This window comes from Jiangella alkaliphila (assembly GCF_900105925.1).
GTDB lineage: Bacteria > Actinomycetota > Actinomycetes > Jiangellales > Jiangellaceae > Jiangella > Jiangella alkaliphila.
The window spans coordinates 5,916,799-5,973,350 of sequence record NZ_LT629791.1 but is presented as its reverse complement, the minus strand read 5'-3'; the positions used below and the strand labels follow the sequence as shown (position 1 = coordinate 5,973,350).

The 56,552-nt window shown below is 73.2% G+C and carries 50 protein-coding genes and 3 pseudogenes (2 of these 53 only partly in view); 27 read left to right on the top strand and 26 right to left on the bottom strand.

Going from position 1 to position 56,552, the window contains the following annotated elements; translation table 11 throughout:
* The 5 genes and pseudogenes from BLV05_RS27470 to BLV05_RS38795 all read left to right on the top strand — a co-directional run.
* Positions 1–2,627, top strand: partial view of a M14 family metallopeptidase gene (locus BLV05_RS27470; protein ID WP_152691126.1) — the 3' portion only. Its footprint begins 256 nt before the window's first position; 2,627 of the gene's 2,883 nt are visible here — the last part of the coding sequence; its start codon lies beyond the left edge, outside the window; its stop codon occupies positions 2,625–2,627.
* A gap of 176 nt (positions 2,628–2,803) precedes the next feature.
* Positions 2,804–4,879 carry a hypothetical protein gene (locus BLV05_RS27465; RefSeq protein ID WP_152691125.1) on the top strand — a complete coding sequence of 692 codons (2,076 nt, stop codon included), beginning with the start codon at positions 2,804–2,806 and terminating at the stop codon, positions 4,877–4,879.
* 33 nt (positions 4,880–4,912) lie between these two features.
* On the top strand, positions 4,913–6,907 hold the full coding sequence (locus tag BLV05_RS27460) for an NHL repeat-containing protein (RefSeq protein ID WP_046772816.1): 1,995 nt from the start codon (positions 4,913–4,915) through the stop codon (positions 6,905–6,907).
* Entirely contained in the window at positions 6,904–7,857 is a 954-nt protein-coding gene (locus tag BLV05_RS27455) for a phosphotriesterase family protein (protein WP_197683350.1), read from the top strand. Before BLV05_RS27460 ends, BLV05_RS27455 begins: the two co-directional genes overlap by 4 nt.
* Positions 7,858–8,084: 227 nt before the next feature.
* Positions 8,085–9,009: pseudogene (locus BLV05_RS38795) on the top strand (transposase family protein).
* 606 nt (positions 9,010–9,615) lie between these two features.
* Here BLV05_RS38795 and BLV05_RS27445 read toward each other — a convergent pair.
* Positions 9,616–10,332 carry a GntR family transcriptional regulator gene (locus BLV05_RS27445; RefSeq protein ID WP_046771455.1) on the bottom strand — a complete coding sequence of 239 codons (717 nt, stop codon included), beginning with the start codon at positions 10,330–10,332 and terminating at the stop codon, positions 9,616–9,618.
* A gap of 113 nt (positions 10,333–10,445) precedes the next feature.
* Between BLV05_RS27445 and BLV05_RS27440 the strand changes: the two genes are divergently transcribed.
* The 9 genes from BLV05_RS27440 (at position 10,446) to BLV05_RS27400 (ending at position 21,387) form a co-directional block, all read left to right on the top strand.
* The gene (locus BLV05_RS27440) at positions 10,446–11,396 is read left to right on the top strand and encodes an ROK family protein (protein WP_046771454.1); all 951 of its coding nucleotides are present in this window, start codon (positions 10,446–10,448) and stop codon (positions 11,394–11,396) included.
* Positions 11,371–12,138 carry a sugar isomerase domain-containing protein gene (locus tag BLV05_RS27435; RefSeq protein WP_197683347.1) on the top strand — a complete coding sequence of 256 codons (768 nt, stop codon included), beginning with the start codon at positions 11,371–11,373 and terminating at the stop codon, positions 12,136–12,138. Before BLV05_RS27440 ends, BLV05_RS27435 begins: the two co-directional genes overlap by 26 nt.
* Positions 12,135–12,833, top strand: coding sequence for an SDR family NAD(P)-dependent oxidoreductase (locus BLV05_RS27430; RefSeq protein ID WP_046771452.1), 699 nt, complete (start codon positions 12,135–12,137; stop codon positions 12,831–12,833). Before BLV05_RS27435 ends, BLV05_RS27430 begins: the two co-directional genes overlap by 4 nt.
* On the top strand, positions 12,830–14,113 hold the full coding sequence (locus BLV05_RS27425; RefSeq protein WP_046771451.1) for an FAD-dependent oxidoreductase: 1,284 nt from the start codon (positions 12,830–12,832) through the stop codon (positions 14,111–14,113). The genes BLV05_RS27430 and BLV05_RS27425 overlap by 4 nt, the downstream gene beginning before the upstream one ends.
* Positions 14,114–14,157: 44 nt before the next feature.
* On the top strand, positions 14,158–15,429 hold the full coding sequence (locus tag BLV05_RS27420; protein ID WP_046771450.1) for an ABC transporter substrate-binding protein: 1,272 nt from the start codon (positions 14,158–14,160) through the stop codon (positions 15,427–15,429).
* Positions 15,426–16,337, top strand: coding sequence for a carbohydrate ABC transporter permease (locus BLV05_RS27415; protein ID WP_046771449.1), 912 nt, complete (start codon positions 15,426–15,428; stop codon positions 16,335–16,337). The genes BLV05_RS27420 and BLV05_RS27415 overlap by 4 nt, the downstream gene beginning before the upstream one ends.
* A complete protein-coding gene (locus tag BLV05_RS27410; protein WP_046771448.1) occupies positions 16,334–17,227 on the top strand; it encodes a carbohydrate ABC transporter permease in 894 nt (297 codons plus the stop codon). Before BLV05_RS27415 ends, BLV05_RS27410 begins: the two co-directional genes overlap by 4 nt.
* Positions 17,224–18,240, top strand: coding sequence for a hydroxyacid dehydrogenase (locus BLV05_RS27405; protein ID WP_046771447.1), 1,017 nt, complete (start codon positions 17,224–17,226; stop codon positions 18,238–18,240). The genes BLV05_RS27410 and BLV05_RS27405 overlap by 4 nt, the downstream gene beginning before the upstream one ends.
* A 264-nt stretch (positions 18,241–18,504) precedes the next feature.
* The gene (locus BLV05_RS27400; protein WP_046771446.1) at positions 18,505–21,387 is read left to right on the top strand and encodes an alpha/beta hydrolase; all 2,883 of its coding nucleotides are present in this window, start codon (positions 18,505–18,507) and stop codon (positions 21,385–21,387) included.
* A gap of 37 nt (positions 21,388–21,424) precedes the next feature.
* Here the strand turns inward: BLV05_RS27400 and BLV05_RS27395 are convergent, their stop codons facing one another.
* Positions 21,425–21,868, bottom strand: coding sequence for a methylglyoxal synthase (locus BLV05_RS27395; protein WP_046771445.1), 444 nt, complete (start codon positions 21,866–21,868; stop codon positions 21,425–21,427).
* 231 nt (positions 21,869–22,099) lie between these two features.
* Here BLV05_RS27395 and BLV05_RS27390 point away from each other — a divergent pair, with 231 nt between their 5' ends.
* Positions 22,100–24,601 (top strand): outer membrane protein assembly factor BamB family protein, encoded by a 2,502-nt coding sequence (locus BLV05_RS27390; RefSeq protein ID WP_046771444.1) that lies wholly within the window; start codon positions 22,100–22,102, stop codon positions 24,599–24,601.
* Between the two features lie 24 nt (positions 24,602–24,625).
* On the opposite strand, the gene BLV05_RS27385 is transcribed toward BLV05_RS27390, so the two are convergent.
* The 14 genes from BLV05_RS27385 to BLV05_RS27320 all read right to left on the bottom strand — a co-directional run bounded on the left by BLV05_RS27385 (position 24,626) and on the right by BLV05_RS27320 (position 36,964).
* The gene (locus tag BLV05_RS27385; protein ID WP_152690976.1) at positions 24,626–25,189 is read right to left on the bottom strand and encodes a DUF937 domain-containing protein; all 564 of its coding nucleotides are present in this window, start codon (positions 25,187–25,189) and stop codon (positions 24,626–24,628) included.
* Positions 25,190–25,300: 111 nt separating this feature from the next.
* Complete coding sequence (locus tag BLV05_RS27380; RefSeq protein WP_046771442.1) at positions 25,301–27,691, bottom strand: WD40/YVTN/BNR-like repeat-containing protein; 2,391 nt, start codon at positions 27,689–27,691, stop codon at positions 25,301–25,303.
* Between the two features lie 139 nt (positions 27,692–27,830).
* Entirely contained in the window at positions 27,831–28,304 is a 474-nt protein-coding gene (locus BLV05_RS27375; protein WP_046771441.1) for a hypothetical protein, read from the bottom strand.
* Complete coding sequence (locus tag BLV05_RS27370) at positions 28,301–29,182, bottom strand: carbohydrate ABC transporter permease (RefSeq protein ID WP_052762927.1); 882 nt, start codon at positions 29,180–29,182, stop codon at positions 28,301–28,303. The genes BLV05_RS27375 and BLV05_RS27370 overlap by 4 nt, the downstream gene beginning before the upstream one ends.
* On the bottom strand, positions 29,179–30,195 hold the full coding sequence (locus BLV05_RS27365) for an ABC transporter ATP-binding protein (RefSeq protein ID WP_046771440.1): 1,017 nt from the start codon (positions 30,193–30,195) through the stop codon (positions 29,179–29,181). The genes BLV05_RS27370 and BLV05_RS27365 overlap by 4 nt, the downstream gene beginning before the upstream one ends.
* Before the next feature lie 2 nt (positions 30,196–30,197).
* Positions 30,198–31,499 (bottom strand): ABC transporter substrate-binding protein, encoded by a 1,302-nt coding sequence (locus tag BLV05_RS27360; protein ID WP_046771439.1) that lies wholly within the window; start codon positions 31,497–31,499, stop codon positions 30,198–30,200.
* A complete protein-coding gene (locus BLV05_RS27355; protein WP_083421410.1) occupies positions 31,496–32,323 on the bottom strand; it encodes a carbohydrate ABC transporter permease in 828 nt (275 codons plus the stop codon). The genes BLV05_RS27360 and BLV05_RS27355 overlap by 4 nt, the downstream gene beginning before the upstream one ends.
* A 105-nt stretch (positions 32,324–32,428) precedes the next feature.
* On the bottom strand, positions 32,429–32,824 hold the full coding sequence (locus BLV05_RS27350; protein WP_046771437.1) for a DUF1761 domain-containing protein: 396 nt from the start codon (positions 32,822–32,824) through the stop codon (positions 32,429–32,431).
* Positions 32,817–33,494 (bottom strand): SRPBCC family protein, encoded by a 678-nt coding sequence (locus tag BLV05_RS27345; protein ID WP_046771436.1) that lies wholly within the window; start codon positions 33,492–33,494, stop codon positions 32,817–32,819. Before BLV05_RS27345 ends, BLV05_RS27350 begins: the two co-directional genes overlap by 8 nt.
* 187 nt (positions 33,495–33,681) lie before the next feature.
* Positions 33,682–34,569 carry an aminoglycoside phosphotransferase family protein gene (locus BLV05_RS27340; RefSeq protein WP_197683346.1) on the bottom strand — a complete coding sequence of 296 codons (888 nt, stop codon included), beginning with the start codon at positions 34,567–34,569 and terminating at the stop codon, positions 33,682–33,684.
* Positions 34,566–35,384 (bottom strand): LLM class flavin-dependent oxidoreductase, encoded by an 819-nt coding sequence (locus tag BLV05_RS27335; RefSeq protein ID WP_046771435.1) that lies wholly within the window; start codon positions 35,382–35,384, stop codon positions 34,566–34,568. The genes BLV05_RS27340 and BLV05_RS27335 overlap by 4 nt, the downstream gene beginning before the upstream one ends.
* Positions 35,385–35,404: 20 nt before the next feature.
* Positions 35,405–36,373, bottom strand: coding sequence for an NAD(P)-dependent alcohol dehydrogenase (locus BLV05_RS27330; protein WP_046771434.1), 969 nt, complete (start codon positions 36,371–36,373; stop codon positions 35,405–35,407).
* A 4-nt stretch (positions 36,374–36,377) separates the two neighbouring features.
* On the bottom strand, positions 36,378–36,647 hold the full coding sequence (locus BLV05_RS27325) for a hypothetical protein (protein ID WP_046771433.1): 270 nt from the start codon (positions 36,645–36,647) through the stop codon (positions 36,378–36,380).
* Positions 36,647–36,964 (bottom strand): ArsR/SmtB family transcription factor, encoded by a 318-nt coding sequence (locus BLV05_RS27320; protein ID WP_046771432.1) that lies wholly within the window; start codon positions 36,962–36,964, stop codon positions 36,647–36,649. Before BLV05_RS27320 ends, BLV05_RS27325 begins: the two co-directional genes overlap by 1 nt.
* 136 nt (positions 36,965–37,100) lie before the next feature.
* Here BLV05_RS27320 and BLV05_RS38300 point away from each other — a divergent pair, with 136 nt between their 5' ends.
* Entirely contained in the window at positions 37,101–37,559 is a 459-nt protein-coding gene (locus BLV05_RS38300; protein ID WP_082155633.1) for a helix-turn-helix domain-containing protein, read from the top strand.
* 59 nt (positions 37,560–37,618) lie between these two features.
* Here the strand turns inward: BLV05_RS38300 and BLV05_RS27310 are convergent, their stop codons facing one another.
* The 3 genes from BLV05_RS27310 to BLV05_RS27300 all read right to left on the bottom strand — a co-directional run bounded on the left by BLV05_RS27310 (position 37,619) and on the right by BLV05_RS27300 (position 39,560).
* Positions 37,619–38,236, bottom strand: a complete 618-nt coding sequence (locus BLV05_RS27310) for a ClpP family protease (RefSeq protein ID WP_046771430.1) — start codon at positions 38,234–38,236, stop codon at positions 37,619–37,621.
* Complete coding sequence (locus BLV05_RS27305) at positions 38,233–38,847, bottom strand: ClpP family protease (RefSeq protein WP_046771429.1); 615 nt, start codon at positions 38,845–38,847, stop codon at positions 38,233–38,235. The genes BLV05_RS27310 and BLV05_RS27305 overlap by 4 nt, the downstream gene beginning before the upstream one ends.
* 77 nt (positions 38,848–38,924) lie before the next feature.
* A complete protein-coding gene (locus BLV05_RS27300; RefSeq protein ID WP_046771428.1) occupies positions 38,925–39,560 on the bottom strand; it encodes a dihydrofolate reductase family protein in 636 nt (211 codons plus the stop codon).
* 111 nt (positions 39,561–39,671) lie between these two features.
* Between BLV05_RS27300 and BLV05_RS38295 the strand changes: the two genes are divergently transcribed.
* Positions 39,672–42,446 (top strand): helix-turn-helix transcriptional regulator, encoded by a 2,775-nt coding sequence (locus tag BLV05_RS38295; RefSeq protein WP_052762924.1) that lies wholly within the window; start codon positions 39,672–39,674, stop codon positions 42,444–42,446.
* Between the two features lie 5 nt (positions 42,447–42,451).
* On the opposite strand, the gene BLV05_RS27290 is transcribed toward BLV05_RS38295, so the two are convergent.
* Positions 42,452–44,449 carry an HNH endonuclease signature motif containing protein gene (locus tag BLV05_RS27290; protein ID WP_052762923.1) on the bottom strand — a complete coding sequence of 666 codons (1,998 nt, stop codon included), beginning with the start codon at positions 44,447–44,449 and terminating at the stop codon, positions 42,452–42,454.
* A 121-nt stretch (positions 44,450–44,570) separates the two neighbouring features.
* On the opposite strand from BLV05_RS27290, the gene BLV05_RS27285 reads away from it, so the two are divergent.
* From BLV05_RS27285 to BLV05_RS27265, 5 genes are all read left to right on the top strand, one after another.
* On the top strand, positions 44,571–45,020 hold the full coding sequence (locus BLV05_RS27285) for a helix-turn-helix transcriptional regulator (RefSeq protein WP_046771427.1): 450 nt from the start codon (positions 44,571–44,573) through the stop codon (positions 45,018–45,020).
* 5 nt (positions 45,021–45,025) lie between these two features.
* The gene (locus BLV05_RS27280; RefSeq protein ID WP_046771466.1) at positions 45,026–45,436 is read left to right on the top strand and encodes a VOC family protein; all 411 of its coding nucleotides are present in this window, start codon (positions 45,026–45,028) and stop codon (positions 45,434–45,436) included.
* 8 nt (positions 45,437–45,444) lie between these two features.
* Positions 45,445–46,677: an MFS transporter gene (locus BLV05_RS27275; protein WP_046771426.1), complete on the top strand. Its 1,233-nt coding sequence runs from the start codon at positions 45,445–45,447 to the stop codon at positions 46,675–46,677.
* Positions 46,678–46,688: 11 nt separating this feature from the next.
* Positions 46,689–47,630, top strand: coding sequence for a DUF3800 domain-containing protein (locus tag BLV05_RS27270; protein ID WP_046771425.1), 942 nt, complete (start codon positions 46,689–46,691; stop codon positions 47,628–47,630).
* 68 nt (positions 47,631–47,698) lie between these two features.
* Entirely contained in the window at positions 47,699–48,460 is a 762-nt protein-coding gene (locus tag BLV05_RS27265; protein WP_082155632.1) for an SDR family NAD(P)-dependent oxidoreductase, read from the top strand.
* 36 nt (positions 48,461–48,496) lie between these two features.
* Here the strand turns inward: BLV05_RS27265 and BLV05_RS27260 are convergent, their stop codons facing one another.
* The 4 genes and pseudogenes from BLV05_RS27260 to BLV05_RS38785 form a co-directional block, all read right to left on the bottom strand.
* Entirely contained in the window at positions 48,497–49,156 is a 660-nt protein-coding gene (locus BLV05_RS27260) for a response regulator (protein WP_046771424.1), read from the bottom strand.
* Entirely contained in the window at positions 49,153–49,350 is a 198-nt protein-coding gene (locus tag BLV05_RS36155) for a hypothetical protein (protein WP_152690969.1), read from the bottom strand. The genes BLV05_RS27260 and BLV05_RS36155 overlap by 4 nt, the downstream gene beginning before the upstream one ends.
* A 37-nt stretch (positions 49,351–49,387) precedes the next feature.
* Positions 49,388–49,468, bottom strand: a pseudogene (locus BLV05_RS38790) (hypothetical protein); the annotation flags it as partial.
* A 200-nt stretch (positions 49,469–49,668) separates the two neighbouring features.
* Positions 49,669–50,124, bottom strand: a pseudogene (locus BLV05_RS38785) (histidine kinase); the annotation flags it as partial.
* Positions 50,125–50,458: 334 nt separating this feature from the next.
* Here BLV05_RS38785 and BLV05_RS27250 point away from each other — a divergent pair.
* On the top strand, positions 50,459–51,565 hold the full coding sequence (locus BLV05_RS27250; RefSeq protein WP_052762920.1) for a hypothetical protein: 1,107 nt from the start codon (positions 50,459–50,461) through the stop codon (positions 51,563–51,565).
* On the opposite strand, the gene BLV05_RS27245 is transcribed toward BLV05_RS27250, so the two are convergent.
* A complete protein-coding gene (locus BLV05_RS27245; protein WP_046771422.1) occupies positions 51,517–52,383 on the bottom strand; it encodes an EamA family transporter in 867 nt (288 codons plus the stop codon). The genes BLV05_RS27250 and BLV05_RS27245 overlap by 49 nt on opposite strands.
* Before the next feature lie 56 nt (positions 52,384–52,439).
* On the opposite strand from BLV05_RS27245, the gene BLV05_RS27240 reads away from it, so the two are divergent.
* Positions 52,440–53,057: a CGNR zinc finger domain-containing protein gene (locus BLV05_RS27240; RefSeq protein ID WP_052762919.1), complete on the top strand. Its 618-nt coding sequence runs from the start codon at positions 52,440–52,442 to the stop codon at positions 53,055–53,057.
* 73 nt (positions 53,058–53,130) lie between these two features.
* Here the strand turns inward: BLV05_RS27240 and BLV05_RS27235 are convergent, their stop codons facing one another.
* Positions 53,131–53,853, bottom strand: coding sequence for an IclR family transcriptional regulator (locus BLV05_RS27235; protein ID WP_046771421.1), 723 nt, complete (start codon positions 53,851–53,853; stop codon positions 53,131–53,133).
* 82 nt (positions 53,854–53,935) lie between these two features.
* Here BLV05_RS27235 and leuC point away from each other — a divergent pair, with 82 nt between their 5' ends.
* The 3 genes from leuC to BLV05_RS27220 form a co-directional block, all read left to right on the top strand.
* Positions 53,936–55,345, top strand: coding sequence for a 3-isopropylmalate dehydratase large subunit (gene leuC, locus BLV05_RS27230; RefSeq protein WP_046771420.1), 1,410 nt, complete (start codon positions 53,936–53,938; stop codon positions 55,343–55,345).
* A 9-nt stretch (positions 55,346–55,354) separates the two neighbouring features.
* Positions 55,355–55,945, top strand: coding sequence for a 3-isopropylmalate dehydratase small subunit (gene leuD / locus BLV05_RS27225; protein WP_046771419.1), 591 nt, complete (start codon positions 55,355–55,357; stop codon positions 55,943–55,945).
* Between the two features lie 130 nt (positions 55,946–56,075).
* Positions 56,076–56,552: the beginning of an HU family DNA-binding protein gene (locus BLV05_RS27220; protein WP_052762918.1), read on the top strand. Its footprint extends 495 nt past the window's final position; 477 of the gene's 972 nt are visible here — the first part of the coding sequence; it begins with the start codon at positions 56,076–56,078; the stop codon falls past the right edge of the window.

The window sequence follows — 56,552 nt, the reverse complement described above, 5'->3', positions numbered from 1 at the left end:
ACGGCCTGCGGGTCGAGGCCATCATCACGCCGTCGGAGCAGCAGTGGCTGGCCGACGCGGGGTTCGCCGTCGGCGAGCCGGTGCTCACCGACGAGGAGTTCACCGCGCTGCAGGAGGAGCGCGAGGACACCGTCGCCGAGATCGAGGTCGCCGAGGAGGCGGCGCTGGACGTCGGCGACGACCTGAACGTGCAGCGAGCCGCCTGGTTCGAGAACCTCGGCGAGACGTTCATCCAGATCGAGGTCTTCTCGGAGGCCGGTTCGAGCTCGGCGAACGTGCTGCTGGAGGTGAGCCTCGACGCGGGACCGGGCACCCCGATCGGCGCCGGGGGGACGTTCAACCTCTCGCGGTTCGTCGACGGCGGCCACTACATGTACCACCGCACCGGCGATCCGGTGCCGGCCGACCCGGTGCCGTCGCGGATGCGCGTGCGCAGCATCCTCAATGGCGAGGTGGTCGGCCAGGTCGAGCGGCCGTTCACCGAGTTCCTCGACGGCGAGTACCCGAGCGGGCGCGGCGCTCCCAGGGAGTGGGGGAACCTGGCGACCGGGTTCGTCGACCACTACGTCGACGCGACCGAGGCCACGGAGCGGATCGAGTCGCTGGCCGCGGAGTTCCCCGAGCTCGCCGAGATCGTCGAGCTGCCCTACCAGACCAACGGCTACCGGCGGCCGGCGCAGGCCCTGTTCGCCGAGAAGATCGTCGTCGACGCACCGTCCACCGGTGCCGGCGAGTACGAGGCGGTCGCCGCGTCCTTCGGGCGGCACCCGGCCGCTCAGGGGATCTCGGGCGACCTGACGCGCGTCGCCGACGGCACCGGCGATCCGCTCGACGGCTGTGAGGCGCTGGTCGGCTTCCCGGCCGGCGACGTCGCCGTGGTCGACCGCGGCACCTGCAACTACGCCGTCAAGGTCCTCAACGCCCAGGCCGCGGGCGCCGTCGCGGTCGTCGTCGTCAACAACGTCCCCGGCGACCCGGTCACGATGACGGGCACGGCGCCGGCGACCACCATCCCGTCGGTGATGATCTCGATGGAGGACGGCGAGGTCGTCAAGCCCGGTCTGCCCGCGACCGGCCGGGTGCACGGCGCACCCAACGAGCACCGTGTCGGCATCGACTCACAGGTCTGGGGCCACGAGGGCGGCAACGACGTCACCGTCGAGCTCGCCGACCCCCGGGCCGCCAGCCAGCCGCTGACCGTCAGCGTCGCCGGCGACGCGGTCCGCGCCCAGCTCGCCACCGACGCGACCGGCGCGATCAGCAGCACGGCCGCGCAGGTCGTCGCCGCCCTGAACGCCCACCCCGGGGCGAACGCGCTGGTGAAGGCGTACACCTGGCGGGGCAACGCGGGCAACGGCGTGGTCGCGCCTGCGCTGCCACGGCAGCTGACCGACAACCTGTCGGCGCCGGACACCGTGTCGCGCGACCCGTTCACCGTCAAGGCCATCCGGATCGGCACCGACCGCGACGGCTCGCAGACCGGCGTGCTGCTGTACTCGCAGGAACACGCCCGGGAGTGGGTGACGCCGCTGGTCGCCATCGAGACCGCCGAGCGGCTGCTGCGGAACTACCGGTCGAACCCGTTCATCCGGCAGCTGGTCAGGAACCTCGACATCTTCATCATCCCGACGGTGAACCCGGACGGCACGCACTACTCGATCCACGACTTCACCCTGCAGCGCCGCAACATGACGAACCACTGCACGCAGGCCGGCGCGTCGGACCTGCGGGCGAGGAACGGCTGGGGCGTCGACCTGAACCGGAACTTCCGCACCGGCAACCGGGAGCAGGGCTTCACCGGCGCCTCCGCGTCGTGCACCAGCGACACCTTCAGCGGGCCGTCGCCGTTGTCCGAGCCGGAGTCGCGCAACGAGATCTGGCTGGTGGAGAACAACCCGAACATCCGGTTCGCCATGAACACCCACACGCACGGCGGCTACTTCATGTGGTCCCCGGGCGCCTACCGGCTGCCCACCCGGGATGGGCTGGAGCGGCCCAGCTACGGCGTCGAGAGCTACTTCTACGAGGCGTCCGACGTCATCCTCAACCGGATCAAGGAACACCGCGGGACCAGCGTGTGGCCGAGCCGGGTGGGACCGATCAGCGACGTCCTCTACTCGGCGGCCGGCAACTCCGCCGACGACCACTTCTACAACAACGGCATCTTCGCCTGGAGCTTCGAGGCGGGCTCTCCGACCTGGAACGGGGAGGAGTGGACCGACGTCGGGTTCACGCCGCCCTACGAGGAGGGCCACGAGGAGGCCATGGAGTTTGCGCACGGCTGGCTCGGCATCCTCGAGGTCGCGCAGATGTACAGCCTGGACAACGTCCTGCCCAGATCGACACTCGAGCCGGGCCGGGGCAGCTACGACGCACCGGTGGACGTCACGTTCGAGCTCAGCGAGCCGTCCGACGTCTACTACACGCTCGACGGCAGCAGGCCGACGTTCGACTCGCCGCGGATCGAGTTCACCGGACCGCGTCAGGGTCAGGAGCCGATCACGATCAGTGAGACGACGACGGTCAAGTGGTTCGCCGTCGACGCGGCCGGCAACATCCAGAACAACTACCAGCCGGGCGGGACCCGCGAGAACTACCAGCGGGCCTTGATCCGCATCACGGACTAACCCCGTCCGAACGACCGGCAGCGGCGACGCCTGCACTACCCGGCGTCGCCGCTGTCGCGCGCCCGGAACCGCCGTGATCGTCCTCGGAATCCACCATTGACCCGTCTCCCGGCGTGCGGCTACTGTGCCGCCACAAGTGTCTATCTGTCTATACCGCTAGACAACCGGGAGGCACGATGAGCACCTTCACCCGCCGAGCGTTGGTCACCGCCGCCACGGCCGGCGCAGCGGCCGGAGTCGTCGCGAGCGCACCACCGGCCGCGGCCGCCAGGCCAGGCCCGAGGAGCGTCTTCGCCGTCGGCGAGGTCGAGACCACCATGGACCCGGCCGCCACCGGCGCGGCCAACGCGGCCGCGTTCATGGCCGACGTCGCGTCCGCGGAGGGGCGGCAGATCGTCGTGCCGCCGGGGACGTACACCGTCGGCCAGGTGGCGATCACCGGCGAGACGATCGACGTGCGGTTCATGCCGGGGACGCTGCTCGTCCCGGCCGCGAGCCTGCACGCCGTCGGCCCGGCCGGGAAGTGGTTCCAGGCCACGAACTGCGACACCCGGCTGCACGGGCTGGTGGTCGACGGGCAGAACATCCCCGAGGGCTGCTGGCGCTCCGACGGCGGCGAGCTGCGCATGTACGACACCCGCATGACGAACCTGGGCTTCCTCGACCTCACCGGCAACTCGACGTCGCTGGGCACGTTCGGCATCACCGTCAAGAACGTGCAGGAGGTGGTCGTCGACGGCTACGTGGGCCGCGACTTCGTCGGCCGCAAGGACGGCGTCTACGCCAACCAGGCCGGCAAGGTGAACCACCTGTTCGTCTACGAGTGCGAGCGGGTGACGGTGCGCAACCTCACCACGTCGGGCGGCGAGGGCGAGGACAACGACTTCGTGCACATGCTGGACCAGCGCGCGACGCCGACCATGCACGGCTCGTTCGAGAACTGCCGCTTCCTCTACAACGGGCAGACCCGCCGGTGCATGAAGTTCCAGGGCGGCAACTGGAGCCTGCGTGACATCCACTGCTACCGCGGCCCGGACTTCGTCGCCGTGTCGGCGAACACCGACGTGGGGGAGCAGAACCTCAACTGCATCGACTTCGCCGGCTCGCTCGGCGGCACCGTCCGGCTGTCCGGCAGCTTCATCGACGCGACGGGGTACGTCGTCGGCGTCTCGCACACGATCGGCCCGCTGGGCAAGGTGATCGTCGACAACACGACGATCGTCGGCGGGCGCAAGCACGCGATCCGCAACAACCCCGAGGCGCCGACGGTCCCGCAGGACATCCAGACGATGGGGTTCTTCGCCGCGCCGACGGAGAACGAGAGCGAGATCCGCGACTGCGTCGTCAAGGGCTTCTCCCGCGCGATCGTCGTGCAGGGCCAGCGCAACCGCGTCGTCGGCAACACCATCGAGGACCCGGTGGAGCTGTGGTTCCAGGGCGGCAGCTCGCAGGCCCGGGACTTCCTCGAGCTGTCCGGCAACAAGGTCCACACCCGCACGCCGGATGCGTTGTCGGTGCTGGGCCGCTGTGGCCGGATCGACAACTTCAGCAACCTGGAGATCTACGACAACACGCTGCTGCGCGTGATGCGGATCGACCCCGGCAACGTGCTGGTCCCGGAGAACACCACGCATTCGACGGTCTTCATCGACCTGCTGAACGCGAGCGCGACCGGGTTCGCCCGCAACAACCGGGCGCCCGCGGGCACCATCCCGGTGCGGACCGGGGCCACCGGGGTCGCGCTCTACCAGAACCAGGGCCACCACCTGCGGCCGCTGCTCACCACGACCGACGTCGGCAACGTCACCGGTGGCGAGGACAACCTGCACACCCACGCGATCCCGCCGTTCAACCTGAACACGCCCGGCGCCGCCGTGCGCACGACGTTCACCGGCACGACGAAGAGCAACGCGAACGCGAAGACGCTGAAGGTGTGGATCGGATCCGAACCCGTCATGACGAAGTCGCTGACGCCGGGCATCGACGGCGCCTGGCAGGTCGAGGTCGTGCTGATCGCGATCGCGCCGACGCCCACCGTGCCGAGCCAGCGGTACACGGTCCGGCTGATCGAGTGCGACACCGCCGGGTCGGGCGCACCCACCGTCGCCGGGATCGCCGCCGGCACCACGGCACAGCCCAGCAACGCACAGATCATCGTCAAGACCACCGCCACGGCGGTCGCGACGAACGACGTGATCGCCCAGGTCGGCGTCTCGGAGTCGCTCGAGGGCCGGCACTTCGTCTTCACCTGAGCCCGCATCCCAGTCCCTAGGAGAACCCCGCTCATGCCACGACTCGTTCGCCGGGTCCTGACGCTCGCCGCCGCCGTGGCCCTCGTGGCCGGCGGCGCGGCGGCACCCGCCCCGGCGGCCGACCTCACGCTCACCGAGGTCGGCACCCCCATCACGAACGTCGCCATCGACAAGGTCGCCTACGGTGCCCTGCCCGACGGCACGCCGGTGATCTACACGGTGCTGCTCGGCTCCGGGACCACCAGCCTGCACGTCATCGACGTCCGCGAGCGCCGGTCGATCCGGTCGGTGCGGCTGCCCGGCGCGATCGGCTCGCGCGACCTCGCCGTCGCGCCGGACGGCACCGTGTACATCGCGACGTTCCAGCAGGGCCGCCTGTACTCCTACGACTACGCGACGGACACGCTGACCGACCTGGGACGGCCGTCCACCTCCGTCACGTACCTCTACGGGCTGGGCATCCACCCGGACGGGACGGTGTTCTTCGGCGGCTACCCGACCGGGCAGCTGTTCGCCTACGACCCGGACGCCGGGACGTTCCGCGACTACGGCAACCTCGCGCCGGACTCGCAGTACCTGCGCAGCGTCGTCGTCTGGGGCGACGACGTCTACGCCGGGCTCGGCACGCAGCGGGCCCGGTTCGTCCGAGTCGACATCGCGTCCGGCGTTGTCACGCCGATCCCGCTGCCGGCGCCGTACGACGCCGAGCACGAGGTCAACCAGGTCAGCGTCCGCGACGACGTCGCGTACGTGCACCTGACCGCGTCGCGGACGATGCTCCGCTACGACCTGCGCGAACAGGCGTGGCTGACGCCGCTCGGCCCGGCCGGCGGGCTGGACGTCTCGGCGATCTCGCCGATGCGCAAGGAGGTCTACTTCGTCGGGACGAACGGGCGGCTGCGCGCGTTGAGCACGCTCACCGGGCGGATCCGCGAGACCGGTGCGTTCCCGTCGATGTTCACCTCGCGCGGGTTCGCCTGGATCGACATGGAGGAGGACGGCTACCCGGGCGAGTCGCTGGTGATGACGGACTACATCGGCCGGCTCTGGGTGCACAACCCGCGCACCGGCGAGTCGCGCGTCGACCAGCTCGAGATCGTCGGCGAGCCGGTGCACATCCGGTCGCTGGGGGTCGGGCCGGACGGGCGCGTCTGGGCCGGCGGGCTCGGCTCCGGCGGGCTGTCCTGGTACGACCCGGCGACGGGTGGCATGGAGCAGGTGCCGCGCGGCACCGTCGGGCAGACCGACGAGATGCTCGCCGTCGGCTCCGATCTCTACCTCGGCACCTACCCGGCGGGGACGGTACTGCGCTACGACCCGTCCGAGTCGTTCGTGTGGGGCAGCAACCCCGGCCCGGTCGCGAACCTGTCGGCGCAGGGCCAGGACCGGCCGATGGCGCTGGCGTCGGCGGCCGGCCGGGTCGTCATCGGGACGGTGCCGAACTACGGCCAGCTGACCGGCGCGATCAGCGTCTACGACCCGGCGACGGGGTCTGTGCACGTCGACCGTGGTGTGGCCGGGACCGGCAGCGTCGTGTCCGCGGTCGCGATCGGCGACGTCGTCTACGCGAGCACGTCGAAGTGGGCCGGCCTCGGCATCGTCCCGCCGGACGACGACGGGCGGGTGTTCGCCTACGACCCCGTGACGCGGACGAAGCTGTGGGAGGTGACGCCGTTCCCCGGCCTGCCCGCGGTGACGGAGCTGGCGGTGTCGCCGTCCGGCACGCTCTGGGGGTTGACGCAGGGCCGGTTGTTCGAGCTGGACGTCGCCACGCGGCAGGTGCTGCGGGAGATCCCGGTGCCGGCCGAGGACTGGGCGAACGTCGACCACGTGTGGTCCGAGGGTCAGCGGCTCGCGGTGCTGCCGGACGGCACGGTCTACGCGGTGGTCGGCGGGCAGCTGCTGCGCGCCGACGTCGTGACCGGAACGGTGACGACGGTGACGTCCGGGGTGTCGGCGGTGGTGCTGGGCGGCGACGGCGCGTTGTACCTGTCCAAGGGCGCCGTGTTGCACAAGCTGGTGCCGTGAACGGTCACGTCATGACGGTGCTCGGCCCGGCCGATCCGGCCGGGCTGGGCGCTGTCGACGCCCACGAGCACCTGTTCCTGCGCTCGCCCGCGCTGCCTGGCGACGACTTCGGCGACGTCGAGGCGATGACCGCCGAGGTGGAGTCGGTGCGGGCGGCCGGGGTCGACACGATCGTCGACCTGACGCCGGTCGGGCTGGGCCGCTCGGCGACCGGGCTGGCCGCGGTGAGCCGGCGGACGGGGGTGCACGTCGTCGCCGCGACCGGCTACCACCGCGACGCGCACTATCCGTCGGGGCACTGGGTCTACCGCGAGCCGGCGTCGGTGCTGGAGGAGGTGCTCCTGGCCGATCTGACCAGCGGCATCGACGAGCGCGACTGGCAGGGGCCGCTGCCTGCGCCGTCATCGCACCGAGCCGGGATCGTCAAGCTCGGCGCCTCCTACCAGCGGGCGTCGCCGGCCGAACGGACCCGGCTTGCCGCTGGGGCCGCGGCGGCGCGGCGGACGGGTGCGCCGGTCGCCGTCCACTGCGAGATCGGCACCATGGGGCCGGAGCTGCTCGACCTACTGGCGGAGGACGGCGTGCCGGCCGGCCGTGTGCTGCTGGCGCACCTGGACCGCAACCCGGACCCGGGCCTGCACGGCGAACTGGCCGCCCGAGGCGCGTACCTGCTGTACGACACCGTCGGGCGGATCAAGTACCGGCCCGACTCCGACCTGCTCGACCTCATCGCCCGCATGGTCGCCGACGGGCACGGCGACCGCCTGCTGCTCGGCACCGACGTCGGGCGGCGGTCGCAGCTGCGCGCGTACGGCGGCGGGCCGGGCATGGCGGTGCTGGGGGAGACGTTCGTGCCGCGGCTGCGGTCGCGGCTCGGGCTGGACGCCGCCGACGCGATCCTGCGCGCCAACCCCCAGCGCGCCCTGACCTGGGCTGCGCCCGCCTCCTAGTCCGGTCAGCCGGGGGGTGTACCGTTCGCCGTCCCCCTGCTGCCCATTGTCTTGGCCGCGCACCCGCGCCTCAAGCGGACTGATGGGCGCTTCGCGCCGTCGATGACCGCTTGACCCGCGGGCCCGCGGTCTAACGACTTGGTGCGCAATAGAGGTGACGGCAGGTGATTGCTGGTCACGGCGCGTCGCTGCGGAGCTGATGGGCGGCCGCACAAGATCATGAAGCGGTGTCTAGTCGATCATGGGCTCGTGCGGCCTTGGTTCATTCTGCCTTCATCGGGATCTCCCGTCACCACCTGGGTCGCCTCGTGGCCGAGCTGGCCGGGCCATGGGCGGGCCGGCGGGAGTCTGAGCTGGCCCAGCGCCGTGGCCGACAACGCCGTGGCCGCGCCGAAGGGGCTGGGCGCAAGCACGAGCTGGTCTTCGTCGACCGGGTGATCGTCACGCTGGTCGTGCTGCGGCTGCAGCTGCCGCATGCCGCGCTGGCCCGGCTGTATGGGGTCGACCGGTCCACGATCACCCGGGCGGTGCGTCAGGTCCGTCCGCTGCTGGCCGGTCGCGGGTACGCCGCCCCGGCCGGGGTCCGGCTGCGCACCCTGGCCGACGTGTTCGCCTACGCCGCCCATCACGGGGTCACGCTGCGAATCGACGGCTCGGAGATCCAGGTCCGCCGCCCGAGAGCGAACCGGCCCGGGCGGCGGGCGTTCGTGTCCGGGAAGAAGCGGCAGAACACGATCAAGTTCACGCCAGATCACCGACGCCCATGGGCGGACCTTGTTCGCCGGCGGGTATCGGCCGGGCCGGATGCATGACCAGACCGCGGTCAAAACCGACGGCATCGACGAGCTGCTCGACCTGTACCCGGGGGTCGAAGCCGAACTCGACGATGGCTACAAAGGCCTGGCCAAGGCCCACCCTGGCCAGGTGCGCATCCCACCGAAGAAGCCTGGCGGCGACGCCACCGAGAACGACCTCGCCGCCTGGCGAGCAGCCCGCCACGCCCAGTCATCGACCCGGATCTGTGTCGAGCACGGCATCGGCGAACTCAAGCACTGGCGCCCCCTGCAACGCTGGATCGGCCGCCGCGACGACCTACCCGAGACGATCGCCGCCGTCGCATCGCTGGTCTCCGACCGCGCCGCCGCCCGGTAGCCGAAACAGCCGACACCTCAGCCGAGGACGCCCCGATCCCTATTGCGCACAACGTCGTAAGAACTGGCAGCTATCAGGGGGACGGGGAAGAACTGGGCACGCCTCGGGGTTCGCGGCCGTCGTCCCGGCCCACCGTTGTGCACGGATCCGCCGGTTTCACCAGTACGACGGTGTGACCTCACCCGTCACCGATACACCTCACCCGCCGTAGGACCACATCCGGCGCCGATCTGCCCACCATCCGGTCCCCACGCGAGTGAGGTACGCCGTCCCGGAGTGACGACGGACCAGTACTCCATGATCATCGGCTATCGCCCACGTCAGAGAGCCTGTTGCGGAATGGCGTGCGGCGCGGGCGTTGCCGAAGAATCTTCGGCGGCCGCCGTTCCCGCCCCGACGCCCGACCGCCTTGGCTAGGCTGGTCGTCGAACGAGGCCGGGCATATCGGGCGCAATCACGACGACCAGCCTTGCCAAGGGCGGCACCTGGCCGACAGTGCGAGACGCGCACAGGAAGATCTCCCGGCCCAGCGCGGCGACAGCCGAAAGCGCAACAGGCTCCAGAGCGGGGTGGATCGCCGATGATCATGGAACGGTCGCCGCTGCGTCAGCCGGGCTGGCGGAGCAGCTCCAGGTCGAACAGGTAGCGGCCGCCGACGTAGCGGGACTCGGTGAACTCGACCGGAGCGTCGGCCTGGTCGTGGATGGTGCGCTGCTCGATCAGCAGCGGCGCGCCGGTCGGCACGTTCAGCCACTGGGCCTCTTGGACGTCGGCGGCGGCGGCCGTCAGCGTGCCGTGCGCGCGCGTCGGCGTCCGCCCGATCGCCTCCAGCGCCACGAACAGCGACGTCTCCTCCAGGTCGGCCTCCAGCACGCCGGCGCAGACGGCCGGCAGCCGGACGTTCTCGACCGCCATGGGGACGCCGTCGGCCAGCCGGAGCCGCTGGATGGCCACCACCAGCCCGCCGACCGGCAGCTGCAGTGCGACGACCTCGTGGTCGGTGCCGGCGCGGACGCCGGACTCGAGCATGCGCGAGCCGGCCTTCAGGCCGCGGCGGCGCATCTCCTCGGTGAACGAGAGCAGCGTGTTGATGCGCCGGTGCACGGGCGTCTGCGCGACGAACGTGCCGCGGCCGGACACCCGGTACAGCAGGCCGTCGGCGGCCAGCCGCTGCACCGCCTGGCGGGCGGTCATGCGGCTGACGCCGAAGCGCCGGCACAGTTCGGCGTCGGAGGGCAGCGGGTCGCCCGGCTGGGCCTTCGCGATCGTCTTCCGCAGCTCGCGCTCGATGATCACGTACGCGGGCGGTGTTGTCGTCTTCATCCGGTCCCCGTCGCTGTGGTTGATGTCGCTGCGTGGTTGACGAACTCACTAGCAGTATAGATACTCTGCCTATCTAGACAGCCAGTCAGGTTGATTCCCGGAGAGGATGTCGCGTGCACGAGCGGGTCCTGGGCATCGACGTCGGCGGCACCACGGTCAAATGGGTCGTGCTCGACGCGCTGACCACCACGGTGCTGGTCCGGGGCGCCGTCCCGACCGCGGCCGACCCGCACGCCGTCGCCGCCGACCTCGCCGCACTGGTCGTCCGTGCCGAGTACCTGGCCGATGACGTCGCCGGCGGCGACGCGCGCATCGGCGCGATCGGCGTCGGTGTCCCCGGCCATGTCGACCGGCGGACCGGCGTCGTCCGGTTCCTGCCGAACGTGCCCGGCGGCTGGCCCGGCTTCCCGCTGGCCGGCACGCTGCGCGCGGCGACCGGCCGGCCGGTCACCGTCCTCAACGACGCGCGCGCGTTCTGCCAGGCGGAGTGGCGGCTGGGCGCGGCCCGCGGCCACGACGACGTGCTGTTCCTGACGCTGGGCACCGGGGTCGGCGGCGGCGTCGTGAGCGGCGGCCGGCTGCTGACCGGCCCGGACGACCGGCTGGGCGAGATCGGGCACCTGGTCTACGACCGGCGCGGCCCGGCCTGTGGCTGCGGCCACCGCGGCTGCCTCGAGACCTTCGCCAGCGCGACGGCGATCGCCCGCGCCGCCGGGCGGGCCACCGCCGAGGACGCCTTCCTCGCGCCCGGCGACCTCGACGCCCGGATGGCGGTCGCGACCGCGGGCCGGGCCATCGGCGAGACGGTCGCCAGCCTGTGCGCCGTCCTGCCGGCCGGCCTGCTGGTCGTCGGCGGCGGGGTCGCGGCCGGGCTGCCGCGGCTGCGCCCGTACATCGAGATCGCACTTGCTGAGCGACGCGACTTCATCGGCGTGGTCGACGTCGTCGCGGCCGGGCTCGGACCCGACGCCGGAGCCGTCGGCGCCGCCCTGGCCGCGTTGGACGTACGCGATTCGACCACGACGGACGGAGGTGGACGTGAGCTGGATCAGGCGAGCGCATGAGGTGCTCGACACGATCGCGCGGACCCAGGGTGAGGCCATCGAGACGGCCAGCCGGTTCTGCGCGGACTCGATCGGCGGCGGCGGGGTGGTGCACACGTTCGGCACCGGCCACTCGCGCATCCCGGTCGAGGAGCTCTTCCCGCGCTACGGCTCGTATCCCGGCTTCCACCCGATCGTCGAGCTGTCCATGACGTTCCACACCCAGGTGGTGGGCGCGAACGGGCAGCGGCAGGCGATGTTCATCGAGCGGGTCGAGGGGCTGGCCGAGCAGATCCTGGCGAACTTCACCCTGCGCGAGACCGACGCGCTGATCGTCTTCAGCGCCAGCGGCCTCAACGCGGTCCCGATCGAGATCGCTCAGCAGGCCCGCAAGGCCGGCCTCAAGGTCGTCGCGGTGACTGCGCTGGCGGAGTCGCGCTCGGCGCCGGTCCGGCACAGCTCCGGCACCCGGCTGGCCGACCACGCCGACGTCGTCATCGACCTGTGCACGCCGCCCGGCGACGCCCTGTGCGCCGTCGACGGGCTCGACGTCCCGGTCGGGCCGGGCAGCACGCTGGCTGCCGTCGCGATCGTCAACGAGATCAAGGTGCGGGTCGCGGAGCTGCTGACGGCTGCCGGCACCATGCCGCCGGTGCTCACCAGCAAGGCGCTGGTCGGCCCGGAGGAGTCCGCCGCCCGGTTCGAGGCGGCCTATCTCGACCACGGCCGCCGCGCCGCCGAGGTGCTGCGGGGCACGCCATGAGGGTCCTGGTCTGCGGCGGGTCCGGCGGCATCGGGTCGGCCAGTGCCGCCGCCCTGGTCGCGGCCGGCCACCAGGTGCACGCCGTCGACCGCGACAGCGTCGACATCACCCAACCCGGCGGCGCCGAGAAGGCGGTCGCGCAGGCCGTCGACACGCTCCAGGGCCTCGACGGCGTCGTGCATGCGGTCGGACGGTCCGGCCGGCGGCTCGGCGACGGCCCGGTCAGCACGTGCACGGACGAGGCCTGGCGCGAGGTGCACCGGGTCAACCTCGACTCGGTGTTCTGGCTGCTGCGGGCCGCGCTGCCGGTGCTGCGCGGCAACGACGGCGGCGGCTCGGTCGTCGTGGTCGGGTCGGCGCTGGCCCGGACGTTGGACCGCGACTTCCTCACCGCCGCCTACCTCACCAGCAAGAGCGCCGTCGAGACGCTGGTCCGGGCGGCCGCCTACGAGGGCGCGCCCGACGGCGTCCGCGTCAACGTCGTGGCGCCCGGCCTGGTCGACACCCCGATGGCGGCCCGCGCGCTGACCGACCCGGCCATCAATGGCCGGCTGCCCGAGCTGATGCCGCTCGGCGGCGGGCGCGCGTCCGACCCGGACGCCGTCGCCGCTGCCGTCGAGTGGCTGCTCTCGCCCGCGTCGAGCCAGGTCACCGGCGCTGTGCTGCCCGCCGACGGCGGCTGGAGCCTGCGATGAGCGCCCCGCTGCTCTGGGACGGCGACGTCGTCGTGGTCGGCGGCGGGTCGGCCGGTTGCGCCGCGGCGGTCGCGGCGGCCCGGGCGGGTGCGCGGACGCTGCTGATCGAGGCGGCCGGCTTCCTCGGCGGCACCGGCGCGGCGGTGCTCGACACGTTCTACGGCTTCTACGCGCCGGGCGGCGACGGCACCGCGGACAGCAGGGTCGTCGGCGGCGTCGGCTGGGAGGTCGCGGCCGCGCTGCTCGCCGGCGGCCAGGCGTTCGAGCGGCCGAACAGCTACGGCGCCGGCACCGGCGTCACCTACGAACCCGAGGCGCTCAAGCGCGTCTGGGACCGTCTGACGCACGACGCCGGCGTCGCCACGCTGCTGCACACGATGCTGGTCGACGTCACGACCACCGCGAGACGGATCACCGAACTCACGGTGGTGACCAAGGCCGGCACCCACACCGTCCGGGCGAACACCGTCGTCGACGCCAGCGGCGACGCCGAGGTCGCCTGGCGCGCGAGCGCCGCGCTCGAACGTCCGGCACGAGACCAGAAGACCCAGCCGCTCACCGCGACGTTCCGGCTCGGCGGCGTCGACACCGGCGTCATCAGCACGAAGGACCTGCACGAGCGGCTGGCGAAGGCAGCCGAGTCCGGCCGCTACCGGCTGCCGCGGCGCGAAGGCTCGGTGCACCGCACCGTGCTGCCCGGCGTCGTGCACACGAACCTGACCCGGGTCGGCGGCGTAGATCCGACCGACCCGTGGCAGCTCTCGGCGGCGGAGGCCGAGGGACGGGCCCAGGTGGCCGAGTACGTCCGCTTCCTCACCGAGGAGGTGCCGGGGTACGAGGACGCCTACCTGCTGTCGACCTCGGTGCGCATCGGCGTGCGCGAGACCCGCCGGCTGATCGGGCGGTACGTGCTCACGCGTGACGACGTGCTGGCGGCGCGCGAGTTCCCGGACGCCGTCGCCCGCTGCGGCGCTCCCGTCGAGGACCACGACGACGGCGAGTCGACCATCTGGGAGTACGTCGGCGGGCACCGGTCCGGACGCAGCTACGGCGTGCCCTACCGCTGCCTGCTACCTGGAGAACTGGACAACCTGGCCGTCGCCGGCCGCTGCCTGTCCGCCACGCACGACGCGCACGCCTCGGTGCGCTCGATGGCCCAGTGCATGGCGCTCGGACAGGCGGCCGGCACCGCGGCCGCACTCGCCCCGGACGGCGCCGTCGGCGAGCTGGACGCGGCGGTGCTGCGCGACCGGCTGACCGCCGACGGCGCCGTGCTCTGACCCCACACCCACGAAGACAGCGACAGAGAGAAGGAGACGGAGAGATGCGTACACGCAACGCTCCGACCGCAGCCGTGCTGGCCTTGAGCCTCGGGCTGCTGGCCACCGCCTGCGGTGGCGACGACGACACCGACACCGCGGGTGGCGAGGGCGGTGACAGCGGCTCCGTCTCGGGTGAGGTCACCATGTGGACCTACCCGGCGATCGCCGACGAGCCCACCCACCGGGCGTTCTGGGACGACACCATCGCGGCGTTCAACGCGGAGTTCCCGGACGTCGACGTGACGGTCGAGATCTTCCCCTGGGCCGACCGCGACCAGGCGCTGACCACCGCCATCGCCGGCAACAGCGCCCCTGACGTCGTCTACCTGATCCCGGACCAGCTGCCGGCCTACGCGCGCAACATCGAGCCGATCGACGACTACCTGAGCGAGGACGAGAAGGCCGACTACCGGCCCAACGTCGTCGACTCCGTCAGCATCGACGGCCAGATGATGGGCGCGCCGATCCTGCAGAGCGTCCTCGCGCTGGTCTGCAACAAGCAGGTCTTCGACGCCGTCGGGCAGACGGAGTACCCGGAGACGTGGGACGACCTGCTCGACATGGCGCCGACGTTCCAGGCGGCAGGCTTCGACATGACGGCCTATGGCGGCGACGTCGCCAACTCGCTGAACCTGTCGTTCTACCCGCTGCTCTGGCAGGCCGGCGGCGACGTCTTCAACGACGACGGCACCGAGGTCGCGTTCAACAGCGACGAGGGCGTGCGCGCGCTGGAGTTCGTCCAGCAGCTGGTCGAGGACGGGTACGTCGACTCCGCCCAGCTCACCACCGAGCCGCCGCTGGAGCAGACCCGCATCGCGCAGAACAAGGTCGCCTGCGTCTGGCACATGGAGCCGCAGTACCTCGTCGACTTCTGGGGCGCCGAGAACGTCATCGTCCGGCCGCCGCTGAAGGACGCCGAGCAGATCCAGTACGGCACCGTCGGCTCGCTGTCGATGCTGCGCACGTCGGAGGACAAGGACGCCGCCGGCGCCTGGATCGACTTCGTGACGTCCGCCGAGCAGGCCTCCGAGTACGACACCGCCGGCCGGTTCTTCTCCACCAAGGAGTCCGTCGGCGCGCTGTACGAGGGCGACCCGATCCTGGGCGAGCTGGAGCAGTTCGCCGGCCTCACCACCGTCGGCCCGCTGAACGAGCACGCCCGCGAGGTCATGGGTGTGCTGGCGCCGGAGATCCAGGCCGTCCTCGTCGGTGACAAGGAGCCGCAGCAGGCGCTCGACGACGCCGCCGACGCGGCGAACGCGCTCCTCGGATGACGGTGAGCGGAACCGCGGTCGCCTCCCGTGCGGCCTCCTCCCGGCGCGCGATGCGCCGGCGGGAGGCCCGCGTCGGGCTGCTGTTCGTCCTGCCGGTCCTGCTGCTGTTCCTCGCGTTCCGGTTCGGGCCGGCGATCGCGGGCGGCGTGCTCGCGTTCACCGACTACACGATCGGCGCGGAGACCAGCTGGACCGGCCTGGACAACCTGCAGCGGATGGTCGACGACCCGCTGTTCTGGCGGGCGCTGCGCACGACGCTGGTCTACTCGGTGCTGGCGGTGCCGCTGTCGATCCTGGCCGCGCTGGGCATGGCGCTGCTGGTGCGGCGGTCCTTCCGCGGGGTCCGGCTGTTCCGGTCGATCTTCTTCCTGCCGGTCGTGACCAGCCTGGTGCTGGCCGGCATCGTGTTCACCTGGATCTTCTCCGAGGACGGGCCGTGGTCGTCGCTGCTGGGCGCCGTCGGCCTGCCGGATCAGTCGTGGCTGTCCGACACCGCGCTGGTGGTGCCGGCGCTGGTGATCGTCGCGGTGTGGACGCGGTTCGGGTTCGGGATGCTGATCCTGCTGGCACGGCTGCAGGACATCCCGCGCGAGCTGGAGGAGGCGGCGCTCACCGACGGCGCCGGCGCCTGGCACCGGTTCCGCTACATCGTCCTGCCGGAGCTGCGGCCCGCGCTGTTCTTCCTCGCGGTCATCGAGACGACGGTGTCGTTCCAGGTGTTCGACACGGTCTACGTGATGACCGGCGGCGGGCCGGCGCAGTCCAGCTACATGCTCGTCTTCCAGCTCTACGACCAGGCGTTCCGGTACTTCGACTTCGGGTACGCGAGCGCGATCGGGCTGGCGCTGTTCGTGATGACGCTGATCGTCGCGGTGATCCAGCGGCTGACCCTGGGGAGGGACCGATGACCGCGCTGAGCACCCCGGCGGCGGTGGAGGCCGAACCCGTCGCCCCCGTGCGGCGCAAGGCGTACCGGGCGCTGCAGCCCAGCCGCGCGGGCAAGGCGGTGCGGGCGGTGCTGCTGTTCCTGGCCGCCGTCGTGACGCTGTTCCCGTTCTACGCGATGGTCGTGCTGTCGCTGAAGCCGTCCGGCGCCATCACCATGCCGGACAGCCTGCTGCCGTGGCCGGTCTCGACCGAGGCGTACGAGCGGGTGCTGAGCGCGGAGTCGGTGCTGCGCTGGACGCTGAACACCGCCGTCTACGCGGTGGTGTCGGTCGTGGCGGTGCTGTTCCTCGCCTCGCTGGCCGGGTACGCGTTCGCGCGCAAGCGGTTCCCGGGCAAGGAGGTGATGTTCTGGTCGTTCATCGCGATGATCATGGTCCCGTACCACGTCACACTGATCCCGAGCTTCATCGTCATCTCCGAGGCCGGCGGCGTGAACACGTACTGGGGGCTGATCCTGCCGACGCTGGCCAACGCGCAGGCCGTCTTCCTCATGCGGCAGTTCATCAAGTCGCTGCCCGACGAGCTGTTCGAGGCGGCCATGCTGGACGGCTGCTCTGAGTGGCGCATGTACGTGTCCATGGTGCTGCCGCTGATCAAGCCGATCCTGGCGACGCTGGGCGTGTTCGTGTTCCTGTGGCACTGGAACGACTTCCTCTGGCCGCTGATCGTCGGGCAGAGCACCGACATGCGCACGCTGACGACCGGCCTGGCGTCGCTGAACGCCGAGAACGCGCCGCTCAACGTCGTGCTGGCCGGGTCGGTGGTGGCGTTCGTGCCGATCTTCATGGCCTACCTCGTCGGGCAGCGGTACTTCACCGAGGGCGTCACGATGACCGGAGTCAAGGGGTGAGCCCGGTCGTCGCGGTCGCGGTGCCGGAAGACCTGCGGGCGCTGTTCTTCCCGGACGGGGTGGACGTCGCGCTGGGCGGGCTGGGCGAGCTGCGGGTGGTGTCCTCGGCGGACGAGGTTGCGCTGGGCTCGGCCGAGGTGCTCGCGGCGCTCGCCGGGCCGGCCGACGTGCTGGTGACCAGCTGGCCGTGCGCGTCCGTCACCGGGCCGGTGCTGGACGCGGCGCCGCGGCTGCGGCTGATCGCCCACACCGGCGCGTCGGTGAAGCCGTACGTCGGGCTCGACGCGTTCGCCCGCGGCGTCCGCGTCACCCAGGCCGGCGCGCCGATGGCCCGCGCCGTCGGCGAGCAGGCGCTCGCGTTGACGCTGGCGCTGCTGCACCGCGTGCACCGGTTCGACCACGCGCTGCGCACCGGGGTCTCGTGGGCCGACGCGAAGGCCGCGGCGCCGCCCCGGCACGAGCTGGCCGGCAGCCCCGTCGGCGTCGTCGGGGCGTCGCGGACCGGGCGCGCCTACGTCGAGCTGGTGCGGGCGCTCGGCGGCGTCGTCACCGTCGCGGACCCGTATCTGTCCGACGCCGAGGCCGCCGCCCTGGGCGTCGGCGTGGCCGACCTGGACACCGTCCTGCGTGGCTCGCGGGTGCTGGCGCTGCACGCGCCGGTGCTGCCGGAGACGCGGCGGATGATCGGCGCCCGCGAGCTGGCGCTGCTGCCCGACGACGCGCTGCTGGTCAACACCGCCCGGTCGGCGCTGATCGACGGTGACGCGCTGCTGGCCGAGCTGCGGGCCGGCCGCATCGACGCAGCGATCGACGTGTACGACGAGGAGCCGCTGCCGGTGGACCACCCGCTGCGGTCGCTGCCGAACGTCCTGCTCACCCCGCACGAGGCCGGCGGCACGGTGGAGGCGCGAGTGCGCGGCGGCCGCCTCGTCGCCGCCGAGATCGGCCGGTTCCTCGCCGGCGCGCCGCTGCAGCACGAGGTGACCGACGACCAGCTGGCCCGGCTCGGCTGACCATCGCCTTGGCACGGCTGGTCACCGTCCCGGCGTCCGGAATGCCCGGTTCCGGCGGCGACCAGCCTTCCCAAGCTGCGCCGGCCGCGGTGGTGCGTAGAGGTGCTCATTGCAAAGCGGCCGCAGACCACCCAGAGCCGGCCGATGACCGACGACCAGCTGGCCCGGCTGGGTTGAATACGAAATATGCAGGCTAAGGCAATGAAATAGTACGGAAAGGAACGCCGGACAGACTGTGGCTCCCCTACCCCTGAGGAGCCATCCGTGGGCAAGTCTGCTCGCCGTGGGATCATCCCCGGCGCGACGGCCGTGCTGTCGTCCGCGCTGCTCGCCGCGCTGGCAGTTCCCTCTCCCGCCGCCGAGGTCGCGTCCGGCCCGGACTGGTCGGTCGAACGCGCTCCCGGCGGCTACCAGGTCACCGTCGAGCTGGACGAGGCGCTGCCGATCCGCGGCGACGCCCCGACGATCGTCGTCGACGGGGAGCCGATCGGCCTGGCCACCGAGTCCGGCGACGGCCGGTCGCTGACCGTCGTCACGGCCGACCCGGCGGTCGCCGCCGCGAACACCGTCGAGGCCGGGTGGTCCAGCGAGTCGGCCGGGCCCGCGGCGACGACCGCGGGCGCACCCACCGCGGTGCCGGACGCGGCCGTCGCGCAGCTCGCCGCCGACCCGCTGGAGCCGGGTCCGTACGACTGGACCGAGTCGATCTACGCCTTCGGCGACCAGGCCGTCCCGCTCGCGGCCATCGGCGGCATCCGCGGCGAGCTGGAGGGCAAGCTCTACCTGCCCACGACCGGCGGCGCCCGGCCCACGGTGATCCTGCTGCACGGCCGGCACGGCTCCTGTTACGGCGAGGGCGAGGCCAACCCGGCCCGCTGGCCGTGCGCTCCGTCGCCGGACGCGAGCCCGGCGCGGCTGTCGATCCCCAGCTACCTGGGCTACGACGGCACCGCGCGGGCGCTGGCGAGCCAGGGCTACGCCGTCGTGTCGATCTCGGCCAACGCGGTCAACGCGAACGACAACCAGCTCGCCGCCGACCAGGGCGCCCAAGCCCGCGGGCAGCTGATCCTCGACACCCTGACCATGCTGGACAACGCGACGAAGGGCCGCCGGGTCGCGTACCAGGACGCCTGGACGGACCGGGAGGTCACCCTGAACCAGGCCCTCGCGGCGGGGACCGCAGCCCTCGCCGCGAGGGCCGATGCCTTCCCTGGCGGCGTCGATGCCCTCGACACCGTCCGGGCCGCCGATCTGCGCGGGCGCTTCGACCTGAGCCACATCGGCCTGATGGGGCACTCGCGCGGCGGCGAGGGCGTGACGTCGGCGACGGTGCTGAACCAGGCGCTGCCGAACCCGCGGGCGATCGAGTCGATCCTGCCGCTCGCTCCGGTCGACTTCGGCCGCATGACGGTGCCCGACGTCCCGATGAACGTGATCCTTCCCTACTGCGACGGCGACGTCTCCAACCAGCAGGGACAGCACCTGCTCGACGACTCCCGGTACGCATTCGACGACGACGTGCTTCGCAGCGGCGTCTGGGTCATGGGCGCCAACCACAACTTCTTCAACACCGTCTGGACGCCGGGCCTGTTCTCGTTCAGCGTCAGCGACGACTGGGGGAGCGCGGCGCGGCGGGTCGAGCCGATCTGCGGCACCGATCCGTCCGTCGCGGCGACCTCGATCCGGCTGACCCCGGCCGAGCAGTACGACGTCGGCACCGCCTACATGTCGGCCTGGTTCCGGCTGACGATGGGCGGCGAGGAGCAGTTCCTGCCGATGTTCGACGGGTCCGGCGCGGTGCCGGCGTCCCTCGGCGGGGCGGACGTGCGCAGCGTGTCGACGGCGCCGGCCGGGTCGCGGTCGGCACTGGCGACGTTCGAGGAGACGTCGCCGCTGGTGACGACCGTCGGCGGGGCGACGGCGCAGGTGTGCGCCAGCCTCGGCGACCGCACCGTGCCGCAGCAGTTGCCTCCATGCGCGTCGACGCCCAGCGCCGTTGCACCGCACTGGACTCCGGCCTCCAACGGCGGCAACGTCCCGGCGACGCCTCTGACCAGGCTGACCTGGACAGCGGCCGGCGACGGGCTGGCGGTCGCGGTGCCGGACGCCCAGCGGAACGCGAGCCGGTTCGAGCGGCTCTCGGTCAAGCTGGCCGCCGACGAGACGGTCGCCGCCGGCACCGACCTGGTGCTGTCGGTGGCCGACGGCGACGGTGCGACGTGGTCGGCGCCCGTGTCCGAGCTGAACCCGTACGCGCTGGTCCGGCTGCCGACGTCGGCCACCGACGCGGCGGCCAGCACGCTGAAGAAGATCGTGCTGCAGCAGGTCGACGTGCCGATCGCGGAGCTGGCCGCCGCCGGGCTGGACGTCACCCGGCTCGCGGCGATCCGGCTGGTGGGCACCGCGGCCGGCGCGGCGTACGTGTCGGACCTGGCGTTCGAGTCGTCGGCGGTCGGGCAGGCCCGTGCGCGCACCTGGCCGACGATCGACGTCTACGCGCCGAACACCGACGAGGGCGACGGACCGGGCAGCGCGGAGGTCGCCGTCTATCTCGACCGGCCGTCGCCGGTGCCGGTGACCGGGTACGTCTCCGTGCTCGGCTCCGCGACCAGCCGGTTCGGCGCGACCATGCGGGAGGTCACCTTCGCGCCGGGCGAGACCTGCCAGGTGGTCACCGCGTCCCGGCAGGGCGACACCGCGCCGAGCACGAGCGCCGGGACCCAGGTCAAGGCCAGCGTGATCAACACCTCCGGCGCCGTGATGGGCGGCCGGGCCATCGGCTTCACCTGGCTGCGCGAGGACGACGGGGTGCTCGACGGCGGCGCGCCGCTGGCGTCGTACGGGACACCGGACTCGGCCTGCGACGAGCTGGCTCGCGTCCAGGCGGGCGTCCGCATCGGCGCCCGCGGGGTCGTGCGGGCGGGTGCGTCCGCGCTGGTGACGGCGGCGGGCTTCCGAGCCGGCGAGACGGTGACGATCGCCGTCGAGGGCTTCGCGCCGGTCGACGTCGTGGCCGATGCGCGCGGAGCCGTCGCCCACACCGTCGCCGTCCCCGCCGTCGTCGACGCCCGCTACCTCGTCGTCACCGGGGTCGGCGCCGGCACAGGCCTGACCGCCACAGGTCAGCTGGTGGTCGCGTCGCGCTGACGGCATCGACTCGTCGCGGAGGCCGGCTGACGCACCGTCAGCCGGCCTCCGCCGCCTGCCAGTCGCGGTCGCCGAAGTCGGGCCGCATGCGCTGGTAGAAGCCGGACAGCAGCGGCGACGAGATCATCAGGTCGGCGCTCATCACGTTGCACGCGACGCCGATGTTCCACACCGCCGCCAGCCGCAGCAGCGCCCGCACGTCCGGGTCGTGCGGCTGCGGCTCCAGCGGGTCCCAGAAGAAGATCAGCAGGTCGACGACCCCCTCGGCGATCTTCGCGCCGATCTGCTGGTCGCCGCCGACCGGGCCGGACAGGAACCGCGTCACCGGCAGACCGAGCTCGTACTCGAGCATGGTGCCGGTGGTGCCGGTCGCGTACAGCTGATGCCGGGCCAGCGTGTCGCGGTTGAACGCGGCCCAGCTCAGCAGCTCGACCTTCTTGTTGTCGTGCGCCACGAGGGCGATGTGTCGGCGTGCGCTCATCCGGCCACCCTCGCCCACCCCGATGACGACGTCGTCACCGATGCGTTTGCACGGCGCAACATCGGTCGTCGGAACGTCACTTTCCGGTCATATGCCCAGCATCTGCGCGACTGTATACGATCGGTCGTCCGCCCTAGCGTCGGTCCGACGAGAGGGAGGACCTTGATGCCCCACTTAGGGAGACTCGCGGGCCGTCGCCCGCGCGCGACGGCATGGCTGGCGCTGGGAGCGGTGACGACCGCCCTCGCGGCCGCGCTCACGGCGACCCTGGCCGTCGACGACGCCCGGGCCGACGGCGGTGCCGTCGTGACCGGAACGGTGTTCGCCGACCGCAACGGCGACGGCGACCAGGACCGCGGCGAGCGCGGCCTCGCCGGCGTGGACGTGTCGGACGGCGTCACCATCGTGCGGACGGACAGCGACGGCCGGTACACGCTCGAGACCGACCCGGCGCGGCGGACCGCGGAGATCGTGTTCGTCACCCAGCCGGCCGGGTACACGGCTGCGCCCGACGAGTCGATGGTCCCCAGCTTCTACCGGCAGCTGGGTGAGCTCGAGCCGGGCGAGGAGGCCGATGCCTCGTTCGGGCTGGTCCCGTCGCCGTGGAGCAGGAACCCGAACTTCAGCGTCGGCCTGCTGGCCGACCCGCAGACCCTGCTGCTGACCGAGGAGAGCCGCGCCATCTTCCAGGGGCTGCTGGGCGAGGTCAACGAGCTCACCGCCGAACCGGACTTCCTGCTCGTGGCCGGCGACCTCACGCAGAACGCCACGGAGCCCGAGTTCGTCAGGTACAACGCGACGACGGCGACCTCGCGGGTGCCGGTCTGGCCGGCCGTCGGCAACCACGACATCACCGACGACACCGGCTACGACAACTACCGCAAGTACCTCGGGCCGGAGTGGTACTCGTTCGACTACGGCAGCCGGCACTTCGTCGTCCTGGAGAACAACTCCGGGTTCGCCGACACCGCGCAGCTGGAGTGGCTGCGGCAGGACCTCGCGGCGAACGCCCAGGACGACAAGGAGGTCGTCGTGGTCGTGCACCGCCCGATGGACTCGCCTCCGACGGCCGGCGGCGCCAACGGCCCCGCGCGGTACATCGAGCTGCTGGACCAGTACAACACCAAGCTGGTCCTGGCCGGGCACACCCACAAGAACGACGTCGACCTCTCGGTGGTCGGCGGCGCCGCCCACGTCGTGACCAACGCGACCTCCGGCACCCTCGACCAGACCCCGAACGGGTTCCGGGTCGTCACGTTCGAGGGCCGGAAGAACGAGTACCCGTTCAAGATGTACGGGGTCCGGCAGAGCCTCACGGTCACCAACCCGGCGCCCGGCGCCCTGGTCGCCGAGGGCGACGCCACGGTGCAGATCAACGCGTACGACACGACGTCGACCGTCACCGACGTCAGCTACCGCCTCGACGGCGGCCCGTGGCGGAACCTCCGGCAGAGCAGCCACTTCACCTGGGCGGCGGACGTCCGGGGTCGCGGCCTCACGGCCGGCGAGCACGCCATCGAGGTGCGCGCGACCGACGACGGGGGCGAGACCTGGAGCGAGACCTCGGCCTTCACCGTCGTGCCTGATGGTGTCCTCGACGCGCCGCGCTCCGGCGCCGACTGGGCGATGTTCAAGGGGAACTCCGCCTACACCGGTGTGGCCCAGGACGTGCTGGACCCGGCGCGGCTGCAGCCCGCCTGGAGCTACCGGACGCCCGGCACCATCCTCACGTCGTCCCCGGCGATCGTCGACGGAGTCGTCTACGCCGGCACCCGCGACGAGGACGGCGCCGCGAACCACGCCGTCCATGCCGTGGACCTCGCGACGGGGGAGCAGCTGTGGCGCTTCCAGACCGACGGCCAGGCCGAAGGCACCCCGGTCGTCGCCGAGGGCAAGGTCTACGCCGCGACCGTTCGCGGCACGCTGTTCGCGCTCGACGCCGCCACCGGCGAGAAGCTCTGGTCGATCACGAAGGGCGACGAGGTCGGCGACGGCGTGCACCGCGGCTGGATGTACGAGCAGCCGAACTACGAGGACGGCATCGTCTACCAGGTCTACAGCATCGGCGAGCGGCGCCTGATGGCGCTGGACGCCGAGACCGGCGCCGAGCTGTGGAACGTCCGCCTCAACGGCGGCTGGATCTCCGAGACGCCGGCCGCGCTCGGTGGCGGACGGCTCTACGTCGACGGCGACGGCAGCTGGCTGGTGTCGGTGAACGCCGAGACCGGCGCCGAGGAGTGGCGCGTCAGCGGTATGCCGTGCACCAACACCACCCCGGTGTACTCCGACGAGCTGCTGTACATGGGCTGCCAGGGCGACGACCTGGTCGTCCGTGACGCCGCGACGGGCGCCGCGGTCTGGCGCTACTCCAGCCCGGACGTGTCGTTCATCCGGGGCACGCCCACCGGCTCGTCGCCGGCGATCGCCGACGGGGTCGCGTACATGGGCTTCTCCGACGGCAACGTGACGGCGCTCGACGCCAGGACCGGTGCGCTGCTGTGGACCCACCGGACCGGCGGCGGCATCACGTCGTCACCGATCGTCAGCGGCGACACCGTCTACGTCGGCTCCAACGACGGGTTCGTCTACGGGTTCGACCGGGCCACCGGCGCGGTGGAGTGGCGCTACGAGATCGGCACCTGGGTCGCGTCCACCCCGGCCGTCAGCGGCAACACGCTGGTCGTCGGAGCCTGGGACGGCAACCTCTACGCGTTCAGCGAGACCGCGCGCTGACCGGCTGAGGCGTGCTCGGCGGCGTCAGCGCTTGCCGCCGCCGAGCAGGCCGCCGAGGCTGCCGAGCAGGTCGCCCAGGCCGCCGCCCGAGCCGCCGCCGCTCCCGCCTCCGAGCAGCCCGCCGAGGAGGTCGCCCAGTCCGCCGCCGGACTGCGCCTGCTGCGACGGCGCCGCCGCCTTGTCGCCGCCCTTGAGCTGGCCGGCGAGGTAGGACAGCACGATCGGCGCGAGCATGGGCAGCAGCTTGCCGATGAGGTCCGAGCCGCCGGCCTTGCTGTTGAACCCGGCGAGCTGGTTGACGACCTGGTCGCGGTTGCCGCCGAAGACGTTGCTGACGATCTTCTCGCCGTCGTTCGTGTCGACGTCGGCGAGGTTCACGCCGCCCTTGACGAGCTCGTCGTCGTGGTCGTCGAGGGCCTTCGTCAGCGACGCCGCGCCGTCCGCGTCCTGCGCGTTCGCCTGCATGCCGCCGATCAGCGCCGGCAGCGCCTGCCGGGTCGCCTGCTCGGCGGTCTTCTCGTCGACCCCGAGCGAGGCGGCGAGCTGGTCGATCGGTAGCCGGGCCAGCAGGTCGTCGATGTCCATGATGTGCCTCTCGGTCGTCCGGGCCGGCGGTGCGTCGGCAGTCGTCGCCAATCTGCGTCGAGTATGCCGCCGCACCGCCCGCCCCGCGACCGGTTCCGGCCGAGCGTTTTCAGGTCATGGCCGGCAGGACACCAGCGCACCGCCGACGCCGACGCCGGGTTCGCGCAGCGGCAGCCGGGTGGACGTGCCGCGGCACGTCGGTACGTCGACCTGGTAGATGCCGCGGCCGAAGGTGGCGACGCTGAGCTGGCGGTCCGTCTCGTGGTAGCGCATGTACATGACGGGGGCGTTCGGCAGATCCGTGCCGAGCGCGGCCCATTCGCCACCGTTCCACGCCGACACGAACACGCCGACGTCGGTGCCGGCGAGCAGCAGCCCGTCCGGCGTCGGGACGATGGAGTTGACCGGCGCATCCGGCAACCCCTGCCCGATGTTCGTCCAGGTGACGCCGCCGTCCTGGGTGACCATGACGTGCGGGCGGTCGCTGCCGGACCGGAAGCCGGAGAAGGTGACGTACGCGACGTCCTCGTCGGCCGGGCTGACGGCGATGCGGGTCACCCAGGTGCCGGGCAGCTGACCGGCGTCGACCTCGTTCCAGGTGCCGCCGAGGTCGTCGGTCCACCACAGGTTGCCGTCGTCGGTGCCGGCGTAGATGGTGTCGCCGTCGGTGGGTGCGGCGGCGACGGCCGTGATGGTGCCCCACGGATAGCCGTTGGGGTCGTTGGGGCCGCCGTCGGTGAGGTCGGGGCTGATGGCGGTCCAGGTGCGGCCGTTGTCCGTGGACCGGTTCAGCCGGTTGCCGGCGTAGTACATGACGTCGGGGTCGCTGGGGTCGAACTGCAGCGGCGTGAACCAGTTGCGCCGCTCTGACGTCGTCTGGCCGGTGCCGAAGTTCTGCCGCGGGGGGCTGCCGCTGTTCTCGGAGCGGTAGCACGAGCCGTACTGGCTGCAGCCGAAGACGATGGCCGGGTTCTCGGGATGGATGATCACCTGCAGGCCGTCGCCGCAGCCGATCGCGTCCCACCCGCCGCCGACGCCGTTGTAGCCGCGATTGCAGCCGTTGTCCTGCGCGCCGCCGACCTTGAGATCGGTGTCGGTCTCGGCGACGTCGACGGAGTAGAACTGCGTGTACGGCTCGTAGGTGGCCTTGGACCACGACTCGGAAGCGCCGTTCGTGTCGGAGCGGTACATGCCGCCGTCGTTGCCCAGGTAGACCCGGTTCGGCACCTTCGGGTCCCACGCCAGCTTGTGCTGGTCGGCATGCGGCCCTTCCGAGATCTCGAACGACATCGCGCCGTTCGTCGATTCGCGCAGGTCGACACCGGTGAGGAAGACGTGGTCCGGATCCTGTGGGTCGACGAAGAGCTTGCCGAACCACCAGCTGAACGTGGACTGCGACGCCCCGCTCGCGGTGACGGGCGTCTGCTGCCAGCTGTCGCCGCCGTCGTCGGAGCGGTAGAACGCCCGGAACGGCCCGAGCGCGGTGCCGACGTAGGCGTAGAGCCGGTCCGGGTTGCTGGGTGCGAGCGCGAGGCCCCAGCGGCCCTGGTCGGGGTCGGTGGGCAGGCCGTCGGTCATGCGCTCCCAAGTGGCGCCGCCGTCGTCGGAGCGCCACAGGCTGGAGCCGGGCCCGCCGTAGGTGCGCTGGTGCGGCTCGCGCCGGTGGTCCCACATGGCGGCGTAGACGCGGTCCGGGTTCGTGGGGTCGATCAGCACCTCGGTGGCGCCGGTGGTCTCGTTCAGCGGCGCGAGTACCCGGTCCCAGGTGTCGCCGCCGTCCTCGGTGAGGTAGACGCCGCGCTCGCCGCCGGGGACGAACAGGTTGCCGGCGGCCGCGGCGAAGATGCGGTCCTGGTCGCTGGGGTCGACGGCGAACCGGGCGATGGCGTGGCTGTCGGCCAGGCCGACGTGCTCCCAGGTCTCGCCGCGGTCGAGGGAGCGGTAGATGCCGTCGCCGCCGAACGTGATGGAGCCGCCGCCGGGCTGGGCCTCGCCCGTGCCGGCGAACAGCACGCCGTCGGTGGTCATGGCGACGGAGCCCATGCCCTGGACCCAGTCGTCGGGCCAGGCGGTCTCGTAGGTCATGCCGGCGTCGCTGGACCTCCACACGCCGCCGGACGCCGCCGCGACGAAGATCTGGTCGTCGACCTGCGGATCGATGGCGATGTCGACGACCCGCCCGCCGATGTCGCTGGGGCCGAAGAACTCCCACTCCAGGCCGGCCAGGTGGCGGTACATGCTGCGGGTGCGCAGCTCGATGTTGCGCGCCGTGGTGTGCGCCGCGGCGTACGTCTCGGCCGACAGTTCGGTGCGGCCGTCGCTCATGCGCTGGGCCGTCATCCACTCGTCGGGCAGCTCCATGGGCCCGGTCGCGGTGCTCGTGCTCAGCTGCGGTGTCCGGTCGTCGCCGTAGACCATGGCGGCGACCAGGGCGACGACGGCGACGGGGGTGGCGACGGCGGCGGTCCGGACGGTTCGGCGATAGCGGGCGAGTCTGGCGATCATGCCGGGGCTCCCTCTCCGCACGGGAAACACACGGCCTCGGGGGAGGGCCGTGTGCGAAGAATAGGCACCGGAGAGTGATATGTCACCGGGTAATGTGCCGAGAGTTTCGACGATCTGTCACGACAGGTGTCGGACGGGGTCAGTCGCTCTGGAACTCCGGCAGTCCGGCGTCCTCGGAGTCCGGCCCCACGACGGCCATGAGCGCCGTGCCGTCGGCGCACAGGGCGGTGGCCCGCAGGTACATCCGCCGGCCCGCCGAACGCAGCAGCACCTCGGTCTCGAACACCTCGTCCTCGATGCGCAGCAGCTCGACGTCGGACCGGCCCTCGTAGTCGGCGCGCAGCTCCAGCGGCGTCATCCGGATCGAGCCCTCGACGGTCACCAGCGCACCCTGCTCGACCACGGAGGTCACGCGGGCGCCGTCGGGGAACACCAGCCCGTCGACCACGTCGCCCAGCTCCGGCGCCTCGTCCAGCGGCACCCGGTCGCAGGAGGGCAGGTTGGCCAGCATGGCGTCGCCGGGGTTGCCCGACGTCGCCGGGTCGTCGGCGCCGCCGCACCCGGCCAGCGCCACCGCGACGACGACGGCGATGAAGCGACGCGCGCCGGTCATCGCAGCACCCGCCAGCGCCGGACGGCCAGCAGTTGCACGGTGATGATCGCCGCCGTGATCAGCATCAGCACGATCGTGATGAGCGCGGCGTAGGCGAACCCGGAGAACTCGAAGGCATGGTCGAAGATGTACACCGGCAGGTACAGCGTCGCGTTGGCGGGTCGCCCGTCGGTCAGCACGTAGGCCGGCACGAAGTTCACCTGCAGCGTCATGATGGTGTCGCGGACGGCGAGCAGCACGAGCACCGGCGCGAGCAGCGGGAGCGTGATGCGGCGCAGCTGCCCGAACGGCCCGCAGCCCTCCAGCGCGGCCGCCTCGTACAGCCGGCCGTCCAGCAGCCGGCGCGCCGCCAGCACCACCACGAACCCCTCGCCGATCGGGAACAGCAGCATCAGCACGACGCCGATCCGCGCCGTCGCCGGGTCCGACAGCCAGGTGTAGCCGGGGTGGCCGAACAGTCCGAGCAGCTGGTTCAGCGGCCCGTACAGCGGGTTCAGCACCCAGAGGAACAGCACGGCCAGCGCGACGTCGGGGACGACGGTCGGCAGGTAGACGGCGGTGCGGAACCACCGCCCACCCGGCCGGGGCGCCGCCAGGAGCAGTCCCAGCCCGACGGCCGCGATCAGCCGCAGCGGCACCGACAGCGCGACGTGGAAGAGCGATGCCTCGAGGCTGTCCGCCAGGAATCCGTCCTCGGCGAGGCGGCGCACGTTGTCCAGCCCGGTGAACTGCGGGTCGCGGGTCAGCCCGGTGTGGTCGGTGAACGCGTAGCCGACGTTGAGCAGCGCGGGGACGGCGATCAGCAGGACGACGGCGACGGCGTACGGCGCGAGGAAGGCCCAGCCCGACAGCGAGCCGCCGCGGCCGACCCGGGTCACTGCCGCCGTCCGGATCCGTCGAACCGGTGCAGCCGCTGCGGGTCGGGCCGCAGCCTGACACCGTCGCCGGATCGCAGCCCCAGCCGCGGCGGCGTGCGGACGGTGAGCCGGACGCCGTCGGGACACCGGGTCAGCAGGACGGCCTCGCTGCCGAGCGTCTCGACCGCCTCGACGGTGGCCTCGATCGGCCCGTCGGGATCGAGGGCGAGGTCCTCGGGGCGGATCCCGACCGTGCCGCCGCCGTCGCCGCCGGTGCCGCCGAGCACGCCGCCGCCGGGGACGAGGTTCATCGGCGGGCTGCCGAGGAACCGGGCGACGAAGGTGTCGGCCGGCGCGTCGTACACCTCCTGCGGCGGACCGGCCTGGCGGACGCGGCCGGCGTCCATCACGACCACGCGATCGCCCAGCGTCATCGCCTCGGCCTGGTCGTGCGTGACGTGCAGGGTCGTGGAGCCGAGCTGCCGGTGCAGCGCCACGAGGTCGGCCCGGGTGGTGAGCCGCAGCTGCGCGTCGAGGCTGGCCAGCGGCTCGTCGAGCAGGTACACGCCGGGCGCCCGGACCAGCGCGCGGGCCAGTGCGACCCGCTGCCGCTGGCCGCCGGAGGCCTGGTCGGGGTAGCGGTCGAGCAGGTCGGCGATGCCGAGCTGGTCCGCCGCCGCGGCCGCCTGCCGCCGGGCCTCGTCCTTGGGCACCTTGCGCACCCGCAGGCCGAACATGATGTTCTCGCGCACGGTGAGGTGCGGGTAGAGCGCATAGTCCTGGAACACCATCGCGACCGCGCGCCGGTGCGGCGGCACGTCGCGCAGGTCCTGCCCGCCGACGGCGACGGTGCCGGCGTCGGGCCGCTCGAGCCCGGCGATGAGCCGCAGCACCGTCGACTTCCCGGACCCCGACGGCCCCACGACGGTGACCAGCTCGCCCGCCGGGACGTCGAGGTCGACACCGTCGACGGCGCGCACCGGGCCGTACGCCTTGACCAGCCCGGTGAGCCGGACGCCGCTGCCGTCGGCCACCGTCAGGACCCGCCCGCGGGCGCCTCGAACAGCGGCCGCAACTCGTCCTCGAGCCGCCGCAGCCCCTCCTCCCGCTCGACCCGGCCGTAGAACACCTCGGCGAGCAGGTCGTTCGCCTCGCCCTCGATGCGCGACCAGCTCGCGGTGCGCGGCGTGGCCCGCAGGTGCGGCTCGATGTCGAGGTAGACCCGCGACGACGCCGGCGGCTCGGCCGGCGCCAGGAAGACGTCGGAGTTCGCGACGTCGAGCCGCGACGGGACCGTCCGGCCGGACTCGGCGAGGATCGTCTGGCCCTCCACACCCATGGCGAACTCGATGAACTCCCAGGCCGCGGCGTGGACGTCGAGGCCGGCGCTCATGCAGTAGGCGTCGCTGTGCAGGATCGACGCCGGCTCACCGCCCGGCGCCATCGGCAGCGGCGCGACGTCCCACTCGAACCCCTCGATGGTGCGCAGCGTCGGCACGGCGACCCGGCTGTTCAGGTACATGCCGAGGGTGCCGCGCAGGAACCGGGCCTCGCTCGACTCGCTCTGCTCCTCGGCGTCGGGCGGGACGACACCGTGCACGAGCTGCAGGTCCAGGAACCAGTCGACCGCGGCCCTGGTGGCGGGGTCGCCGGTGAGGGTGAAGGTGCTGGGATCGTCCGGGTCGTCGACGATGTCGCCGCCGTTGGACCAGGCGAACGGCGCCACCCGGATGATCGACGGCTCGACGCCCGCGCCGTACGTGCCGCCCCCGGTCAGCGCGGTGGCCGCCGCGAGGAAGTCGTCCCAGGTCCAGCCCTGCTGCGGGGCGTCGAGGCCGGCGGTGTCGAACAGGTCCTGGTTGTAGTAGACGACCAGCGACGAGAGGTTCTGCGGCATGCAGGTGAGCTCGTCGCCGTCGAATCGGAACGCGTCGAGCGCCCGCGGGCTGAAGTCGTCCTCGGCGAGGACGTCGCTGTCGTCGAGGTAGCTCTGGACCGGCTCGATGACGTCCTGCGCGGCGAACTGCCCGTAGCGGCGGAAGTTGAGCAGGAACACGTCCGGCGGGGCGCCGCCGGCGAACGCCGTCGTCAACCGGGCCATCAGTTCGTCCTGGCCGGCGACGGGGGAGAGCGTGACGCCGACGTCGCTGGACGTCTCGAACGCCTCGACCAGCGTCGTGTACCCGGCGACCTCCTCGGCGTCGCCGAACAGCATCACGGTGATGTCGCGGTCGCTCGCCGCGTCACCGTCGTCGCCGGGGCCGGCCTCGCTGCCGCAGGCGGTGGCGAGCAGCGCGGCCAGGGCGAGGGCTCCGGCCCAGCGCGGCATCCGGGTCATGGGCGTCCTCTCCGCAGGGCGGCCAGGGGGTCGTCGCTCAGCAGCACGCGCTGGGCGAGCAGGAACACGACCACGCAGGGCACGGTCGCGATGACGCAGCCGGCCATCAGCAGCGGCCAGTCGGTCGGGTTGAGCAACAGGAGGAAGCGCAGCGCCAGCGGGAACGTGTAGCGGTCGCCGCTGTGCAGGTAGAGCAACGGATCGATGAAGTTGGCCCAGTGGAACGTGAAGGCCAGCACGGCGACGGCGAGCGTGGCCGGGCGGACCTGCGGCAGCGCGACCCGCCGCCAGATGGTCAGCCAGCTCGCCCCTTCGAGCCGCGCCGACTGCAACTGGCTGGCCGGGATGCCGCCGAAGCTCCACGCGTAGAGCAGCACGAGGAACGGGCTGACGGCGAGCAGCGCCGGCGCCAGCAGCGGCACGATCGTGTCGACGACGCCGGCCAGCCGGAACACCTCGAACCGGGTCGCCCAGACCGCGGTCACCGGGACCAGCAGGACGACCAGCAGCGCGATGACCGCTCGCCTCCGCGCCGCCGGGGTCAGCAGCCGCACGCCGAAGCCGGTCAGCGCCGCGACCACGACGGTCAGCGGCACGGCGACGGCGGCCACTACCGCCGAGTTGGCCAGGTAGGTGAACACCGGGATCAGCTCGGGCAGCCGCCGGTACGCCTCGAGCGTCGGCTCCGGCGGCAGCAACTCCAACGTCCGAGGCGGCGGCATGCTCGTCGGCCGCAGCGAGCCGACCACCATGAACCACAGCGGGGCGGCGAACAGCGCGGCGACCAGCGCCGGCAGCACGAACCGCCCCGCCACCCGGCTCACGGGCGCGGGCCCGTCGGGAGGGGACGGCGGGCCGGCATGGGCCGCAATATGTCACATTCGCCGGCGCGTTGTCCTCGGTGTGATCTTGGCGCCCTGCCCCGTGCGTCAGCCGAGCAGGCCGGCGATCAGGCCGATCGCCAGCAGCTTCAGCAGCCAGTCGCCGCCGTGGACGAGGGCGGTGCGGGGCGGGACGCCCTCGTGGAACAGCGCGCCGGTCCACAGCACCAGCGGGAAGCCGATCCACAGCACCAGGCCGAGCAGCAGTCCGCCGCCGGCGGACGAGACATCCGCCGCGGCCGCGACCCCGACGACGACGGCGGCGAGGACGAGGTTGCGGGCCAGCTCGACCACCGGCAGCTGCCACGCCGGCCGCCGGACAGCCACGGCGCCGGCGCCGTCCCCCGCAGCCGCGGGCACCCCCACCGCCCCGTAGTAGACGAACCCGATCACGAACGCCGCGACGGTGCCGACGGCGACGGCGAGCAGCGAGACGTCAGGCATCGGAACCGCCCTCCAGCCGCGCCTTGAGGCCGTCGAGCCGCTCGCGCCAGAACGCCTTCATCGCGGCCGCCGCGTCGGCGTCGGCGAGGCGGACGTGCGACACGGTGATCCGCGACTTGCCTGCGTCCCTGACGTCGAACACGACGTGCACGCGGGTCGGGCCGCCGTCCCAGTCGAACCGGGCCGACGCGGGCCGGGTCGCCGTTCGCTCGGTGAGCTTCCCGTCCGGAAGCCATGCCGTCCGCTGCGACTCGTCGACGACGGCGTCGTAGAGGCGCTCGGCGCTGACGGCGACGGTGCGCGAGACGTTGACGGTGAAGCCGTCCTCGTGCTCGCCGACAGCGCGGCCGAGCCGAGCCCGCTCGTAGCTGCCGACGACCGCCTGCGCGTTCCACGCCAGCGGCACGACGCCGAGCTGGCCGGCCACCCAGCGGGCGGTCTCGCGGTGCGACTTCTCGGCGGCGCCCCACTCGTCGAGCAGGTCGAACCACTCCTCCCAGCCGCGGCCGGTGCGCTCGCGGATGGTCTCGTCGGACGTCGCGAGGACGGGCTGCGCGGCGCCGGGGACCTCCTGCGCGGCGAGCAGGACGGCGCGGGCGGCGGTGTAGCTCTCGCCGGTCTTGGTCATGCGCGTGCGCACGAGGTGTTTGAAGGATCGTTGCCTGGTCATCGGTGTTCCTCTCGTCGGCGGCGCGACGCGACTCACGCTCGCGACGTCCGCCGGAAAGGACACACCGAACCGGCATCCCGAGGGCTCGAGCCCCCTTTGCCCCCGCAATCGCCGATGGCGTGAGCACCGGAACCGAGGGTTGGGCGCGGGACGGCGCCACACCGCAAAAATACCACCGGGCGACGGGCTACGCGAGGGCCGCGTCGACCAGCCGGGCGGCGAGCGCGGCGAACTCCGGGTTGGTCTCGCGGTAGTACGGCAGCGCCATCAGGCCCTTGACCAGCGCGTAACCGCGGCCGCGCGCCCACGCGTCGTCGTCGGGCGCCAGCTCGGCCCGGAACACGTCGCGGGCGGCGCCGGTGAACAGGCTCCACGCGGGCAGCAGGTCGTAGGCGCCGTCGCCGGCGCCGACGGACCCGAAGTCGAGGACGGCGCTCAGCTCGCCGCCGCGGATCAGCAGGTTCACCGGCAGCAGGTCGCCGTGCACCCAGATTCGGCGGCCGTCCCAGGTGTCGGCCGCCAGCGCCTCGGCCCAGACGGCGGTCGCGGCGGCCGCGTCGACGGTGCCGGCCAGCGCCGCGACGGCCGCCCGCACCGCGTCGTCGTCGTCGGCGAGCGGCTGGTGGCCCTTCCCGACCGGTGCGCCTTCGGGGGAGACGTCCCGCAGCGCGCGGACGAAGCCCGCCAGTCGGGCGGCCGCCTCGACGTCGCCGGCCAGCGACCCCGGCGCCGGCGGCTCGCCGTCCAGCCAGCGGTAGACCGCCCAGCGCAGCGCGTAGCCCTCGTCCGGCTCGCCGGCCGCGACCGGCTCCGGGATCGCCAGCGGCAGCGTGCCGTCCCGCCCCAGCCGCGGCAGCCACTCCAGCTCGGACTCGAGGTCGCCGGCCCACGCCGGGACGAGCGGCAGCCGCACCGCGAGCTCGTCGCCGAGCCGGTAGATCGCGTTGACCGTCCCCGCTGACCGCACCCGCCGCAGCGGCAGCCCGGCCCACCGCGGGAACTGCGCGGCCAGCAGCCGGCGCACCAGCGCATCGTCGATCTCGACCTGATCGGCGTGCATGCGGTCGGCCGTCACGCGGCCGGGCCGTCGCGGAGGACGCCGCGGACGGCGTCGACGGTGACGGCGTCGGGCTCGAAGTCGGTGAGCCACCAGGTCGCGCCGGCCGCGGCGTACGGCGCCGGATCGGTGCCCGGCACCAGCGCCGCCACGACGTCGAACGGGCCGGTCGCGCCCCTCTCGGCACGCAGCCCGTGGACGGCATCGACGGCGGCCGCGAGTTGGTCGGCGTCCTGGAGGTTCACCGGGAAGAACCCGTCGTGCCGGGCCGCCCGGCGCATCGGCGCGACGTTGCCGGGGAAGCCGGCGATCCACACCGGCACGCCGCCGGCCTGGACCGGCGTCGGCTCGAAGGCGATGTCGTCGACGACGTAGTGCTCGCCGCGGTGCCGGACCGGGTCGCCCGTCCATGCGGCGGTCAGGACGGCCAGCGACTCGTCGAGCATGGCCGCCCGCACCCGGTCGTCCAGCTCTTCGCCGGTGCGGGAGTACTCCTCGCCGAACCGGTCGCTGCCCAGCCCGGCGCCGAGGATCAGCCGGCCGCCGGACAGCCGGTCCAGCGTCGCGGTCTCGCGCGCGAGCTTGACCGGCCGCCGGCGGGCGATCGGGGTGACCATCGGACCGAGGCGCAGCCGCTGGGTCGCGGTCGCGGCGGCGGCCAGCGTGATCCATGGGTCGGCGACGGCGCGGATCGGCGCACGCCAGCGCACGTGGTCCCAGACGAACAGACCGTCCCAGCCGGACTCCTCGGCCTCGGCGGCCAGTCGCGACACGACCACCGGGTCGGCGAGCTCGTCGAAGATCGGTAGCCAGAGACCGGAGCGCAGCGTCATCGGGCCACCGTAGTACCCGGTCAGAGCGTGAGGGCGACCTTGCCGCGCACCTGGCCTTCGCGCAGGTACCGGATCGCCTCGGCGGCCTGCTCGAGCGGGAACGTGCGGTCCAGCGCGGGGGTGACGCGGCCGTCGTCGAGCATGGCGCGGAGCTGCTCGAGGTCGGCCGGCCGGTCGGTGGAGAGCAACGTGCCCAGGCGCTGCCGCACGAAGGGGGACAGCAGCATCGCCCGCAGCGCCCGGTCGGTGCCGCCCAGCCAGCGGCCGCCGACCTCCGAGCCGACGAGCACCAGCGTGCCGCGCGGCTCCAGCACCCGGCGCAGCCGCAGCAGCGGGGTGTGCCCGCCGCAGTCGAGCACGACGTCGTAGCGGCGGCCCTCGGTCGTGACGTCGGTCCGGGTGTGGTCGACGACGTGGGTGGCGCCGAGCGAGCGGACGAGGTCCAGCTTCGCCGTTCTGGTGACGCCGGTGACCTCGGCGCCGAACGCCCGCGCGACCTGCACGGCGTACGAGCCGACCCCGCCGCCGGCGCCGATGACCAGCACGCGGTCGCCGTCCTTCACCTTCGCCTTGTCGCGGGCGGCCTGCAGAGCGGCGTAGGCCGACGTGGGCACGGAGGCCGCTTCGGCGAAGCTCAGCCGGCCGGGCTTGCGGGCCAGCTTGGCGGCCGGGGTGACGACGTACTCGGCGAACGTCCCGGCGGCGGTGCCGAACACCTCGTCGCCGGGCGCGAATGCGGTGACGTCCGCCCCGATCGCCTCGACGACGCCGGCGAGGTCGAGGCCCGGCACCGGGTTCTTCGGCCGGCGCAGCCCGGAGACCGGCCGGATCGGGTAGGGGAGTCCGGCGACGAGGTGCCAGACGCCCTGGTCGACCCCGGCGGCGTGCACCCGGACGAGGACCTCACCGGGCCCTTGCGACGGGCGGTCGATCTCGACGAGCCGTAATCGGCTCGGGTCGCCGTACGTGTGACTGGCCATGGCCTTCATCGCGTCACTCCACGGTCCGCAGGATCTGCTCGATCGCCGCGGCGCGCGTGCGCAGCTCCGCGACGTCGGCGGCGGTGCGCTGCTGGGCGTCGAGCGTGTTCTCGGCGAGCTGTTCGTACCGGCCCACCAGCTGGCGCAGCTGGGCCTCCTGCTCGGCGTCGAGCCGCGCCTTGCGCAGGTCGATGTACGTCGCCATCGACGCTCCGACGAGGAAGATCACCAGGACGATGACGCCCAGGAAGATCATCGCCTCTGGCCAGGTGATGTCGTCCATCAGGACTCCTTCGGGGTGAGGGTCTGGGCCGCGACGGCCAGCGCCGCCGCGGTCAGGTGCAGGTCGAAGTCGGTGACCTCGTAGTACTTCATCGCCTTGCCATCGTCGGAGAGCTCCAACCGGCCGGCGATCAGCCCCGCCGCCTCGAGCTTCTGCAGGTGCATGTGCAGCAGCGGGCGGCTGACGCCGATCTCGCGGGCAAGGTGGCTGACGTAGTCGCGCCCGCCGGCGAGCGTCGCGACGATGCGCAGCCGGATCGGGTTGGCGAGCGCGGCGAGCATCTCGACCAGCTGGTCGCCGCTCGGCCCGTCCGCCATCAGGACTCCTCGACACGTGTCAGAATACTTTGACAGGTGTCACGCTACGCTGAAGTGGAGGGTGAGCGCAAGGGTCGCTTTCGCCGGCGGCGAACCCGACTCCCGGAACCCGGGCCGGCGCCGCTACCGTGACCTCATGAGCGCCCCGGAGGATCAACAAGAGGCGATAGCCGGCCGCGAGGCTACGCGCAGCGGGGGGAAAGGGCCGATAGCCGGCCGCGAGGCTACGCGCAGCGGGGGAGACCTGCGGTCGAAGCCGCTGCTGCGGACGATGGTCGGCGACGTGCTGCGGCGCACGCGGCGCGACCAGGGCCGCACGCTGGCCGACGTCGCGTCCGACGCGAAGGTCTCGATGCCGTACCTGTCCGAGGTCGAGCGCGGCCGCAAGGAGGCCTCGTCCGAGGTGCTCGCGGCGGTCTGTGACGCGCTCGGGCTGGAGCTGTCCGAGCTGCTCGGCGAGGTGCGGCACGATCTCGACGAGCACCGCGCGACGGTCATCCGGCTGGACACCGTCCGCGCGCTCCGTCGCCGCGACCCGATCCGGCGGCCGACGTCGACCGGCCGCAACGGCGGCGTCCTGCTGCTCGCGGCCTGACGCACGCACGGACGCGCCCGGCCTCACGAGCAGCCGGGCGCGTCGGGTGACGCCCGCCGTCAGCCGTAGACCGCGCCGGCGGGCATGGCCTTCCGGCTGGCGATGATCCGGTCGGCCAAGCCGTAGTCGACCGCCTCCTGCGCGGAGAACGTCTTGTGGCGGTCGGTGTCGGTGCGGATCTTCTCCACCGGGTGCCCGGTGTGCCGGCTGAGCACCTCGTCCATCTCGGCCCGCACCTTGGCCACCTCCTTCGCCTGGACGGCGAGGTCGGGCAGCGTGCCGCGGGCCTGGCTGGACGGCTGGTGCAGCATGACCTTCGCGTGCGGCAGCACGTACCGGCGCCCCGGCGCTCCGGCGGCCAGCAGCACGGCCGCCGTCTCCGACGCCTGGCCCATGCAGGTGGTCGAGACCGGCGGGATCACGAACTGCATGGTGTCGTAGATCGCGGTGAGCGCGCTGTACGTCCCGCCGGGGGAGTTGATGTACAGCCTGATCTCCAGGTCCGCACTCTCGGACTCCAGGTGCAGCAGCTGGGCCATGACGACGTTCGCGACGCCGTCGTCGATCGGCGTCCCGATGAACACGATCCGCTCGTTCAGCAGCCGCGAGTAGATGTCGAAGGCGCGCTCGCCCGACGGCGTCTTCTCGATGACGGTCGGGATCGTGTACTGGGTCACGCGCCCACCCCCACGACCGGCCGGCCCGACTTCGGCCGGACGTCGTCCATGCGCTCGACGATGTGGTCGATGAAGCCGTAGGCCAGCGCCTCGTCGGCGGTGTACCAGCGGTCGCGCTGGCTGTCGGCCTCGATCCGCTCCGGCGACTGGCCGGTGTGCTCCGCCGTCAGCTTCGTCATCAGCGCCGACGTGTAGGCCAGCTGCTCGGAGTAGATCTCGATGTCGGCCGCAGTGCCGCCGAACCCGGCCGAGCCCTGGTGCATGAGCACCTGCGCGTGCGGCAGGCTGAACCGCTTGCCCGGCGTGCCGGCGGTGAGCAGGAACTGGCCCATGCTGGCCGCCAGCCCCATCGCCAGCGTGCTGACGTCGTTCGGGATCAGCCGCATGGTGTCGTAGATCGCCAGGCCGGCACTGACCGAGCCGCCGGGGGAGTTGATGTAGAGGCTGACGTCGCTGCGCGGGTCCTCGGCGGACAACAGCAGCAGCTGTGCGCAGAGCCGGTTGGCGATCTGGTCGTCGACCTCGGTGCCCAGGACGATGATCCGTTGGTGGAGGAGCCGGGTGGCCAGCTGGTCGTCCAGTGTCCCGGTGATCGGTCCCGCGTTCGTCATGTCGTTCTCCCTTCTGCCCTCGATCATTCGTCGCGCGGGACGGCCGCTCCAACACAATCTGCTGGCAGCAGAGGGCGTCACCGCTTCCGGTCGTAGGTGAGGTAGATCGCGCCGGACTCCGACGTCGCCAGGTCGGCCAGCGACCACGAGCTCACCGGGACGCCGTCCTCGAACAGCCGGGCGCCGCCGCCGACCAGCTCGGGGCAGAGGTTGAGGGTCAGCCGGTCGACCTCGCCGGCGTCGAGGAGCGTGCGGATGAGGCTCGCGCTGTTCTGCACGACGATGTCGCCGCCGGGCTGGGCGCGCAGCCGGCGCACTTCGGTGGCCGGGTCGTGCTCGGCCAGGCGGGAGTTCTGCCACGGCGTCTCCGTGAGCGTCGTCGAGAACACGACCTTCTCGACTTCGTTCAGCCAAGCTGCGAAGGCGCGGTCGCGTGCATCGAACTGCTCGTTGTCGACGACGGTGGGCCAGAAGCCGCCGAAGCCCTCGTAGTTCTTGCGGCCCAGCAGCAGTGTGGTGGCGGTGCTGGTCTCGCGGGTCATGTGCTCGCGGGCGGTGTCGGTCATCGCGTGCGGCCCGACCCAGCTCATGTCCGACTCGCCGCCGGGGCCGTAGTAGCGGCCGTCGAGGGACAGGGAAATGTTGGCGACGACCCGGCGGCCGGTGTTCTGGGCGGTGTCCTGTGCGATGTCCTGGGCGCTGGTCTCGGTCATGATCGGCTCCTTCGGTTCGGTGGCGCCCGGTCGGCGCCGATGGATCGATCGTGTCGCCGCCCGGCGGCCGGAACATCTGCCAGGTGGCCGATCTGTGCGACCCTGCTGCCGATGTCTGACGTCGGCCACCTCCCGCCCGAGCTGTCGTCGTTCGTCGGCCGCGCCGAGGAACGGGCCGCCGTCGGCGGCGGCGTGACGGCCGGCCGGCTGCTGACGCTGGCCGGGCCAGGTGGTTGCGGGAAGACCCGGCTGGCCGTGCGCGTCTGCCAGGACCTCGCCGGCGCCTGGCCGGAGGTGGTCTGGGCGGGGCTGGAGGACGTGCCGGCCGACGCCGGATCGGCTGACGGCGTCGCGGCGCGCGTCGCCCAGGCGCTCGACCTGCCGCTGCCGGACGGGCCGGACCGGGTGGCGGCGCTGGCGCACGTGGTGCGGGGCCGGCGGCTGCTGCTGGCGCTGGACAACTGCGAGCACGTGGTCGACGGTGTCGCCCGGCTGGCCGCGGCGCTGCTGTCCCGCTGCCCGGACGTCGCGCTGCTGGCCACCAGCCGGGCCTCGCTGGGCGTCGCGGGGGAGCGGGTCTGGCGGGTGCCGCCGCTGAGTCTCGCCGATGCGCTGGAGCTGTTCCTCGACCGGTCCGGCGGCAGCCGCGACCCGGCGGCGACGGCGGGCGCGCGGCGGGTCTGCGACCGCCTGGACCGGCTGCCGCTCGCGCTGGAGCTGGCCGCCGGCTGGGCTGGGACGCTGTCGCCGGAGCAGATCGCCGACTCGCTCAGCGACCTGTACGCGCTGCTCGACGGCGGCGCCCGGACGGCGGTGTTCCGGCAGCAGACGCTCGAGGCGTCGATGGGCTGGAGCCACTCGCTGCTCGACGACGACGAGCGGGTGCTGTTCCGCCGGCTGGCGGGGTGTGAGCCGGGGTTCGCCGCGGACGTCGTCGTCGCGCTGGCCGCGCCGGACCTGCCCGCGGCCGCGGCGTTGAAGACGCTGCGCGGGCTGATCGACACGTCGCTGGTTGTCGCGGACCCGGCCGGGCCGGTCGCGCGGTACCGCATGCTCGGCGTCGTCCGGGCGTACGCGCAGGCCCGCCTGGACGAGGCGGGCGAGGCCGATGCCGTCCGCGACCGGCATCTCTCGCGGTGCCTGGCGCGGCTGGACGAGTTGGCGCCGCTGCTGGAGACCGACCGCGACGCCTGGCGGTCCGCCGTCGGCGCCGAGTACCCGAACCTGCGCGCGGCCGTCGAGTGGGGCCTGAGCCGCGACGACCCCACCGCCGGGCGCCGGCTGGCCGCCGGGCTGGCCTGGCTGTGGCATCTGGAGGCGCGCGCCGACGACGGGCTGAGGCTGCTCCGGCGGGCGGTCGAGTGCGGCGCCGGCGAGCGGAATCCGCTACAGGCCAATTCCTTAAAGGCCAGGGTGCTGACGGCGCTCGCGCTGGTCGCCGACACCGCGGTGCCGGGCGGCGACGGCTACGTCGCGGCGCGGGACGCTCTGACGCTGCTGTCCGACCTGGATCTCTCGTCCGACCCCGAGTTGGCGGCGACGGAGCAGCTGGCGCGGTCGCTGGCGGCGGTCGGCTGGATCGGCTCCGACCTCGACCGCGCCATGGCCGAGGCCGTCCGGTCCCGTGACGACGCGCGGGCGTCCGGCGGCGGGTTCGTCGCCGATGCGTCGGAGGCGCTGGTCGGCCTCGTCCATCTCCTCCGCGACCAGCACCGCGACGCCGTCGAGCACCTCGAGCCGGCCGTCGCTGGACTGCTGGCCCGCGGTGATCGCGGCACGGGGTCGTCGGCGCTGAGCTGGCTGGCCGTCAGCACGGCACAGCTGGGCGACGTCACCCGGGCGGTCGAGCTGGCCGAGCGGGCCGTCGCCACGGCGCGCCCGCTGCACGACTTCCACCGCATCGGCCTCGCCTCCGCGACGCTGGCCGAGCTGCTGACGTTGCAGGGCCGCCCGGACGACGCGGCCGCGGTGCTGGCGCCGATCGACGAGATCGCCGCGGGTGCCGATCCGGCGCCGTACGCGCCCGGCTGGGAGCGCGGCCATGCGCTCGTCGCCCTGCGGCAGGGCCGGCCGGCCGAGGCCGTCGAGTGGTCGCTGCGTGAGCTGCGCTGGCTGCCGGAGCCGCGGCCGGAGCTGTTGTTGCCGGAGTCGCGGCTGGTGCTCGCCGCCGGGCTGCGCGCGGCCGGAGATCGTGCCGCGGCGGGCGAGCTGCTCGTCGGCCTGTCCGCCGACGGTGCCGCCGTGGCGGCGCGGCCGCGGATCCAGGCCGGCCTGCTCGACCTCCAGGCCCGGCTGGCCGGCGACGACGGCGATCTCGATGCCGCGCTGCGGCTGCACCACGAGGCGCTGCGGCTGCGCGCCGACCACGACCTCGTCCTGGGCTGCGTCGACAGCCTCGGCGCGCTGGCCGAGCTGCTCGCCCGCCGCGGCGCCGCCGAGGCGGCCGGCGTTCTGGCGGGCGCGTCGGAACGGGCCCGCGCCGCGGCCGGCCTCGCCGACCGTGTCGACGACCTCGGCCCCGACCCCGGCCCCGACCCCGACCCCGGCCTCGACCTCGACCTCGGCGTCGACCCCAGCGTCGACCCCGGTCTCCGCCCCGCGCTCGACGACGACGCCGTCGAGCGGGGCCGCGCGCTGTCGCTGCCCGACGCCGTCGCCTACGCCATGCGCGCCCGCGGCCCGCGTCGCCGTCCGGACACCGGCTGGGCCAGCCTGACGCCGACCGAACGCTCCGTCGTCGACCTCGCCGTCCAGGGTCTGTCGAACCCGGAGATCGGCGAGCGGCTGTTCATGAGCCGCGGCACCGTCAAGACCCACTTGGCGCACGTGTACGCCAAGCTGCAGGTCGCGAACCGCACCGAGCTGGCTGCCCTCGCCCGTGACTGACGCGACTAACTCGTGTCGAATCGTTCCGGCGGCCGGTCGTACCGGTGTCCGGTGGGGCTGCGCCATCGCGTGGTGCCGTCGGGTTCCCGGGCGACTCGCCATCCGCCGCGGTGTTTGAGCAGGTGATGGGTGGTGCAGAGCACCTGGAGGTTGGCCGCGCTGGTCGGCCCGCCGGCGGCGAACGGCACGGCGTGGTCGATGTCCGCCTCCCTGGCGGGCCGGTGGCAGCCGGGTGCGCCGCACGTGCGGTCGCGGGCGGTGATGAACCGGGCGAGCGCCGTCGTCGGCCGGTACCGGCTGGTGCCGCGGTCGAGGAGCTGTCCGGTGGCCGGGTCGGTGCGCAGCCAGGTCCAGACGCCGCCGGCAGCGAGCTCGCGGGCGACGTGCGCGGGGATCGGCCCGTAGCCGTCCAGCTCGCCGGGCTGGTCGTCGAGGCCCACCAGCGCGGTGAACGGGATCGTCACCTGCACGGCGACCGGCCGCCGCCGCGGTGTCGTGCCGGCGCCACCCGGCGTCGTGCCAGAGGTGCGCGGGGCTGTGCCGGAGGTGGGTGCCGTCGTGCCGGCGCTGCCCGGCGTCGTGCCAGCGGTGGGTGGCGTCGTGCCGGCGCTATCCGGCGTCGCGCCAGAGGTGGATGGCGTCGTGCCGGTGCTGCCCGGCGTCGCGCCAGAGGTGGGTGGCGTCGCTCCGGCCCTGCGCGCCGTCATGCTGGAAGGAGGCAGGGCTGCTGTGGCGGAAGCGTCGGGTCGCCGTGGCTGCCCACCGGCGACGTCGGTGGCTCCTTGACCGTGGCTGTGGGCCTGCGCGTCGGTGAGGTCGATGCCCGTGCGGGCGGTTGCCGAACTGCTCGCTCGACCGGTGCCGCTGGCCCGGCGGGCGTCGTGCGTGGGGCCGGCGGCGGGTGCGTGGTTGGCGGCGTGGCCGGCGGGGCCGTCCGTACGGTCGGTTCCGGCGTCTGTTGGATGGCCGGCGAGGTCGCCCGTGCGGTCGGTTGCCGCGCTGCTTCCCCGGCCGGTGCCGCGGCTGGCGGTGCCGCTCGCCTGGCCGGCGTCGCGGGCGGGGACGGAGTGGGGCGCGTGGCCGGCGGCGGTGGAGATGGTGCCGTCGGCGCAGGCGGCGAGTGCGGCCCAGCCGAGGTCGGCGAGGGTGTCGGCGCGGCGGTGGTCTTTGGTACGAGCCGGCAGCCCGGCGGCGGCGTCGGCGCGCTTGGCGTCGGCGGCGGCGACGTTCAGGGCGGTGTTGAGCGCAGCGAGATCTTCGGCGGGCATCAGCGCTTCGAGGAAGGCCATGCCGTCCGACGCCGGGGTGATGGCGACGTAGCGGCTGTCGCGGGCGCGCCGGTTGCGGTCTGCGGCCTCGACGGGTGCCAGTTCCTGCAGCAGCCGCTTGATCAGCTTGCGCAGCGCGACGGCGTCCATCGTGGGTGCCTTGGGCAGCACGGCCGCCTCGACCCGCGCCCGGACGGCCGGTTCCTGGCCGCCGAGTTCGTCGGTGATGACCCGGGCGCGGCGTAGGTCGATCAGTCCCGCCGCCAGCGCGGCGTGGGTGTCGGGGAAGTCCTCGACCAGTTGGAGTGAGTGCCCGACCTGGTGCTCGGCCTGCCGGGCGGTCACCTGGCACCGTCCGGCGACATCCATGGCCGTGTTGGTGACCGGGTTCAACGACCGGTGCCCGGTCTCGGCCGGCCGCATGACCGCACGCGACGCCAGCTCGGCCAGCGACCGCGCATCGCCCGCGGCAACCCACGCCGCCAGCCGAGCCCATGCGGCCGCCGCCTCCACGAGGTCGTAGGCGTCGGCCGTCGACGGGTCGAACCGGGCCAGCACCGCCGCGAGCCTCGGCCCGGCCGGAATGCGCTCGATGCCGGCCGGCAGGGCACCGGCGGGCCGCTCGCACCGCGTCAGCGCGACCCACTCGTCCCGGTCCGGATGCCACACCACGTGATCCGCCGCCGCCGGGCCGGAGCCGGGCGACAACGCAGTGTAGGTGGCTTCTTCGAACATAGAACTGATACTATCCGGACCCACCGACAAGATCAACTCGACGGCGTCGCGGCCGCCGGAACAGCCGCGACGAGCGCGGCCTTGCTGGCCGACGACGACCCGGCGTGGCAGGATTCGAAGGGTGACCAGTGGTCCGGACGAGGCCCAGCGGCTGCGCGATCTCGCTCGATTGCGGCGCGTCCGCGACCGCATCGATCGCGAGTACGCCCAGCCGCTCGACGTCGAGGCGCTGGCGCGCGGCGCGAACATGTCCGCCGGGCACCTCAGCCGCGAGTTCAAGCGCGCCTACGGCGAGTCGCCGTACACCTACCTGATGACGCGGCGCATCGAGCGGGCGATGATGCTGCTGCGCCGCGGCGACCTGAGCGTCACGGAGGTGTGCTTCGCGGTCGGCTGCCAGTCGCTGGGCACGTTCAGCACCCGCTTCACCGAGCTGGTCGGCATCCCGCCGAGCGCCTACCGGGCCAACGCCGCGGACCCGGCGCCGGAACCGCCGTCGTGCATCACGAAGCAGGTCACCAGACCCATCAGGAAACGAGAAGCGCCGCCGTCCGAGGCACAGCTAGCGTGACGTCCATGGACATCACCATCCACAACACGTTCCTCCCGCAGACCGACCCTGACGCCGCCCTGGCCTTCTACCGCGACACCCTGGGCTTCGAGCTGCGCATGGACGTCGGCTACGAGGGGATGCGCTGGCTCACCGTCGGGCCGCCGAACCAGCCCGGCACGTCCATCGTCCTGCACCCGCCGGCCGCCGACCCGGGCATCAGCGAGGACGAGCGCCGCACCATCCTCGAGCTGATCGCCAAGGGCACCTACGGCGCGCTCACGCTGGCCACGCCCGACCTCGACGGCCTGTTCGACAAGCTGCAGGCCAGCGGTGCCGAGGTTCTGCAGGAGCCGACGGACCAGCCGTACGGCGTGCGCGACTGCGCGTTCCGCGACCCGTCGGGCAACGTGATCCGCATCAACGAAGTGCGCTGAGCCCACGCATGGCGGCCGCCGGGGCGCCCGTGACGAACCGGTCGTACCGCGAGGTGCTGCGGCACCGGGGCGTGGCCGGTCTGCTCGCCGGCGACCTGCTGGCCGGCGCCGGCACGGGCATGCTGCTCGTCGCGATGCCGGTCCAGACGCTGGCGATCCACGGGAGCGTCCCGCGCGCCGTCGCGATCGGGCTGGTCGCGGCGTCGCCGTTCATCCTGTCGACGATCCTGGCGTCGGTCATCGGCCTGGGCCGGGCCGGTGTGGCGCCGCGGACGCTGCTGATCGCCGACTGCGTCCTGCGGGCTGTGACGTTCACGACGCTCGGCCTGCTGGCTGTGACGGACCGGCTGACGCTGCCGGTGCTGCTCGCCGGGTTGCTCTTCGGGTCGCTGTTCCGGCTGGCCGGGTCGAGCAGCCGGCGGCTGCTGGCGACGTCGATGGCCGGCGACGAGGGACGGTTCGCCGTCAACGGGCTGCTCGGCCTGAACATGTCCGTCGCGCTGTACGTCGTCGGGCCGGTGCTGGGCGGCATCGTCGTCGCGTCCGCCGGGGCGGGCGTGGCGCTGCTCGCGGACGCCGCCGGCGCGCTGATCCTGCTCGTCGCCACGCTGGTGTCGGTGCCACGGGGCGACGCCGGCCGGGGCGTGCCGCGGCGCGGCGTCGCGGGGGAGTCGGGCTGGCGGATCCTGCGCCGCCGGCCGGTCGCCGCGCGGCTGCTGATCGTCGTGTTCTTCTTCAACTTCTTCTACATGCCGATCGAGGTGGCTCTCCCGCTGTACGTCCGCGGCTCGCTCGACGCGGGCGCGTCGGCGTTGGGCCTGCTGTGGGGCGCGCTGGGCGCCGGCGCGTTCGTCGGCGCCGCCCTGGTCAACCAGCTGCGCAACCTGCCGCAGCGGCACCTGCTCATCGCGATCATCGGGCTCTGGGGGATGTGCCCGATCGCGCTCGCCCTCACCGGCGACCTCACCGTCGCGATGATCGTGTTCGGCCTCGGCGGTCTCGTGTGGGCGCCGTTCACGCCGGTCGCGTACAGCTTCGTGCAGTCCGGCCTGGAGCCTGACGAGCACCAGCCGGTCGTCACGCTGTGGACCACCGGCGCGACGGTGGCCGCGCCGCTCGGCCTGCTCGCCGGCGGGCCGCTGGTCGAGCTGGCCGGGGTCACCGGCGGGCTGGTGCTCTCCGGCGTGCTGACGCTGCTGCTCCTGCCGATCGCCGCCGTCGCCGTGCTGCGCCGGGACTAGGGTCGGTGCGCATGGACGGGTCCCCGGCGGCGGTGGAGATCGCCTGCGACGAGTCCGGCTCCGAGGGTGAGCGGCTCGCCGGCGGCAACACCGACGTCTTCGGGTACGGCAGTGTGCGCATCGGCGCCGACGAGGCCGCCGCGTGCGTCGCCGAGCTGCGCGCCCGCATCCGCTCGCCCGCCGTCGAGTACAAGGCCAACCACCTGCTGCGCCGCAAGCACCGGGCGGCGCTGGCGTGGTTCCTCGGCCCGGCCGGCCCGGTCACAGGACGGGCCCACGTCTACCTCGTCGACAAGCCGTTCCTGCTGGTCACCCACGTCGTAGGGGGTGACGCCGAAGCCGCGGCCACGCTGTACCGGGCCGGGCCGGCCGCGTTCGGGGCGGACCGCTGGACCGCGTTCCTGACGGCGTCCAACGACCTGCTGCGCTCGGCTGGGCGCCGGCCGGTTCCGGACGACCCGGCGGCGGCGTTCGCGCACGCGGTGGACGGGCTGACGGGCGCTGCCGGGCTGGCCGCCGCCGGGCCGGTCGCCGCCGTCGTCGAGACCCTGCGGACCGGCCGCGCGCCGGGCGCCGTCGAGTCGCTGGACCCGCTCGTCCCCGCGTTCGTGCGCATCGTCGGGTACTGGAGCGACGGCGGCCGGCCGGTCCGGGTGCTCCACGACGAGCAGCGGACGCTCACGCCGGAGCGCATCGCGGCGCTCGGCACGCTGAACGGGCGCCTGGCCGGGCTGCGGTTCGCCGACTCGATCGAGGAGCCGCGCGTGCAGGTCGCCGACTTCCTGGCCGGCGTCGCCCGGCGCATCGCCGAGGACGAGCTGGCCGGCGCGCACGACCCCGAGCTGGCCGGCCTGCTGCGCCCGTACGTCGACGCGCGCTCGGTGTGGGCCGACGAGGCGAGCTGGGCCGCGCTCGGCCCGGCGGCAGGCCGTCGAGCAGCCGCTGCCGACTGAACGAACGGGCCCCGCGGCGGTCTTCTGCTGGCGCGAGTGTGTCGGAGGGGGCGGCTAACGTCGGCGATATGGATCTTCGTGACCGGGTGGCCGTCGTCACCGGCGGCGCTGCCGGCGCCGGCCGGGTCGTCGTGTCGGCGCTGGCCGGTCGTGGCGCGGCCGTCCTCGTGGCCGACGTCGACGGCGGGAGCTGCGCCGAGGCGGTGGCGGACGTCGAGCGTGCGGGCGGACGCGCGTCGCCGGTCGTCGTCGACGTGTGCGACGAGGACGCTGCCGAGGTGCTGGTCGAGGCGGCGCGACGGCTGGGTCCGCTCGGCGTGCTGGTGAACAACGCCGGCGGCTGGGGCGACGCGGGGCGGCGGTTCCCGGACGCGGCGCCGGACGAGTGGGACCGGGTGCTGGACCTCAACCTGCGCGCGCCGATGCTGCTCACCCAGGCCGCGCTGGCGCCGCTGCAGGCTGCGGGCGGCGGCGCGGTGGTCAACGTGGCCTCGAGCGCGGGGGTGGAGCTGTCGCCCTACCGGTCGCCGGAGTACGGGGCCGCGAACGCCGGGCTGATCCGGTTCACCGCCGCCGTCGCCGGACTGCGCGAGACCCACGGCGTGCGGGTGAACTGCGTCGTCCCCGGCTGGATCGGGCTCGACCGCGCCCACGCCGAGCTGGCCTCGATGCCGCCCGAGGAACGCGCCCAGGCGCCGCCGTTCGTCCCGCCGGAACGCGTCGCCTCCTCCGTCGTGACCCTCGCCGAGCGCGACGACCTCGCCGGTCGGGTCATCGTCCTGCGCGGCGGACGTGCGCCGGAGTTACTCGACCCGGCGCCGTTCGAGTAGCCGGCCGGGCCGGGCGAGTGTCAGGCCGGGTGGGTGTTAGGCGTCGCCGGCGGTGTCGACCAGGCCGCTGGCCCAGGCCCAGCCGGCGACGGCGACGCGGTTGCGGGCACCGAGCTTCTGCTGGATGTTCGCCAGGTGGTTCTTCGCGGTGCCGGCGCTGATGAACAGCTCGGCGGCGATCTCGGCGTTGCTCAGTCCGCGCGCCACCAGACGGGCGACCTCTCGCTCGCGATCGGTCAGGACGTCGTCGGCCACCGGCGCGGGGGCAGGGTTGCGGAGATGCCGCAGCAGCCGCACCGTGACCTGGGGGCTGATCAGCGTGTCGCCGGCCATCGCCGCGCGGACCGCCTCGACGAGCAGCGTCGGCCCGGACCGCTTGAGCAGGAAACCGCACGCGCCGCCGGCCAGCGCCGCGTGCACGTAGGTGTCGAGGTCGAACGTCGTCACGACCACGACGCGCAGCGGATCCGGGTTCGCCGGGCCGGCCAGGCGGCGGGTCAGCTCGAGGCCGTCGATGCCGGGCATCCGGATGTCGGCCAGCACGACGTCGGGGCGCAGCTCGCGGGCCAGCCGCAGCGCCTGGTCGCCGTCGGCCGCCTCGGCGACGACGTGCATGTCCGGCTGCGCGTCGATGACCATCCGGAAGGCGCCGCGGATCGCCTCCTGGTCGTCGGCCACGAGGACGCGGGTGCTCACGACGCCCCCAGCGGCAGCCGCGCGACCAGCCGCCACCCAGCGCCGTCCTGACCGGCCCGCAGGCTCCCGCCCAGCGCGCCGACCCGCTCGGCGAGGCCGGGGCAGCCCGAGCCCGCCGGTCCGTCCCAGCCCGGACGTCCCTCCCAGTCCGGACGTCCGCCCCAGCCCGGACGCGTCTGCCGCGAGCGCCGCACCGCCGCCGTCGTCGGTCACCGAGACCTCCAGTTCGCCATCGCGCCGGCGCACCCGCACCTCGACGGCGGTCGCGCCGGGGGCGTGCCGGCGGACGTTGGTGAGCGCCTCGACGACCACCCGGTGTGCCGTGCCGCCGACCTCGCGGGGCACCGACGCGGCCAGGTCACCCTCGGCGTCGAGCCGCACCCGGGGGCCGGCCCGGAGGCGGCGAACCGCTCGACCAGCGCCGGCAGGTCGGCCAGCCCCGGCTGTGGGCGGACGGCGTCGTCGGCGCCGGTGCTACTGCCGGATCCGTCGTCGCCGCCGCTGAGGACTTGCACGGTCCGGTCCATCGACGCCATCGCGCGCAGTCCGGCCGCCTCGATCTGCCGCAGCGCGTCGCCCGCCGGGGTGCCGGGCGGCGCGACCGTCCCCGCGGCCTGCGCCTGGGCGATCATCTCGCTGACGTCATGGGCGACGTAGTCGTGCAGGTCGCGGGCGAGCTCCAGCCGCTGCGCCCGGCGACCGGCGGCGACGGCGCGGACCCGACGCTCGTGCTGGTGTCGCAGCAGCAGCCCGGCGCCCGCGGCCACGATCGGCGCGAGCGCCCAGAACGACACCGCGTAGACCGCCTCGAGTGTCGTCAGGTCGCCGCTCCCGCCGTCGTCGGTCGCCCGCAGCAGACTGGTCGCACCGCCCAGCCCGGCGACGACGGCGGCCGGCACCGCCGCGCGCACCGGCGCCCACCGCGCGCACGCGCCGACCAGCACGGACAGCAGCAGCAACTCGACCATGCCCCACGGCGGCGAGCCCGGCCACGGCCCGGCCAGGTGCGCGACGGTCGTGGCCAGCGAGACGACGCCGGCCGCCGCCGTCCCCCACGGCAGCCAGGCGCGCGATCGCGGCCACCACAGCGCGACGCCGGCGACGACGACCGTCGCGACGCCCAGCGGCACCACCCACACCTGGTCAGGCATGCCGTCGAGTCTAGGGAGCCGGACCCGGCCGCACCCGTGCCGAACGGCACATCCACGCCCGCCATCGCGCCGCCGAACCCGCCGTTCGGCATCTCGGCCACGGCCGGCCACCTCGGGACGCTGGAGACAGCTCCCGACGGAAGGCGAGACCATGACGACAGCGACCCTCACCACGACACCCGCCCGCCCGGGCCCCGTGCGGCGGGCGATCCGCGCCTGGCCGCGCTGGACCCCGTACGCCGCGGCCGCCTGGTCGGCCGCGTACGGACTGCTCGGCCTGCTCTGGGCGCTCGGCGTCGGCGGCTACCCGTTCGGCCCGGGCGACATCGAGGACGCCCGCGAGGAGTCGCTGCTCGGTGCGACGACGGCGGCCGGCACCGGGCCGTGGATCGCCGGGCTCGGACTCACCGGCGCGCTGGTTGCCCTGATGCTTGCCCGGATGTCCGCGCGCGGGGTCGTCCGGGTTGCCCTGGCCGGCTGGGCCTGGGCGAACGCCGTCCTGCTCGTCGTGCTCGTCCCGGACCAGCGCATCCTCACCACGGTCGCGTACACGCCGCTCGCGCTGGTCGGCATCCCGTTCGGCTGGCCGCCGATGAGTTACGCCGAGTTCGCCGCGAAGATGTTCCCCTGGCCGAACGTCAACCACTACGTGTGCGTCGTCGGCGGGCTGCTGTGGGCGGCGACGGCGCTGGCGTTCCAGCGGCGGACGGTGCGCGCCTGCGTCCATTGCGGGCGACGGGCCGGGCACGCGCACGGCTGGACGTCGCCGGCGGGCGCCGGGCGCTGGGGCCGGTGGGCCGCGTACGCCGCCTTCCTCATGCCGTTCGGCTATGCGCTGGTGCGGTGGGCGTGGGCGCTGGGCGTCCCGCTGACGATCAGCCAGGACTTCCTCGACGAGCTGCACGAGAGCGGCCTGGTGTGGGCCGGCGCCTACTTGGCGACGTTCGCCGCGGCGGGCGGTGTGCTGACACTCGGGCTCACCCAGCGCTGGGGCATCATCTGGCCCCGGTGGGTGCTCGGCCTCGCGGGCAAGCCGGTGCCGCGGGCGTTCCCGCTGGTGTTCGCGACAGTGGTGGCGCTGTCGCTCGCGTCGGCCGGGTCGGTGATCCTGCGGCTGACCGACTGGAGCGACCCGGCCGAGTGGGCCGGCAGCCCGATGACGCTGTTCGCGCCGTGGGCGGTCGTGCTCGGCGCCGCGACGTTCGGCTACTACCTGCGCACCCGAGGCGCCTGCCGGGTCTGCGGGCGCTCGCGGTGAACGACGACGGCGGCGACGACCAGGACGACGCCGAGCACCTCGGCCGCGCCGGGGATCTGGGTCAGCACGATCACCCCGATGACGGTGGCCGTGGCCGGCAGCAGCGCGACCATCAGGGCGTACGTGCCGCGGGCGAGCCGGCGCATGGCCAGCTGGTCGAAGACGTACGGCAGCACCGACGACGTCACGCCCACGCCGACGGCGGCGGCCAGCGTCAGCGGATCCGTCAGCGCCGGCACGGCGTCGGCGACGCCGATCGGCAGCGCCAGCACCGCGGCGACCAGCATCGCCATCGCCAGCCCGTCGATGCCGGCCAGGCGGTCCTGCCGAGACACCCGGTGCGCGACCACGATGTAGCCGGTGAACAGCACCATGTTGGCGACGGCGAAGGCGAAGCCCGCGGGGGAGCCGGCCAGGCTCACCTCGGCCAGCGCCGCCACGCCGGCCACCGCCAGCAGCAGCGCGACCACGTTGCGCCGGCTGCGCGCCGCCACGGCCGCCAGCGCGACCGGACCGGCGAACTCGATGGCGGCGACGGTGCCCAGCGCCAGCCGGTCGATCGCCAGGTAGAAGCAGGCGTTCATCAGCGCCAGCAGCGCGCCCCAGACGACGACGGTCCAGCGCTCGGCGGCGCCCGCGGCCGCCCAGGCCCGCCACGGCCGTCGCCACAGGGCGAAGACGATGCCGGCCGTGAGGATGCGCAGCCAGGCGACGCCGAGCGGCTCGACCACGGCGAACAGCAGCACGGCGAAGGCCGGCCCGAGGTAGTGGAAGACCGCCGAGCCGACGAAGTACAGCTCCGGACGCACCCGCGTCATGCCGTCACCCAACCACCGCGCCTGCTAACGTGTCAATGTCAAATAGACCGTTAGGTATGGAGGTGCCGGTGGCCGACGCGGTCGCCCTCGACCCGGGCCCGTACGCCGGGACGTACAAGCTCATCGGCGGCTCGCCCGCGCTCGACTTCGCCAACCTGGTCAGCTATCGCGGCACCGCCCGGGAGCACGACTGGCTGCGGCCGGCCTCGAACGTCGCGGCCTGGGCGCGGGCGGCCGGACTCGAGGTCGCCGCCGACACAGCCGACGCCGCCAGCCTGCGCGACCTGCGCGAACTGCTCGCCCGGGTGTTCCTGGCGGTCGCCGACGGCGGCACGCCGCGGGCCGCGGACGTCGAGCGGATCGGCACGCTGGCCGCCGGCGCCCGGGCCGGCCGCCGCCTGGTCTTCGCCGAGGGCGCGCCGGCCGCCCACTGGGCCGGCCGCGCACCGTCGTTGCTCGGCACGCTGGCCCTGGACGCGGCCGCCCTGCTCACCTCGGCGCCCTCGCTCGGCCGCGTCACCGCCTGCGACGAGTGCCGGTGGGTCTTCCTCGACACCACCCGCAACCACAGCCGCCGCTGGTGCGACCCGGCCGACTGCGGCAACCGGTCGCGCCAGCGCAGCCACTACCGGCGGCACCGCGGACATCCCGTGGACCCCGCCGCAACCGGCTGAGCGTCGGGGCTCGTTCTGGCGTCAACCCTCCGATTCGGAACTCCTGGCCGACGGGGGCCGGAGAAGAAACGATTCAGCCGTCCTCGGCGCTGCGCAGCACGCCGGTGAGGTGCTCGGCGGCGGCCAGGACGGCGGGCGCGTGCACCCGGCCGGGCTGCCGGGTGAGCCGCTCGATCGGCCCGGAGACGGAGACGGCGGCGACGACGCGGCCGCTGGACGAGCGGATGGGTGCGGACACCGAGGCGACGCCGGGCTCGCGCTCGCCGACGCTCTGCGCCCAGCCGCGGCGGCGGACGGCGGCCAGCATGGTGGCGGTGAACCGGGCGCCCTGCAGGCCGCGGTGCATGCGTTCGGGCTCTTCCCAGGCCAGCAGCACCTGGGCGGCGGACCCGGCCAGCATGGTGACGGTGGCGCCGACGGGGATGGTGTCGCGCAGGCCGCTGGGCCGCTCGGCGGCGGCGACGCAGATGCGCTGGTCGCCCTGGCGGCGGAACAACTGCGTGCTCTCGCCGGTCGCCTCGCGGAGCCGGGCCAGGACGGGGCCGGCGGCGGCCAGCAGGCGGTCCTCGCCGGCCGCCGTGGCCAACTCGCCCAGCCGTGGACCGAGCACGAACCGGCCGTGCAGATCGCGGGAGACGAGCCGGTGGTGCTCCAGCGCGACGGCGAGACGGTGGGCCGTCGGGCGGGCCAGTCCTGTCGACGCGACGAGGTTGGCCAGGGTCGCCGGGCCGGCCTCGAGGGCGGACAGGACGAGTGCGGCCTTGTCTAGAACGCCGACTCCGCTAGAGTTGTCCATGACTCGATATTGCCATCTCAACATGCGAGATCGCAAGTGGTGTGTATCCACTGAATCATGCGACTGACGAACGGAGCAGGTGATGGGCAAGACCCTGGCGGAGAAGGTGTGGGACGCACATGTCGTGCGTCGAGCCGAGGGTGAGCCCGACCTCCTCTACATCGATCTTCATCTTGTCCACGAAGTGACCAGTCCGCAAGCCTTCGACGGCTTGAGACTGGCCGGCCGCCCGGTTCGCCGCCCGGACCTCACGCTCGCCACCGAGGACCACAACACCCCGACCGTCGACATCGACAAGCCGATCGCCGACCTCACCAGCCGCACGCAGATCGAGACGCTGCGGCGCAACTGTGCGGAGTTCGGGGTGCGGCTGCACTCGCTCGGCGACGCCGAGCAGGGCATCGTGCACGTCGTCGGCCCGCAGCTGGGCCTGACGCAGCCGGGCCTGACGGTGGTCTGCGGCGACTCGCACACCTCGACGCACGGGGCGTTCGGCGCACTGGCGTTCGGCATCGGCACCTCTGAGGTCGAGCACGTGCTCGCCACCCAGACGCTGCCGCTGCGGCCGTTCAAGACGATGGCGATCAATGTCGAGGGCACGCTGAGGCCGGGCGTGACGGCGAAGGACATCATCCTCGCGGTCATCGCGAAGATCGGCACCGGCGGCGGTCAGGGCTACGTCCTGGAGTACCGCGGCGAGGCCATCCGCGCGCTGTCGATGGAAGCGCGGATGACGATCTGCAACATGTCCATCGAGGCCGGGGCGCGCGCCGGCATGATCGCGCCCGACGACACGACGTTCGCCTACATCGACGGCCGCCCGCACGCGCCGCAGGGCAAGGAGTGGGACGCCGCGCTGGAGTACTGGCGCACGCTCTACACCGACGACGACGCCGAGTTCGACGTCGAGGTGAGCATCGACGCCGACGCGCTCGAGCCGTTCGTCACCTGGGGCACCAACCCGGGGCAGGGGCTGCCGCTGTCGGCGTCTGTCCCCGACCCGGACAGCTTCGCCGACGAGTCCGACAAGGCGGCCGCGCGCCGGGCGCTGGAGTACATGGCGCTCGAGGCCGGCACCCCGCTGCGCGACATCGCCGTCGACACCGTCTTCATCGGGTCGTGCACCAACGGCCGCATCGAGGACCTGCGCGCCGCGGCCGCCGTCGTCAAGGGCCGGAAGAAGGCCGACACCGTCCGCGTGCTCGTCGTCCCCGGTTCGGCGCGGGTCCGCTTGCAGGCCGAGCAGGAGGGCCTGGACCAGGTCTTCACCGAGTTCGGCGCCGAGTGGCGCCACGCCGGCTGTTCGATGTGCCTGGGCATGAACCCCGACCAGCTGGCGCCGGGCGAGCGCAGCGCGTCGACGTCGAACCGCAACTTCGAGGGCCGTCAGGGCAAGGGCGGCCGCACCCACCTGGTCAGCCCGCTCGTGGCCGCGGCGACGAGCGTGCGCGGCACGCTGTCGTCGCCCGCCGACCTCGAGCCGGCTTCGTAGGAGACATTCATGGAGAAGTTCATCCGGCACACCGGCGTCGGTGTCCCGCTGCGGCGCAGCAACGTCGACACCGACCAGATCATCCCGGCGGTCTACCTCAAGCGGGTCACCCGCACCGGCTTCGAGGACGGCCTGTTCGCGGCGTGGCGCGGCGACGAGACGTTCGTGCTGAACAACCCGGCGTTCGCGGCGGGCTCGGTGCTCGTCGCCGGCGCCGACTTCGGCACCGGCTCGTCGCGCGAGCACGCCGTCTGGGCGCTCAAGGACTACGGCTTCAAGGCGGTGCTGTCGTCGCGGTTCGCCGACATCTTCCGTGGCAACTCCGGCAAGCAGGGCCTGCTCACCGGCGAGCTCAGCCAGGACGACATCGAGCTGATCTGGAAGACGCTCGAGAACGCGCCCGGCACCGAGGTGACCGTCGATCTGGACCAGCGCGTCGTCACGTGCGGCGAGATCGTCGCGCCCATGCAGGTCGACGACTACACCCGCTGGCGGCTGATGGAGGGGCTCGACGACATCGGCCTCACGCTGCGCCACACCGACGCCGTCGACGACTTCGAAGCGGGCCGTCCGTCACACAAGCCGAGGACACTGGTCTGATCGAGTTCGTCCGGACCTGCGTCGTTCATCCGGCGTTGTCCTAGCAGCCACTTACCGGACTCCTCGCCGTCCGCCGTCTATGGTGGGTGACGAGAACTCGCCCGCCGGGCGAGACGGCTGAGGAGCAACGGTGGGGAAGAAGAAACTGATCGACCGCATTGCCGACGGTTTCGACGGCAACCGCGAGGTGGCGCAGCACGCGCTCGACTCCGTCGTCGAGGGCATCCAGCGATCGCTGGCCGCGGGTGAGAAGGTCGCGGTGAAGGGGCTGGGCGTCTTCGACCGCGACAAGGACAAGACCGCCAAGAAGAAGTCCAAGCGCGAGGTGCCGACGTTCAGCGCGGCCGACGAGCTGAAGGACGTCGTCGCCGGCGTGAAGAAGGCGAGCACCCGGGTCCGGGAGTCGCTGTCGCTGGTGCCGGCTCAGGCCGCCGCGGTGGCCGAGTCCGCGAGCCGCTCGGTGTCGAGCGCGGCCAAGCAGGTGGCCGACGCGGTCCGCGGCGACGACGCCGCGCCCGCGAAGAAGACGGCCTCGACGGCGCGCAAGGTTCCGGCCAGCCGCCCGGCGGCGCCGAAGAAGGCGGCCGGTCCGGCCCGCAAGACCACG

Bases quoted from the DNA above. Each gene is read 5' to 3' on its own strand.
- BLV05_RS27465 (WP_152691125.1), top strand. From the start codon at position 2,804: ATGAGCACCTTCACCCGCCGAGCGTTGGTCACCGCCGCCACGGCCGGC.
- BLV05_RS27335 (WP_046771435.1), bottom strand. From the start codon at position 35,384: ATGACGCTGCGCTCCGGTCTCTGGCTACCGATCTTCGACGAGCTCGCC.
- BLV05_RS27245 (WP_046771422.1), bottom strand. From the start codon at position 52,383: ATGACGCGGGTGCGTCCGGAGCTGTACTTCGTCGGCTCGGCGGTCTTC.
- BLV05_RS27330 (WP_046771434.1), bottom strand. From the start codon at position 36,373: ATGAAGGCCATGGCCAGTCACACGTACGGCGACCCGAGCCGATTACGG.
- BLV05_RS27395 (WP_046771445.1), bottom strand. From the start codon at position 21,868: ATGAGCGCACGCCGACACATCGCCCTCGTGGCGCACGACAACAAGAAG.
- BLV05_RS27270 (WP_046771425.1), top strand. From the start codon at position 46,689: ATGGACGGGTCCCCGGCGGCGGTGGAGATCGCCTGCGACGAGTCCGGC.
- BLV05_RS38300 (WP_082155633.1), top strand. From the start codon at position 37,101: ATGAGCGCCCCGGAGGATCAACAAGAGGCGATAGCCGGCCGCGAGGCT.
- BLV05_RS27360 (WP_046771439.1), bottom strand. From the start codon at position 31,499: ATGACCCGGATGCCGCGCTGGGCCGGAGCCCTCGCCCTGGCCGCGCTG.
- BLV05_RS27375 (WP_046771441.1), bottom strand. From the start codon at position 28,304: ATGACCGGCGCGCGTCGCTTCATCGCCGTCGTCGTCGCGGTGGCGCTG.
- BLV05_RS27425 (WP_046771451.1), top strand. From the start codon at position 12,830: ATGAGCGCCCCGCTGCTCTGGGACGGCGACGTCGTCGTGGTCGGCGGC.
- BLV05_RS27415 (WP_046771449.1), top strand. From the start codon at position 15,426: ATGACGGTGAGCGGAACCGCGGTCGCCTCCCGTGCGGCCTCCTCCCGG.
- BLV05_RS27300 (WP_046771428.1), bottom strand. From the start codon at position 39,560: ATGACCGAGACCAGCGCCCAGGACATCGCACAGGACACCGCCCAGAAC.
- BLV05_RS27460 (WP_046772816.1), top strand. From the start codon at position 4,913: ATGCCACGACTCGTTCGCCGGGTCCTGACGCTCGCCGCCGCCGTGGCC.
- BLV05_RS27445 (WP_046771455.1), bottom strand. From the start codon at position 10,332: ATGAAGACGACAACACCGCCCGCGTACGTGATCATCGAGCGCGAGCTG.
- BLV05_RS27265 (WP_082155632.1), top strand. From the start codon at position 47,699: ATGGATCTTCGTGACCGGGTGGCCGTCGTCACCGGCGGCGCTGCCGGC.
- BLV05_RS27325 (WP_046771433.1), bottom strand. From the start codon at position 36,647: ATGGACGACATCACCTGGCCAGAGGCGATGATCTTCCTGGGCGTCATC.
- BLV05_RS27320 (WP_046771432.1), bottom strand. From the start codon at position 36,964: ATGGCGGACGGGCCGAGCGGCGACCAGCTGGTCGAGATGCTCGCCGCG.
- BLV05_RS27430 (WP_046771452.1), top strand. From the start codon at position 12,135: ATGAGGGTCCTGGTCTGCGGCGGGTCCGGCGGCATCGGGTCGGCCAGT.
- BLV05_RS27305 (WP_046771429.1), bottom strand. From the start codon at position 38,847: ATGACGAACGCGGGACCGATCACCGGGACACTGGACGACCAGCTGGCC.
- BLV05_RS27275 (WP_046771426.1), top strand. From the start codon at position 45,445: ATGGCGGCCGCCGGGGCGCCCGTGACGAACCGGTCGTACCGCGAGGTG.
- leuC (WP_046771420.1), top strand. From the start codon at position 53,936: ATGGGCAAGACCCTGGCGGAGAAGGTGTGGGACGCACATGTCGTGCGT.
- BLV05_RS27290 (WP_052762923.1), bottom strand. From the start codon at position 44,449: ATGTTCGAAGAAGCCACCTACACTGCGTTGTCGCCCGGCTCCGGCCCG.
- BLV05_RS27345 (WP_046771436.1), bottom strand. From the start codon at position 33,494: ATGACCAGGCAACGATCCTTCAAACACCTCGTGCGCACGCGCATGACC.
- BLV05_RS27420 (WP_046771450.1), top strand. From the start codon at position 14,158: ATGCGTACACGCAACGCTCCGACCGCAGCCGTGCTGGCCTTGAGCCTC.
- BLV05_RS27350 (WP_046771437.1), bottom strand. From the start codon at position 32,824: ATGCCTGACGTCTCGCTGCTCGCCGTCGCCGTCGGCACCGTCGCGGCG.
- BLV05_RS27250 (WP_052762920.1), top strand. From the start codon at position 50,459: ATGACGACAGCGACCCTCACCACGACACCCGCCCGCCCGGGCCCCGTG.
- BLV05_RS27235 (WP_046771421.1), bottom strand. From the start codon at position 53,853: ATGGACAACTCTAGCGGAGTCGGCGTTCTAGACAAGGCCGCACTCGTC.
- BLV05_RS27380 (WP_046771442.1), bottom strand. From the start codon at position 27,691: ATGATCGCCAGACTCGCCCGCTATCGCCGAACCGTCCGGACCGCCGCC.
- BLV05_RS27280 (WP_046771466.1), top strand. From the start codon at position 45,026: ATGGACATCACCATCCACAACACGTTCCTCCCGCAGACCGACCCTGAC.
- BLV05_RS27240 (WP_052762919.1), top strand. From the start codon at position 52,440: ATGGAGGTGCCGGTGGCCGACGCGGTCGCCCTCGACCCGGGCCCGTAC.
- BLV05_RS27410 (WP_046771448.1), top strand. From the start codon at position 16,334: ATGACCGCGCTGAGCACCCCGGCGGCGGTGGAGGCCGAACCCGTCGCC.
- leuD (WP_046771419.1), top strand. From the start codon at position 55,355: ATGGAGAAGTTCATCCGGCACACCGGCGTCGGTGTCCCGCTGCGGCGC.
- BLV05_RS38295 (WP_052762924.1), top strand. From the start codon at position 39,672: ATGTCTGACGTCGGCCACCTCCCGCCCGAGCTGTCGTCGTTCGTCGGC.